The following is a 43,983-nucleotide window of genomic DNA, read 5'->3' as shown; positions in this document are numbered from 1 at the left end:
GGTTATGCGGCGGCGAACGCGGCGTTGGACGCGCTCGCGGTGCGTCGGCGGGCGGCGGGTCTGCCGGCCACCTCGCTGGCCTGGGGCCTGTGGGCCCAGGCCGAGGGGATGACCGGCGAACTGGACGCCGCCGACCTGAGCCGGGTCACCCGCTCGGGCATGGTGCCGCTGACCCCGGAACTCGGACTGGCGCTGTTCGACGCGGCCGTGGCCACGGCGGAACCGTTGCTGGTACCGGTCGGGTTGGACTCGCGTGTACTTCGGGCCAGGGCGGCGGACGGGGGTCTGCCGCCGTTGTTGCGCGGCCTCTACCGCGCCCCGGCCAGGCGTTCCGCGCACGGCGAATCGGGCCCCGGCGGCGAGGGTTCGCTGCGGGACCGGCTGCTCGCGCTGCCCATCGGCGAGCGGGATCGCGCCGTACTGGACCTGGTTCGCACGCACGTCGCGGCGGTGCTCGGGCACTCCGGCGCCGACGCGGTCTATCCGGAACGGGCCTTCAAGGACCTCGGGTTCGACTCGCTGACCGCCGTCGAACTGCGGAACCGGGTCAACACGGCGACGGGACTGCGGCTTTCGGCGACGCTGGTCTTCGACCACCCCACCCCGGCCGCGCTGTTCGAACACGTACGCACCGAACTGCTGGGCACGGAGGCGGAGACCGTCGACGCGACGGCGCGGACCGGGTCGAGCGCTTCTCGCTCCACCGGTGTCGCCGTCGCCGACGACGAGCCGATCGCGATCATCGGGATGAGCTGCCGCTACCCGGGCGGGGTGGCCTCGCCCGAGGACCTGTGGCGACTGGTCGCCGAGGGCCGAGAGGGCATCACCGGCTTCCCGACGGACCGAGGCTGGGATCTGGACAACCTCTTCGACCCGGACCCCGACCGGCCCGGCCGGACCTACGCCACCGAGGGTGGATTCCTGCACGACGCGCTGGAGTTCGACCCGGAGTTCTTCGGCATATCGCCGCGCGAGGCGGCGGCGACCGACCCGCAGCAGCGGCTGCTCCTGGAGACCACCTGGGAGGCGTTCGAGCGGGCCGGCATCGATCCGCAGACCGTACGCGGCAGCCGGACCGGTGTGTTCGCCGGTGTGATGTACCACGACTACGCGGCCCGGCTGCGGGACATCCCCAGCGGCGTCGAGGGATACCTGGGCAACGGCAGTTCCGGCAGCGTCGCGTCCGGGCGGGTGGCCTACACGTTCGGCCTGGAAGGCCCCGCGATGACGGTGGACACCGCGTGCTCGTCCTCCCTGGTCGCCCTGCACCTGGCAGGACAGGCGCTGCGCCGGGGCGAGTGCACGCTGGCGCTGGCGGGCGGGGTCACGGTGATGGCCACGCCGGGTGTCTTCGTCGAGTTCAGTCGGCAGCGCGGGTTGTCGGCGGACGGCAGGTGCAAGGCGTTCGCGGCGACCGCGGACGGGACCGGTTGGTCCGAGGGCGCGGGCATGCTGCTCCTGGAGCGGCTCTCCGACGCGCGCCGCAACGGCCACCGGGTGCTCGCGATCGTGCGCGGTACGGCGGTGAACCAGGACGGCGCCAGCAACGGCCTCAACGCGCCGAGCGGGCCGTCGCAGCAGCGGGTCATTCAGGCCGCGTTGGCCGGCGCCGGGTTGTCCACGGCGGAGATCGACGCGGTGGAGGCGCACGGTACGGGCACCTCGCTGGGCGACCCGATCGAGGCCCAGGCGCTGCTGGCCACCTACGGCCAGGGGCGGCCGGAGGATCGGCCGTTGTGGCTGGGCTCGTTGAAGTCGAACATCGGCCACACGCAGGCCGCCGCCGGGGTGGGTGGCGTGATCAAGATGGTCGAGGCGATGCGGCACGGCGTCCTGCCCAAGTCGTTGCACATCGCCGAGCCGTCGCCGCATGTGGACTGGGCGTCGGGCGCGGTGTCGCTGCTGACCGAGCCGGTGGAGTGGCCGAGGACGGGCGCTCCCCGGCGAGCGGGCGTCTCCGCCTTCGGGGTCAGCGGTACCAACGCGCACGTGATCCTGGAGCAGCCGGAGCCGGCCGAGCCGGTCGTCGACGAACGCCCTTCGGGCGTCACACCGTTGCCGGTGCTGCTGTCGGCCCGCAGTGAAACGGCCCTGCGGGCCCAGGCGGGGCGGCTCGGTGCGCATCTGGCCGAGCACCCGGAGATCGAGCCAGCGGATGTGGCGTTCTCGCTGGCCGAGGGCCGGGCGGCGTTCGAGTTCCGCGCGGTGCTGGCGGCCTCGGACCGGGCCACGCTGCTGGCCGGCGTGGACGACCTGGCCCACGGGCGTACGCCACGGGGCGCGGCGATCGGGACGGCCGGCGGTTCGACCCGAGGACTCGCGTTCGTGTTCGCGGGGCAAGGTGGTCAGCGGGTCGGGATGGGGCGTGGGCTGTACGACGCCTTCCCGGTGTTCGCGGCGGCGTTCGACGAGGTGTGCGATCGGCTCGAAGCGGAGCCGGCCGCGGGCTCGTTGCGGGCGGTGGTGAGTGGCGAGGCGGAGGGTCTGGACGAGACGGGCTTCGCGCAGCCGGCGTTGTTCGCGGTCGAGGTGGCGCTGTACCGGTTGGCGGAGTCGTGGGGTGTGCGGCCGGACGTGCTGGTCGGGCACTCGGTGGGCGAGATCGCGGCCGCGCATGTGGCCGGGGTGTTGTCGTTGCACGACGCGTGCCGTCTGGTGGTGGCGCGTGGCCGGTTGATGCAGGCGTTGCCGGTCGGCGGTGCGATGGTGGCGATCGGTGCCGCCGAGGCCGAGGTGTTGCCGCTGTTGGCGGATCGGGACGAGCCCGTCGGGATCGCCGCGATCAACGGTCCGGCTGCGGTGGTGGTCTCGGGTGCCGAGACGGCGGTCGCGCAGGTCGCGGAACACTTCGAGGCGTCGGGCCGTCGGGTGCGGCGGCTGCGGGTCAGTCACGCGTTCCACTCGCCGCTGATGGACCCGATGCTCGACGAGTTCCGCCGGGTCGTGGACGAACTGTCCTTCGCCGAGCCGAAGGTGGCCTCGGTGTCCACCGTGACCGGTGCCGCCGTGGTCGGCGAGTGGAGTGATCCGGACTACTGGGTGCGGCACGTGCGCGAGCCGGTCCGCTTCCACGACGCGATACGCGCGATCGAGGAGCGAGGCGTCGGCGGATATGTCGAACTCGGCCCGGACGGAGCGCTGACCGCGCTGATCCGGGACGGCCTGGGGGACGGCCCGCGAAACGGTGACGAGGTGTTGCCGGTCGTCCCCGTGCTGCGCAGGGACCGGGGCGAGACGGAGACCGCGTTGGCGGCCCTGGCCGTACTGCACGTCACCGGCAGCGCCGCCGACATCGGGTGGGACTCCTGGTTCCCCGGTGCCCGACAGGTGGATCTGCCCACCTACGCGTTCCAGCGGCGGCACTACTGGCTCGACGCCGGTTCCGCCGGCGACGTGTCGGCGGTCGGGTTGGCGTCGGCGGGGCACCCGTTGCTCGGCGTCGCGGTCGCGCTCGCCGGTTCGACCGGTGTGCTGTTCACCGGCCGCGTGTCGGTGCGCTCGCATCCGTGGCTGGCCGACCACGTCGTGCTCGGCACCGTAGTCCTGCCCGGAACGGCCTTCGTGGAACTGGCCATCCGGGCCGGTGACGAGGTCGGCTGCGGCCTTCTGGAGGAACTGACCCTGGAGGCTCCGCTGCCGATCCCGGCGAGCGCCGCGATCCGGCTTCAGGTCGCCGTCGGCGACCCGGACGCGGCCGGCCGTCGGCCGCTGGCGGTGTACTCGTCGGCGGACGACGCGGACACCGGGAGCGGGTGGACCCGGCACGCCACCGGCACGCTCGCACCGGGTGTGCCGGGCGAGGCCGCCGAGTCGATCCAATGGCCGCCCGCCGGTGCCGAACCGGTCGACACCGGGGACCTGTACCACCGCTTCGCCGCCGCCGGCATCGACTACGGCCGGGCCTTCCAGGGCGTGCGCAAGGCTTGGCGGCGCGGCGTGGAGACCTATGCCGAGATCACCCTGGCCGAGGACGTCCCGGTGGACGGGTACGCCCTGCATCCCGCGCTGCTCGACGCCGCACTGCACACCGCCGCGCTGGCCGGCGATTCGGACGCCGAACTCGGCTCCCCGCTGGTGCCGTTCGCTTGGAGCGGGGTGCGTCTGGCGGCGACCGGCGCGGTCGCGCTGCGGGTCGCGGTGGTGCCGACCGGCGAGGACGGCATCTCGATCGTCACCGCCGACGCCGAGGGCCGACCGGTGCTCAGCGTCGACGCGTTGGTGCTGCGGAGTGTGCCGCGCTCGATCCCGACGGGCGGGGCGGCCGACGATCTGTTGTTCCGGACGAGCTGGGTCGAGATCGACGCGCCCGGTGTCGCCGAACCGACGGTGCCCGGTCGGATCGTCCTGCTGGGCGACGAGGACACGCTCGGTGCGGCCGAGCACGCCTATCCGGACCTGGCCGCGCTGTCGGCCGCGATCGACGGCGGCACGCGGGAGGTGCCCGACGCGGTCGTGGTGCCCTTCGCGCACACGCCGGACCTCGCGCCCGACGCCGTGCACGGTGCCGTGCATCGAACGCTGGCCCTGGTGCACGCCTGGCTGGCGGAGGCGCGTTACCCCGACACCCGACTCGTGGTGCTGACCCGTGGTGCCACGACGCCGGACCCGACCCCGAGCCCGAGTCCGACGGACGTCGCGCACGCCGCCGCCTTGGGGCTGTTGCGCACCGCGCAGTCCGAACACCCGGACAGGTTCGTGCTGATCGACCTGCCCGGGCCGGGCGAGGCGGAGGCCGAGTCGAGCGAGGCCGCCCGGGCGGTGGCCTTCGCCGTGACTGGCGCGGAGGCCCAACTCGCGCTGCGTGACGGTGTGTTGTTCGCGCCGCGACTGACCCGGGTCGGCGCGTCCGCCGAACCGACCGCGGCCGAGTGGGGCCCGGACGCGAGCGTCCTGATCACCGGCGGCACCGGCACGCTGGGCGGGCTGGTCGCCCGGCACCTGGTCCGGCAACACGGCGTCGGCAACCTCGTGCTGACCAGTCGACGCGGCTCCGCCGCACCGGGCGCCGACGCGCTCGTCGCCGAGCTGGCCGAACTGGGCGCCAGGGCGACCGTGGTCGCCTGCGACGCGGCCGACCGCGACGCGGTGGCCGCGCTGCTCGACGCGCACCCGATCACCGCGGTGATCCACGCCGCCGGCGTGCTCGACGACGGCGTGGTCGAGGCGCTCACCCCGGAGCGGGTGGACGCGGTGCTCGCGGCCAAGACGGATGCCGCGCTGCACCTGCACGAACTCACCCGGGATCGGGAACTGACCGCGTTCGTACTGTTCTCCTCCGCCGCCGGAGTGTTCGGGGCACCGGGCCAGGGCAACTACGCCGCCGCCAACGCGGCGCTGGACGCGCTGGCCGAGGTCCGACACGGACAGGGCCTGCCCGCCACGTCGCTGGCTTGGGGGATGTGGGCCGAGGCGAGCGAGCTGACCGGCCGGCTGGCCGCCGCCGACCTGCGGCGGACCGCTCGGGGCGGGATGCTTCCGCTGTCCGCCGAGGAGGGGCTCGCCCTGTTCGACGCGGCCGTGAACACCCGGCCGGACGGAGCGGTGCTGGTCCCGATGCGGCTGGACACCGCCGCGCTCAGGACGGGTTCGGCTCGCGTACCGGCCCTGTTGCGCGAACTGGTACCCGCGTTCGCCGGGGTCGCCCGGCGGGTCGCCGGCACCGGCCCGGTGCGCGGCACGTCCGAATCGCTGGCCGAGCGGTTGTCCCGGCTTCCGGAGGGTCAACGCGAGCAGGCCGTGATCGCGGCGGTGACCGGTGAGACGGCGGCGGTGCTGGGCCTGGCACCCGGGGAAACCGTGCGGGCCTCGCGGGAGTTCCGGGACCTGGGCTTCGATTCGCTGGCCGCGGTCGAACTGCGCAACCGGCTCAACGCGATGACCGGCCTGCGATTGCCCGCGAGCCTGGTCTTCGACTACCCGACACCGCGCGTGCTGGCCGGCTACCTGCGCGCCGAACTCGCACCGCGAGGCGCCGAGGACGATGCCGCGGCGAGCCCGGTCGACGACCGGGACGACACGGCGGTACGCACCGCGCTCGCCGGCATTCCGGTCCACGTGCTGCGCGAGTCCGGACTGCTGGAGAGCCTGCTGCGGCTCGCCGGACCGGCGGCACACCACACGAACGCCTTCGACGACCACGGCGGGACCGGGCGATCGGGCCCGGCCGACGTGGACTCCATCGACGCGATGGACACCGAAGCCCTGCTGGATCTGGCCCTCGGCACCTCCGAGTCCTGACCATGTCGAAATCTGTGGAGCACCTGATGACGAACACGGACACGAGGGTCCTCGACGCGCTGCGGACCTCGCTCAAGGAGAACGAGCGACTGCGGCAGCGGAACCGGGACCTGACCGACGCGGCCGGCGAGCCGATCGCGATCGTCGGGATGAGCTGCCGCTACCCGGGCGGCGTGGGCTCGCCCGAGGACCTGTGGCGACTGGTCGCCGAGGGCGGCGACGGCATCACCGGCTTCCCCGAGGACCGGGGCTGGGACCTGGGCACGCTCTTCGACGACGACCCGGAGCGAGCCGGCACCTCGTACGCCCGCGAGGGCGGATTCCTGCACGACGCCCTGGAGTTCGACGCGGCGTTCTTCGGCATCTCGCCGCGCGAGGCGCTCGCGATGGACCCGCAGCAGCGGTTGCTCCTGGAGACGTCCTGGGAGGCGTTCGAACGGGCCGGGATCGACCCCGAGTCGGTACGGGGCACCCGAACCGGGATCTTCGCCGGGCTGATGTACCACGACTACGCGTCGCGGGTGCGCCGGGTACCGGAGGACGTCGAGGGCTATCTGGGCAACGGCAGCGCGGGCAGCGTCGCCTCCGGCCGGGTGTCGTACACGATGGGCCTGGAGGGCCCGGCGGTCACCGTGGACACCGCGTGCTCGTCCTCGCTGGTCACCCTGCACCTGGCGGTCCAGGCGCTGCGCCGGGGCGAGTGCACGCTGGCCCTGGCCGGCGGTGCCACCGTGATGTCCAGCCCGGGTACCTTCGTGGCGTTCAGCCGCCAGCGCGGCCTGTCCTCGGACGGGCGCTGCAAGTCGTTCGCGGCGGCGGCGGACGGCACCGGCTGGGCCGAGGGCGTCGGGATGCTGCTCCTGGAACGGCTCTCCGACGCACAGCGCAACGGCCATCGGGTGCTCGCGCTGGTCCGGGGTACCGCGCTCAACCAGGACGGCGCCAGCAACGGCCTCACCGCGCCCAACGGCCCGGCCCAGCAGCGGGTGATCCGGGCCGCGCTGGCGGACGCCGGGCTGGCCGCCGCGGACGTCGACGCGGTCGAGGCGCACGGCACCGGGACCGCGCTGGGCGACCCGATCGAGGCGCAGGCCCTGTTGGCCACGTACGGGAGGGCGCACACCGCCGAACGCCCGCTGTGGCTGGGCTCGTTGAAGTCGAACATCGGTCACACCCAGGCGGCGGCCGGGGTCGGCGGCGTGATCAAGATGGTCCAGGCGATGCGGCACGGCGTACTGCCGAAGAGCCTGCACATCGACCGGCCGACCCGCCAGGTGGACTGGTCCACGGGCGCGGTGTCCCTGCTGACCGAGCCGGTGGCCTGGCCGGAGCGGGACGCCCCGCGCCGTGCCGGAGTGTCCTCGTTCGGGATCAGCGGCACCAACGCGCACGTCATCCTCGAACAGGCGCCGCCGGCCGAACCGATCGAGTCCGGTGCCGGTGTCGACGGCGATCGGCACGACCACGCCACCCTGGTCCTGTCCGGGCGCGGCGCGGACGCGCTGCGCGGGCAGGCGGCGCGACTGCGACAGTTCCTGGCCGACCGGCCGGACCTGTCGATCGCCGAGGTCGGCCGCGCGCTCGCGGGCTCCCGAACCGCCTTCGAGCACCGCGCCGTGATCCTGGGCCCCGAACGCGAGGACCTGCTCGCCGGACTCGAATCGCTGGCCGCCGCCGACCCGGCGATGCCCGCGCCGAACGTGGTCCTGGGCACGGCCCTGGGCGAGGCGGCGGACGTCGGCGTGGCACTGGTGTTTCCCGGCCAGGGCTCGCAATGGGAGGGCATGGCGCGGGAGTTGCTCGACACCTCGCCCGTGTTCGCGGCTGGGGTCGCGGAGTGTGAGGCGGCGTTGGCGGAGTTCGTCGACTGGTCGCTGGTCGAGGTGTTGCGGGGCGGTGCGGGTGCGGCGTCGTTGGACCGGGTGGATGTGGTCCAGCCGGTGTTGTTCGCGGTGATGGTGTCGTTGGCGCGGGTGTGGCGCTCGTTCGGTGTGGTGCCGGCCGCGGTGGTGGGTCATTCGCAGGGTGAGATCGCGGCGGCGTGTGTCGCGGGCGGGCTGACGTTGTCGGATGCGGCGCGCGTGGTGGCTTTGCGCAGTCAGGCGATCGCGCGGTCGCTGGCCGGGCGCGGCGGCATGGTGTCCATACCGCTGCCGCTCGCCGAGGTCGAGGAGGAACTGACCCGGTGGGACGGCCGGATCGGTGTCGCCGCCGTGAACGGTCCGGCGTCCACGGTGGTCTCGGGCGACGCGGACGCGTTGGACGAGCTGATGGCGCACTTCGAGGCGGCCGAGATCCGGGTCCGGCGGATCCCGGTGGACTACGCGTCGCACTCGGCGCACGTCGAGGACCTGCGTGCGGAACTGCTCGACGTACTGGACCCGATCGAGCCTCGCGAGTCGGAGATCCCGTTCTACTCGACGGTGCTCGAGGACTGGCTGCACACCGGGCGCCTGGACGCCGAGTACTGGTATCGGAACCTGCGCGAGACGGTGCGCTTCGAGCAGGCCGTGGACACGCTGTCCCGGCAGGGCATCGACATCTTCGTCGAGGCGAGCCCGCACCCCGTGCTGACCGTCGGCGCGCGCGAGACGCTCGAGGCCGGAGAGAGCTCGGGGGTCGCGCTGGGCTCGCTGCGGCGCGACGAGGGCGGCCTGGGCCGCTTCCTGCACTCGGTCGCCGAGGCGCACGTGCACGGCGCCCGAGTGGACTGGACCGCGGCCTTCCCCGAGGCCGCCGGGCACCCCATCGACCTGCCCACGTACGCGTTCCAGCGGCAACACTTCTGGCTGGACGCCGGCGACGCGGGCCCCTCGGACGCCTCGGGGCTGGGGCTGGCGTCGGCGGAGCACCCGCTGCTGGGCGCGGTCGTACCGCTGCCCGAGACCGGTGGACTGCTGTGCACCGGCAGGTTGTCCACACGGACCCGACCGTGGTTGCTCGACCACGCCGTGCACGACGTGGTGATCCTTCCCGGTACGGCGTTCGTCGAACTGGCGATCGCGGCGGGCGACCGGGTCGGCTGCGGTGTGGTCGAGGAACTGACCCTGCACGCACCGCTGGTGATCCCGATCGAGGGCGGCGTACGGCTTCAGCTCACCGTGGGCGGACCGGACGAGGAGGGTCGCCGGGCGTTCACCGTGCACGCCTCGGACGAGCGGGCGCCGGCGGAGCAGCCGTGGACACGGCACGCCTCCGGAGTGCTCGGCGGCGCACGATCGGCGCCGGCCGGTGGTGCGTCGGCGCAGTGGCCGCCGGCGGGCGCGGCGGAGGTGCCGGTCGAGGACCTGTACCCGAGCCTGGCGGACGCGGGCCTGGGCTACGGGCCGGTGTTTCGCGGGCTGCGTCGGGCCTGGCGGGTCGGCGACGAGGTGTACGCCGAGGTGTCCCTGCCGGAGGGTGTCTCGCCGGCCGATTTCGGCATCCACCCGGCGCTGCTGGACGCGGCCCTGCACGCGGTGGCGCTGGGCGCGGGGGAGCGGGCCGAGGTGCGGCTGCCGTTCTCCTGGTCCGGGGTCGTGCTGCACGCGACGGGTGCGGACACGCTGCGGGTGCGGGTGGCGCCGCAGGGCGCGGGTGCGGACGCGGTCTCGGTCGAGGCCGTGGACGCCGGCGGTGCGCCGGTCGTCTCGGTCGGGTCGCTGGTGTTGCGACCCCTTGCCGCCGAGCAGGTGCGCGACGCGGGGCGGGCGACTCAGGACGCCCTGTTCCGACCCACCTGGCCGGAGTGGGAACCGGCCGTGGACGACGGTGCGGCGGAGGGGACCTGGGTGGTTCTCGGGGAGAACGCCGACGGACCGCTGAGCGCGGCGCTGCGGGAGGCGGGGGTCCAGACGACCGCGATCGGTTCGCTCGCCGAACTGCCGACCTCGGCGGAGCAGGAGCCGCCGGCCCTCGTGTTGTTCGCCGCCTTCGGCGAGACCGGGACGCCGTATGCCGGCGAGTCGGGCGTGAGCGTCGCGGACGCCGCCCGGCTCGCCACCCACCGCGCGCTCGGCGTCGCCCAGGAGTGGCTGGCCGACGAACGCTTCGCGCAGTCCCGACTCGTCGTGGTCACCCGAGGTGCCGTCCCGGTCGGCGCGGGCGCGGACACCGATCCGGTGGGCGCGGCGGTGCGCGGCCTGATCCGCACCGCCCAGACCGAACAGCCCGGCCGATTCGTGCTGCTGGACCTGGCCGAAGCCGCCGACGCGGTCCGCGTCCTGCCGGTCCTGCGGGCGAGCGACGAACCGCAGTTCGCGGTGCGCGCCGGGCGGGTGCGGGTGTCCCGGTTGGCCCGCGCGGCTGCCGAGGACGCACTGATCCCGCCGAACTCGGACGGTGCCTGGCGCCTGGACATCCCGGTCAAGGGCACCCTGGAGGACTTGGCGCTGCTGCCCGCGCCGCGTGCGCGGGAGCCGCTGGCCGCGCACGAGGTGCGGATCGAGGTGCGCGCGGCCGGACTGAATTTCCGCGACGTGCTCGTCGCGCTCGGCATGTATCCCGGGGACGACGCGCTGCTGGGCGCCGAAGGCGCGGGTGTGGTCATCGAGATCGGCACCGAGGTGACCCACGTCGCGCCGGGCGACCGGGTGATGGGCGTGTTCTCCGGCGGATTCGGCCCGATCGTGGTGGCCGACGGACGGATGGTGGTGCGGGTGCCCGCCGACTGGTCGTTCGCCCAGGCGGCGTCGATCCCGGTGGTGTACGCGACGGCGTACTACGGGCTGGTGGATCTGGCCGGCCTGCGGCGGGGTGAGTCGTTGTTGGTGCACGCGGCGGCCGGTGGCGTCGGGATGGCGGCGGTGCAGTTGGCCCGCCACCTCGGCGTCGAGATCTGGGGTACCGCGAGCCCGGCCAAGTGGGCGGCGACCGGACTGCCCGAGGAACGCCTCGCGTCGTCGCGGTCCCTGGGCTTCGGCCAGCGGTTCGAGGGCGCGGGCAACGGCCGCGGCTTCGACGTGGTGCTGAACTCGCTGGCCGGGGAATTCGTCGACGAGTCGCTCGGATTGCTGGCGGCCGGCGGTCGGTTCGTGGAAATGGGCAAGACCGACATCCGCGATGCCGACGCGGTGGCCGCCGAGCGGCCCGGGGTGACGTACCGCGCGTTCGACCTCGTGGGCGACGCCGGACCGGTCCGGGTCGGCGAGATCCTCGGTGAACTCGTCGCGCTCTTCGAGCAGGGCGTGCTGACCCCGCTGCCGATCGTCGAGTGGGACATCCGCCGCGCCCCGACCGCCTTCCGCTACCTGCGCGAAGCCAAGAACGTGGGCAAGGTCGTACTCACCATGCCCCGGGCCGTGAACCCGGACGGCACGGTGCTGATCACCGGTGCGAGCGGCGTGCTGGGCGGACTGCTGGCCCGGCACCTGGTGACCGAACGCGGCGTGCGCCACCTGCTGTTGGTGTCTCGGCGCGGCGCGGACGCGGCAGGTGCCGGGGAACTCGCCGCCGAACTGGCCGAATCGGGTGCGACGGTGCGATTCGCGGCGGCCGACGCGACCGACCGGGCGGCGCTCGCCCAGGTGTTGGCCGGAATCTCCCCGGAGCATCCGCTGACCGGCGTCGTGCACGCGGCGGGCGTCCTGGACGACGGGGTGATCGGTTCGCTGACACCCGACCGGGTGGACGCGGTCTTCCGGGTCAAGGCGGACGCGGCGGTGCATCTGGACGAGTTGACCGCGGACGCGGACCTGGCGATGTTCGTGCTGTTCTCCTCCGCGGCCGGCACGTTCGGCGGTCCGGGGCAGGGCAATTACGCTGCGGCGAACGCCTTCCTGGACGCGGTGGCGGCCGGTCGGCGGGCGCGCGGGTTGCCCGGTGTGTCGTTGGCCTGGGGTCTGTGGGCCCAGTCCAGCGCGATGACCGGGCACCTGAGCGAGGGCGACCTGCGCCGGATGGCGCGCGGCGGACTGATCCCGCTGTCCACCGAACTGGGACTGGCCCTGTTCGACGCCGCGCAGCTCGTCGACGAGCCGGTACTGGTACCCACCCGGCTGGAACCGGCCGCGCTGCGCGACGTGGCACCGGAGGCCGTCCCGCACCTGCTCCGCGCGCTGGGCACCGGGTCGGCGCGGCGTACCGCGCGGGCCGGATCGAGCGGCGGAGGCCGGTCCTCGGTGGCGGATCGGCTCGCGGGCCTGCCCGCCGCCGAACGGGAACGGGTGCTGGTCGAGTTGGCCCGCACCCACGCGGCGGCCGTGCTCGGTTACGGGTCGGCGGCCGCGGTGGACAAGGATCGGGCGTTCAAGGAGTTGGGCTTCGACTCGCTCACCGCGGTCGAACTGCGCAACCGGCTCAACGCCGCGACCGGACTGCGGCTGCCCGCCACGCTGGTCTTCGACTACCCCACCCCGGCGCTGCTCGCCGCGCACCTGGGCGCCGAACTGGCGCCGGCGGCGGGCCCCACCTCGGCGGCCACGCTGCTGGCCGAACTGGACCGCGTGGACGCGGCCCTGGGCGAGGTGGAGGTGCCGGATCAGGACCGCACCAGGATCACCGCGCGGCTGCGCGCGCTGCTGTGGAAGTGGAACGAGGGCGCCGACTCGGCGACCGAGGACGCCCCGGTCGCCCGGGACGAGGTCGACACGGCCAGCGACGACGAGATGTTCGACCTGATCGACAACGAGCTCGGCGTGTCCTGACCGGGTCCCGTACGTACGAATCGCGTGTTCTGAAGGGGAGTTGACGGCACGGTGGCGAACGCGAACGAAGAGAAGCTGCGGGACTACCTCAAGCGGGTCACCAACGACCTGCGCGAGACCCGCCGGCGGCTGGCCGCCGCGGAGGAGAGCGACCACGAGCCGATCGCGATCGTCGGCATGGGCTGCCGATTCCCCGGCGGGGTGTCCTCGCCCGAGGACCTGTGGCGGTTGGTCGCCGAGGGCGGCGACGGCATCACCGGCTTCCCGGACAACCGCGGTTGGGACCTGGAGACGCTGTTCGACGACGACCCGGACCACGTGGGCACCTCGTACGCCCGCACGGGCGGATTCCTGCACGACGCAGGCGAGTTCGACGCGGCGTTCTTCGGTATCTCGCCGCGCGAGGCGCTCGCGATGGACCCGCAGCAGCGGCTGCTCCTGGAGACGTCCTGGGAGGCCCTGGAGCGGGCCGGCATCCGCCCCGAGTCGATCCGCGGGAGCGGCACCGGCGCGTACATCGGCGCGATGTTCCAGGACTACGCGGTACGGATGGACGAGGCCACGGCGGCGAACCTGGAGGGCTTCCTGGTCACCGGCCGGGCCACCAGCGTCGCCTCGGGCCGGCTGTCGTACACGCTGGGCCTGGAGGGCCCGGCGGTCACCGTGGACACGGCCTGTTCGTCGTCGCTGGTGGCGCTGCACCTCGCGGTGCGCGCGCTGCGGCACGGCGAGTGCGCGCTCGCCCTGGCCGGCGGCGCGACCGTGATGGCCACGCCCAGCACCTTCGTGGGATTCAGCCGGCAGCGCGGTCTGTCCGCGGACGGCCGGTGCAAGGCGTTCGGCGCCGACGCGGACGGCTTCGGCTCCGCCGAGGGCGTCGGCATCCTGGTCCTGGAGCGACTGTCCGACGCCCGGCGCAACGGCCGCACGGTGCTCGCCGTCGTCCGCGGCTCCGCGATCAACCAGGACGGTGCGAGCAACGGGTTGACCGCGCCGAACGGTCCGTCGCAGCAGCGGGTGATCGAGGCCGCGTTGGCGGATGCGCGGTTGTCGGCGGGTGACGTGGACGCGGTGGAGGCGCACGGTACCGGGACGGCGTTGGGTGATCCGATCGAGGCGCAGGCGCTGTTGGCCACGTACGGGCGCGACCGCGACGCGGAACGCCCGTTGTGGCTGGGGTCGTTGAAGTCGAACGTCGGCCACACCCAGGCGGCGGCCGGGGTCGGCGGCGTGATCAAGATGGTCCAGGCCCTCCGACACGGCGTGTTGCCCAGGACGCTGCACGTGGACCGGCCCACCGACCGGGTCGACTGGTCGACGGGATCGGTCTCGCTGCTCGCGGAGCAGGTGGCCTGGCCGGAGACGGGCCGGCCCCGACGGGCCGCCGTGTCCTCGTTCGGCATGAGCGGCACCAACGCGCACACCATCCTCCAGCAGGCCCCGGCTGCGGAGGAAGAGCCCGAAGCAGGGCCGGCGCCGGACGCGGTCGACGCCTCGGCCGGTGCCTTCGGGAGGACGATTCCGTGGGTCGTATCGGGCCGCACGGAGCGCGCGCTGACCGACCAGGCGGCGCGGCTGGCCGAGTTCGTCGCGGGTGGATCGCAGCGGTCGGTCGCCGAGGTGGGCCACGCGCTCGCCCGGTCGCGGTCGGCGTTCGAGCATCGGGCGGTGATACTCGGCGTCGAGCGGGACGAGTTCGTCGCCGGGCTGAAGTCTTTGTCGGTCGCCGACATGGCGACCGACGAGCGCGTACTGAGCGGCGGTGGCGGCATCGGCCGCCCCGTCGCGCTGGTGTTTCCGGGTCAGGGGTCGCAGTGGGTCGGGATGGCGGCCGAACTGTTGGACGCCTCGCCGGTGTTCGCGGCGCGGATCGCGGAGTGTGAGGCGGCGTTGGCGGAGTTCGTCGACTGGTCGCTGGTCGAGGTGCTGCGCGATGGCGCACAGGTGCCGTCGTTGGACCGGGTGGATGTGGTCCAGCCGGTGTTGTTCGCGGTGATGGTGTCGTTGGCCGAGCTGTGGCGGTCGTTCGGGGTGGTGCCGGCGGCGGTGGTGGGTCATTCGCAGGGTGAGATCGCGGCGGCGTGTGTGGCCGGGGGTCTGACGTTGTCGGATGCGGCGCGCGTGGTGTCTTTGCGCAGTCAGGCGATCGCGCGGTCACTGGCCGGGCGGGGTGGGATGGTTTCGGTGCCGCTGCCGCTCGGCGAAGTCGAGGAGCGGCTGACCGGCTGGGCCGGTCGGATCGGCATCGCGGCCGTGAACGGGCCTGCGTCGACAGTGGTTTCCGGTGATCCCGACGCGCTGGACGAGCTGGTTGCCGGGTACGAGGCCGAGGATGTGCGCGCCCGGCGGATTCCGGTGGACTACGCGTCGCACTCGACCCATGTGGAGGATCTGCGGGACGAACTCCTGGAGATTCTGGGTCCGATCGTGCCCCGTTCGTCGGTGGTTCCGTTCTACTCGGCGGTGACGGGTGAGCGGTTGGACACGGCGGGATTGGATGCCGCCTACTGGTTCCGGAATCTGCGGGAGCCGGTGCGGTTCGATCTGGCGACGCGGGCGCTGCTCGTGGACGGGATCGGGGCGTTCGTCGAGTCCAGTGCGCATCCGGTGCTCACGGTCGGCGTGCAGGGCACGCTCGACGACGCCGACTCCGACGCGGTCACGCTCGGGTCGCTGCGGCGCAACGAGGGCGGTCCGGACCGGTTCCTGACCTCGCTCGGCGAGGCGTTCGTGAACGGTGTGGACGTCGACTGGTCGCCGGCGTTCACCGCCACGACCGTCCGCGCGGCCGAACTGCCGACCTACGCCTTCCAGCACGAGCACTACTGGCTGCCGAACGTCGAGGGGTTGACCGACGCACGGCAATTGGGGCTCGGCGCGCCTCGGCACCCGCTGCTCGGTGCGGCGATCTCGATGCCGGAGTCCGGCGGAGTCCTGCTCACGGGCCGGCTGTCGGTGCGCACCCAGCCGTGGCTCGCCGACCACGCGGTGCACGGCACGGTACTGCTGCCGGGAACGGCGTTCGTCGAACTGGCGATCCAGGCCGGTGACCGGGTCGGCTGCCCGACCCTGGAGGAACTGACCCTGGAGGCACCACTCCTCCTGCCCGAACACGGCGCCGTACAGGTGCACCTGGCCACATCGGCGGCGGACGAGAGCGGGCGGCGCACCTTCGACGTGTACTCGCGGCCCGAGGACGCCGACGGGAGCGAGGAGCCGTGGACGCGGCACGCGTCGGGCGTACTCGGCGTGGCGGCGACGGAGGCGGTGCAGGGACTGACGACTTGGCCGCCGGCCGGTGCGGAGGAACTCGACACGTCCGGGCTGTACTCCGGCCTCGCGGACGCGGGCCTGGGCTATGGGCCGGTGTTCCGGGGCCTGCGCCGGGCCTGGCGGGCGGGCGAGGACGTGTTCGCCGAGGTCACCCTGCCGGAGGGTGTCTCGCCGGCCGACTTCGGGCTGCACCCCGCGCTCCTGGACGCGGCGCTGCATGCCGTGCTCCTCGGCACGACGGGCGGCGCGCCGGCCGAGGTGCGGCTGCCGTTCGCGTGGTCCGATGTCGTGCTGCACGCGACCGGGGCAGACGCGCTTCGGGTTCGGGTGACCGCGGCCGGACCGGACACGGTCTCCGTGCTGGTGGCCGACGCGACGGGCAACCCGGTGGCCTCGATCGCCTCGCTGGTCGCCCGTCCGGTGGCCGCCGACGGGCTCCGGCCCACCGTGAATACCCGGGACGCGTTGTTCCGCACCGACTGGATCCCGCTGGAGCCGGCCGCGGACGCGACCCCCGCCGGTCGTCGCGTCCACCTCGGTGTCTCCGAGACGGACCTCGGTCTCGACGGTCTCGAGCCGGCGGCCGACGCGGACGCCGCGCTCGCCGACGGTGCGGCCGTGCCGGAGCTGGTTTTCGTGGACCTCGGTGCGGACGACGCCGGCGTCGAGCCGGCGCAGGCCGCGCGGGCGGCGACGAGTCGGGCACTGGCCCTTGTACAGCGATGGGTGGCCGACGAGCGGTTCGCCGATGCCCGGCTGGTCCTGGTCACCCGGGGCGGCGCCACGACGGGCGCCGATCCCTCGGTCGCCGCCGCCCGAGGGCTGGTGCGGTCGGCACAGGCGGAGCATCCCGGGCGGATCGTGCTGCTCGACCTGGACGGCGAGGCGATCCCGTCGGACGTGCTGAACGGCGCCCTCGCGGGGGACGAACCGCAACTCGCGGTCCGGGCCGGCACGGTGTACGCGCCCCGGCTGGTCCGGGCCGCCGAGACCACCGCCCTGCTTCCGCCTACCGACGTCGCCGGATGGCGGCTGGCCGCGTCGGCCGATGGATCGCTGGCCGAACTGGCCCTGCTCCCGGACCGGGACGGCGAGGAGCCGTTGGCGGCCGGTCAGGTTCGGGTGGCGGTCCGGGCCGCCGGGCTGAACTTCCGGGATGTGCTGATCGCCCTCGGGATGTATCCGGGCGAGGCGTCGTTGGGCAGTGAAGGCGCCGGGGTGGTCGTCGAGATCGGGCCCGGAGTGCACGACCTGACCCCGGGCGATCGGGTGATGGGCCTGTTCGCGGGTGCCTTCGGGCCGCTCGCGGTGGCCGACGCCCGGATGGTGGTGCGGGTGCCGACGGGTTGGTCGTTCGAGCAGGCGGCGTCGGTGCCGGTGGTGTTCGCGACGGCGTACTACGGGCTGGTGGATCTGGCCGGGCTGCGGCGGGGTGAGTCGTTGTTGGTGCACGCGGCGGCCGGTGGTGTCGGGATGGCGGCGGTGCAGGTGGCCCGCCACCTCGGCGCCGAGATCTGGGGTACGGCGAGTCCGGCGAAGTGGGCCGCGACCGGGTTGGGCGACGAACGCTTGGCCTCGTCCCGATCGGTCGGCTTCGGCGAGCGCTTCGCGACGGCGGGCGACGGGCGCGGCTTCGATGTCGTATTGAACTCGCTGGCCCGGGAGTTCGTGGACGAATCGCTCGCACTGCTCGCTCCCGGCGGTCGGTTCGTGGAGATGGGCAAGATTGACATCCGAGACGCGGACGCGGTGGCCGCCGAGCGGCCCGGGGTGACGTACCGCGCGTTCGACCTCGTCGCCGATGCCGGGCCGGACCGCATCCACGAGATCCTCACCGAGATCCTGGCGCTGTGCGAGAGCGGCGCCTTGCACCCGCTGCCGACGAGCGCGTGGGACCTGCGCCGCGCGCCCGACGCGATGCGGCACCTGCGCGAGGCCCGCCACGTGGGCAAGTTGGTGCTGCGGGTCCCACGCACCCCGGATCCCGACGGCACGGTACTGATCACCGGTGCGAGCGGTGCACTCGGCGGACTGCTGGCCCGGCATCTGGTGACCGAACACGGCGCGCGAAACCTCCTGTTGCTTTCCCGGCGCGGTGCGGACGCACCGGGCGCCGCCGAACTCGCCGCGGAACTGCGCGAGTCGGGAGCGGAGGTGGCCTTCGCGGCGGCCGACGTCGGCGACCGGACGGCGCTCGCCGAGGTGCTGGCCGCGATTGCGCCGGAGCATCCGTTGACCGGCGTGGTGCACGCGGCGGGTGTGTTGGACGACGGCGTGATCGAGTCGTTGACGCCCGACCGGATCGACGCGGTCTTCCGTGCCAAGGTCGACGCGGCGGTGCACCTGGACGAGCTGACCGCGGACGCGGACCTGGCGATGTTCGTGCTCTTCTCCTCCGCCGCCGGCACGTTCGGCGGTCCGGGGCAGGCCAACTACGCCGCGGCGAACGCCTTCCTAGACGCGCTGGCCGAGCGCCGGCACGCGCGCGGGTTGCCCGGTGTGTCGTTGGCCTGGGGCCTGTGGGCCCAGTCCACCGGGATGACCGGGCACCTGAGCGAGGGCGACCTGCGCCGGATGGCGCGTGGCGGACTGATCCCGCTGACCACCGAGCAGGGGTTGGCCCTGCTCGATGCCGCGCTCGCGCTCGACGAGCCCGCGCTCGTGCCGACCCGCCTGGACCTGTCGACGCCGCGCGAGGCTGCCACCAGTGCGACTCCGCACCTGCTGCGCGGCCTGGTCCGGACCCGGACGCGTCGCACCGTCGCGGCAGGGCCCGCGGCCGGCGGCACCGCACTGGCCCAACGACTGGCCGGGAACACCGCGGCCGAACGCGCCGACGCGCTGCGCGAACTCGTCCGCGTCCAGGTCGCCACCGTGCTCGGGCACGGGTCGGCGGCCGCGGTGGACAAGGATCGGGCGTTCAAGGAGTTGGGCTTCGACTCGCTCACCGCGGTCGAACTGCGCAACCGGCTCAACGCCGCGACCGGACTGCGGCTGCCCGCCACGCTGGTCTTCGACTACCCCACCCCGGCCGTACTGGCGCAGTACCTGCACGACCGGCTCTTCGACACGACGGCAGACCCCACGCCGGCTCGGCCGGCCGCCGAACCCGGGTCGGACCACGAGCCGATCGCGATCGTCGGGATGGGCTGCCGGTTCCCCGGCGACGTGGCGTCGCCGGACGACCTGTGGCGCCTGGTGTCGCGGGGTGGCGACGCGATCACCGGTTTCCCGCAGGACCGGGGCTGGGATCTGGCGGGGCTGTACGACCCGGACCCGGAGCATCCCGGCACCAGCTACACCCGGCAGGGCGGATTCCTGCACGACGCGGGCGAGTTCGACGCGGCGTTCTTCGGTATCTCGCCGCGCGAGGCGCTCGCGATGGACCCGCAGCAGCGACTGCTCCTGGAGACGTCGTGGGAGGCGTTCGAGCGGGCCGGAATCGATCCGGACACGGTTCGGGGCAGCCGGACCGGCGTCTTCGTCGGTGCCATCGCGCAGGACTACGCGGGGCGGCCGGGCGACGGCGCGACCGGCCTGGAGGGCCACCTGCTCACCGGCAACGCGGCCTCCGTGATCAGCGGCCGGATCTCCTACACCTTCGGTCTGGAGGGGCCGGCCATCACGGTCGACACCGCGTGCTCGTCCTCGCTGGTCGCGCTGCACCTGGCCGTGCAGGCACTGCGCCACGACGAGTGCGCCATGGCACTCGCCGGAGGAGTGACGGTGATGTCGGCCCCCGGCATGTTCGTCGCGTTCAGCAAGCAGCGCGGACTGGCGGTGGACGGCCGGTGCAAGGCGTTCGGCGCCGACGCGGACGGCTTCGGCTCCGCCGAGGGCGTCGGCATGCTGGTGCTGGAACGGCTGTCCGACGCGCGGCGCAACGGGCACCGCGTGCTGGCCGTGGTGCGCGGTACGGCGGTCAACCAGGACGGTGCGAGCAATGGGTTGACCGCGCCGAACGGTCCGTCGCAGCAGCGGGTGATCGAGGCCGCGTTGGCGGATGCGCGGTTGTCGGCGGGTGATGTGGACGCGGTGGAGGCGCACGGTACCGGGACGGCGTTGGGTGATCCGATCGAGGCGCAGGCGTTGTCGGCCACGTACGGGCGCGACCGCGACGTGGAACGCCCGTTGTGGCTGGGGTCGTTGAAGTCGAACATCGGGCACGCGCAGGCCGCCGCCGGGGTGGCGGGTGTGATCAAGATGGTCGAGGCGCTGCGTCGAGGCGCACTGCCCCGGACGCTGCACGCGGACGAGCCCTCCCCGCACATCGACTGGTCCTCGGGGACAGTGTCGCTGCTCACCGAGGCGCGGGAGTGGCCGGAGCGCGACGCACCCCGCCGCGCGGGCGTCTCCTCGTTCGGGATCAGCGGCACGAACGCGCACGCGATCCTCGAACAGGCCGAACCCGAGCCCGCTGCGGAAAAGTCCGAAGCGGAGTCGACCGGCTCGACGCCCGCCGTCCCGTGGCCGCTGTCCGCGCGCAGCGCGACCGGACTGCGCGACCAGGCCGCGCGCCTGCGCGAGTTCGTGGTCGCCCACCCGGACACCACGCCCATCGACATCGGCTGGTCACTGGCACGGACCCGATCCGTGTTCGACCACCGCGCGGTGGTCGTGGGCACCGACCGCGACACGCTGCTCGCCGGTCTCTCCGACCTCGCGGTCGGCACGGGCCCGGCGGCCGGCCGAGCCGTGGCACTGGTGTTTCCGGGTCAGGGGTCGCAGTGGGTCGGGATGGCGGCCGAACTGTTGGACGCCTCGCCGGTGTTCGCGGCGCGGATCGCGGAGTGTGAGGCGGCGTTGGCGGAGTTCGTCGACTGGTCGCTGGTCGAGGTGCTGCGCGATGGCGCACAGGCGCCGTCGTTGGACCGGGTGGATGTGGTCCAGCCGGTGTTGTTCGCGGTGATGGTGTCGTTGGCCGAGCTGTGGCGGTCGTTCGGGGTGGTGCCGGCGGCGGTGGTGGGTCATTCGCAGGGTGAGATCGCGGCGGCGTGTGTGGCCGGGGGTCTGACGTTGTCGGATGCGGCGCGCGTGGTGGCTTTGCGCAGTCAGGCGATCGCGCGGTCGCTGGCCGGGCGGGGCGGCATGGTGTCCGTACCGTTGCCGCTCGCCGAGGTCGAGGAACGGCTGAGTCGGTGGGCCGGCCGGGTCGGCGTGGCGACGGTGAACGGACCGACGTCCACGGTCGTCTCGGGTGACCCGGACGCGCTGGAGGAGCTGATCGCCGTGCTGGCCGCCGAGGTCGGCGTCGAGGCCCGGCGGATTCCGGTGGACTACGCGTCGCACTCCACGCATGTGGAGGATCTGCGGGACGAACTTCTGGAGATTCTCGCTCCGATCGTGCCGCGTTCGTCGGTGGTTCCGTTCTACTCGGCGGTGACGGGTGAGCGGTTGGATACGGCGGGGTTGGACGCGGGGTATTGGTTCCGGAATCTGCGGGAGCCGGTGCGGTTCGATCTGGCGACGCGGGCGCTGCTCGCGGACGGGATCGGGGCGTTCGTCGAGTCCAGTGCGCATCCGGTGCTCACGGTCGGCGTGCAGGGCACGCTCGACGACGCCGACTCCGACGCGGTCACGCTCGGGTCGCTGCGGCGCAACGAGGGCGGGCTCGATCGGTTCCTGACCTCGCTCGGCGAGGCGTTTGCGCACGGCGTGGAGGTCGACTGGTCGCAGGCTTTCGCGGGTACCGGCGCTCGGGTCGTCGAACTGCCCACCTACGCCTTCCAGCACGAGCACTACTGGCTGAAGTCGGTCGAGTCGACGAGCACGGATGTCGCCGGACTCGGGCTCGGCAGCGCGGGACACGCGCTCCTGGGTGCGGCGGTCGCGCTGCCCGACTCGGGCGGGTTCGCGTTCACCGGTCGACTTTCGGTGCGGACCCATCCCTGGCTGGCCGACCACGCGGTGCTCGGTGCGATCCTGGTGCCCGGAACGGCGTTCGTGGACCTGGCCGTTCGGGCCGCCGACCAGGTCGGCTGCGCGTCGGTCGAGGAACTGGTGGTCGAGGCCCCGATCGTGCTGACCGAGGACGGCGCGGTGCGGCTGCACGTATCCGTCTCGGCTCCCGACGAGGCCGGCTATCGGCAACTGGGGATCTACTCCCGCGCGGAGGAGCCGGGGGACGCGGGAGGCACGGAAGCGGGCGAGGACGAGTGGCGTCGGCACGCCACCGGTGTGCTCGCCCGCGAAGCCAAGGACGACAGGGGGCGATCCGCCGACGCCGATGCGGCCGTGTGGCCGCCGACGGGTGTCGTTCCGGTGGATGTGGACGGGTTCTACGACCGGTTGTTGCGCGGCGGCTACGGCTACGGCCCGGTTTTCCAGGGACTGCGTCGGGTCTGGCGGCGCGGCGACGAGGTGTTCGCCGAGGTGGCGCTGCCGGAGGAGACGCCGGCGGCCGGCTTCGGGGTGCATCCGGCGCTGCTGGATGCCGCACTGCACACGGTCTTCCTGCGTGCCGAGGGCGAGCGGACGTCGCCCGATTCGGGCATTCGACTGCCGTTCATGTGGTCCGGGGTCACGCTGCACGGCTCCGGCGCCTCGGCGCTGCGGGTACGCCTGGCGTCGGCCGGGCCGGACGCGGTGTCCCTCGACGTCGCCGACGAGAGCGGTCGCCCGATTGCCTCGGCCGGATCGCTGGTGTTCCGGCCGGTGGCCGAGGAACTGCTGCGGTCCGTCGGCACGGCCGGAGCGGACGGGCTGTACCGCGTGCGGTGGATCCCGGCCGACGACCCGGTCGAGGGCCCGGCGCCCACCGTGCTCCGACTGGGCCCGGCCGGCGAACTGCCGAACACGCTCGACACAGTGACCCCGGACCTGGTCGTGTACGAGTTCGTATCGACGTCGAGTTCCGCGGCGCTCGACCCGGGGGCCCACGAACCCACGCTCCGCTCCCTGGCGTTGGCGCAGTCGTGGCTGGCCGACGAGCGTTTCGGCGGCTCCCGGCTGGTCCTGGTCGGGCGGGGAGCGCACGCCGATCCGGAACTCGCGGCGGCCTTCGGGCTGGTGCGGTCGGCGCAGGCCGAACACCCGGACCGCTTCGTCCTGGTCGACGCCGAGCCGGAGAACCCGGCCGCGGGCGGCACAACAGGCCCGACCGACGCGCAACTCGCGGCGGCGGTGGCCACCGGCGAGCCGTATGTCGCGCTCGTCGACGGCGCGCTGCGGGTACCCCGACTCACCCGGGACGAGCCGGCGGCGGACACGGCGCACGAGGATGCGGCGCCGACGTGGGGCCCGGACAGCCGGGTCCTGATCACCGGTGGCACCGGCACGCTCGGCGCGCTGGTGGCCCGGCACCTGGTGCGCCGGCACGGTGTGCTGGACCTGGTCCTCACCAGTCGCCGCGGTCCGGACGCACCCGGTGCCCGCGAACTGGCCGACGAACTGGTCGAGGCGGGTGCCCGGGTCGCCGTCGTGGCCTGTGACGTCGCGGACCGCGACGCGGTGGCCGGGCTGCTCGCCGGGCATCGGTTCGACGCGGTGGTGCACGCGGCCGGCGCGTTGGACGACGGCCTGGTCGAGTCGCTCACGCCCGAGCGGATCGCCGGCGTCTTCGAGCCCAAGGCGGACGCGGCGGCGCATCTGGACGCGCTGACCCGCGAGCACGGCGACGGCCCGACGGCCCTCGTGCTCTTCTCGTCGGCGGCCGGTCTGCTCGGCGGCCCCGGACAGGCGAACTACGCGGCGGCCAACGCGTTCCTGGACGCACTCGCGGCCCGGCGCCGGGCCGAGGGCCTGCCCGGGACGTCGATCGCGTGGGGCCGCTGGGAGACGGCCAGCGAGCTGACCGGGGGACTGGACGCGAACGAGCTGGCTCGGCTGGGCCGGGCGGGCGTGGCCGGCCTGTCCGACGACGAGGGACTCGCCCTGTTCGACGCGGCGATCCACAGCGACGCCACGGTCCTGGCCGCGCGCCTGGACCACACCGCGCTCCAGGCCGCGGCCCTGGACGGGGTGCTCCAGCCGATCCTGCACGGCCTGGTCCGAATCCCGGCCAAGCGGGCGGCGCGGGAGGGCGACGCGGCCCGACCGCTGCGCGAGCTGCTGGCCGAATTGCCGGTCGGGCAGCGCGCGCACGCCGTGTCGGACCTGGTGCGCAAGCACGTGGCGGCGGTGCTGGGTCACGCCTCGGCGGACGCGGTCGACCCGGACCGCTCGTTCAAGGAACTGGGCTTCGACTCCCTGATCGGAGTCGAACTGCGCAATCGGCTCGGCGCGGCGGCGGGCCTGCGGTTGCGGGCCACGCTGATCTTCGATCACCCGACGCCCGCGGCGCTGGCCGACTGGCTGCGCGCCGAGCTGGTGCCGGACACCGATCGTCCGGTGCTGCCGGTCCTGGCCGAGCTGGACCGCTTGGAGGCGGCACTGGCCGGCACCGCGGCCGCGGGACCCGCCGGGGACGAACGCGCGCTGATCGCCGAACGCCTGCGGCAGTTGTTGTGGACGTGGAGCGACGCGCCGCACGACGGCGCCGACGAGGAAGGCGACGCTCGCACCGGTCCGGAACTGACCACCGCCTCGGCGGCGGAGATGTTCGCGCTCATCGACGACGAATTCGGCGCCCTGGACGCCGATTCGGCCAGCCACGGGGGTTGAGGAAATGTCGGAAACCGAAGAACAGAAACTGCTGGACTACCTCAAGCGGGTCACCGGCGACCTGCGCCGCGCGCACCAGCGCATCCGTGCCCTGGAGGAGCGGGACGCCGAACCGATCGCGATCGTCGGGATGAGCTGCCGCTACCCGGGTGGAGTGAACTCGCCCGAGGACCTGTGGCAACTGGTGCACGCCGGCGGTGACGCGATCAGCGAATTCCCCAGCGACCGCGGTTGGGACGTGGCCGACCTGTACGACCCGGACCCGGACCGGCCGGGCAAGACATACACCCGCGAGGGCGGCTTCCTGTACGACGCGGCCGAGTTCGACGCCGGCTTCTTCGGCATCTCGCCGCGCGAGGCGCTGGCCACCGATCCGCAGCAGCGTCTGCTCCTGGAGACCGCGTGGGAGGCGTTCGAGCGGGCCGGCATCGACCCGGGCTCACCCGACGCGCGCTCGACCGGCGTGTTCACCGGGCTGATGTACCACGACTACGCGACCCGGCTGCGATCCGTGCCCGAGGGCATGGAAGGCCAGTTGGGGCACGGCAACGCGGGCAGCATCGCGTCGGGTCGGGTGGCCTACGCGCTCGGCCTGGAGGGGCCGGCCGTGACCCTGGACACGGCCTGCTCGTCCTCGCTGGTCGCGCTGCACTGGGCGGCCCAGGCGCTGCGCCGGGGCGACTGCTCGCTGGCCCTGGCCGGTGGCGTCACGGTGATGTTCACCCCGGGGGTGTTCCTCGAGTTCAGCCGGCAGCGCGGGCTGGCCCCCAACGGTCGGTGCAAGTCGTTTGCGAACGCGGCGGACGGCACCGGCTGGTCCGAGGGCGCGGGCATGTTGCTGCTGGAGAAGTTGTCGGACGCGCGGCGGCACGGGCATCCCGTGCTCGCCCTGGTCCGGGGCACCGCGGTCAACTCCGACGGCGGCGGCACCGGCCTGACCGTGCCCAACGGCGCCGCCCAGCAGCGGGTGATCCGGCAGGCCCTGGAGGCGGCCCGGCTGACCCCGGAGCAGGTGGACGCGGTCGAGGCGCACGGCACCGGCACCACGTTGGGCGACCCGATCGAGGCGCACGCGCTGCTGGCCACCTACGGCCGCGACCGGCCCGCCGAACAACCCCTGTGGCTGGGCTCGTTGAAGTCCAACCTGGGGCACACCCAGGCCGCCGCGGGGGTGGCCGGGGTGATCAAGATGGTGCAGGCGATGCGGCACGGCGTACTGCCACGCACGCTGCACGTGGACGAGCCCTCTGAGCACGTGGACTGGTCCTCGGGCGCGGTACGCCTGCTCACCGAGTCGATGGCGTGGCCGGACACCGGCCGGCCGCGCCGCGCGGGCGTGTCCTCGTTCGGGATCAGCGGCACCAACGCGCACGCGATCCTGGAACAGCCGCCCGCCCCCGCCGAGGACGAGCGCGACCCGGTCCCGGACGGCGTGCCGGTGCCGGTGCTGCTGTCGGCGCGCTCCGCCGACGCGCTGCGCGACCAGGCGCTGCGCCTGGGCCTGCACATCCGACTGCGGCCCGAAGAGCGGATCGCCGACATCGCCTGGTCGCAGGCGCACACCCGGGCGGTGTTCGGCCACCGGGCGGTGCTGGTGGCCGCCGATCAGGAGGAGTTGGCCGGCGCGCTCAAGACGCTCGCACGTGGGCAGAGCGGCGCCGCGGTGATCACCGGGCGCACCGGCACCACCGTGGCCCGCCCGAGCGGCCTGGGCTTCCTGTTCAGCGGACAGGGCAGCCAGCGACCGCGGATGGGCCGGTTGTTGCGCGAGACGGAGCCGGTGTTCGCCGAGGCGTTCGACGCCGCGTGCGCCGAACTGGACCTGCGGCTGGCCGGGCACGTCGAGGTGCCGCTGACGGAGGTGCTCGCGGCCGGGGAGGGTACGCCGACGGCGGCGCTCCTGGACCGCACGGTGTACACCCAGGCCGGGCTGTTCGCGTTGGAGGTGGGGCTGTTCCGGCTCGCGTGGAGCTGGGGGCTGCGGCCGGACCACCTGCTCGGCCACTCGATCGGCGAGCTCGCCGCCGCGCACGTGGCCGGTGTCTGGTCGTTGCCGGACGCGGCGGCGCTGGTGGCCGCGCGCGGGCGGCTGATGCAGGCGCTGCCGGCGGGCGGCGCGATGCTGGCGATCCAGGCGACGGAGGAGGAGGCGAACGCCGCGATCGCGGACCACCGGGGTGGGTTGGCCGTGGCGGCGGTGAACGGGCCGCACTCGGTGGTGCTCTCCGGCGACGCGGACGCGGTGGCGGCGGCTGCCCGGGAGTGGGCCGAGCGTGGTCGCAAGGCCACCCGGCTGCGGGTGAGCCACGCCTTCCACTCGCCGCACATGGACCCGATGGCGGCCGAGTTCCGCCGGGTGGCCGCCGCGCTGGAGGCGCGCGAACCGGAGATCCCGGTGATCTCCAACCTGACCGGGCGGCCCGCGACCGCCGACGAGTTGGGTTCGCCGGACTACTGGGTGCGACACGTCCGCGAGGCGGTGCGCTTCCACGACGGGGTGCGCGCCCTGGTCGGGCAGGGTGTGGGCACCTTCGTCGAACTGGGCCCGGACGGCGTGCTCAGCGCGATGGCCGGACAGTGCCTGACCGACGTCCCGGACGCGGTGGTGGTGCCACTGCTGCGCAAGGACCGGCCCGAGCCCCGCGCGGTCGCCGAGGCGCTGGCCCACGTGCACGTGCGCGGGGTCGCGGTGGACTGGTCGCGGGTGTTCGCGCCGCGGCGGGGACGCCGGGTGGAGCTGCCGACCTATCCGTTCCAGCGCCGCCGCTACTGGCTGGAGGATCGACCCGGATTCGGCCCCACGGCGGCCGACTCGCCGCTGTGGCACGCCGTCGAGCGCGAGGACGCGGCGGCACTGGCCCGCGAGCTGGACGCGGAGGACGAACAGGCGCTGCTGGAGTCGGCGCTGCCGCTGCTGGCCGACTGGTACCGGCGGCGGATGGAGGACCGGGAATCGGCCCCGGGTCTGCCCGACGACCTGCCCGAGCGGGCCGAGTCCGACGCGCGCTCGCAGGCGCTGCCCGCCCGGCTGGCCGTGCTCTCCCCGGACGAGCGGGTGCGGGCGCTGGGCGAGGTGGTGCGCGAACACGTGGCCGCCGTGCTCGGCCACCCCGATCCCGACGCGATCGAACCGGACAGCGAGTTCCTCGACCTGGGCTTCGCGTCGCTGACCGCGGTCGAACTGACCAAGCGGCTGGCCGAGGCGACCGGCCTGGAGCTGAACCCGACGCTGATCTACGACTACAACAACTCGGCGCTGGTGGCCGGCTTCATCGCCGACGAGTTGGCCCGCTCCGCCGCCTCGGCCGACGACGCCGTGCCGGACCTCACCCAGGAAGGCCACCGATGACCACCGCGACCGATCCGACCCGAACCGGGACGCCCGAAGCCCCGGATCCGCGCGATCCCGAACTACGCCTGGCCGCACTGTTCGACCCGGACACCCTGCTCCCGCGCGAACCCCGCGACGACAGCGGCGTACTCACCGCCGAGGGCAGCGTGCACGGCCTGCCGGTGCTCGCCTACTGCACCGACGCCACCCGGATGGGCGGCGCGCTGGGCTCGCCCGGCGCGGACCGGATCATCGCCGCGATCGACGACGCGGTGGACCGGGGCCTGCCGGTGATCGGGCTCTGGCACTCCGGCGGGGCCAAACTCGCCGACGGCGTGGCCTCGATGGACGGCGTGGGCCGGATGTTCGCCGCGATGACCCGCGCCTCGGGCCTGGTGCCGCAGATCTCCGTGGTGCTCGGCCCGGCCGCGGGCGCCGCCGCGTACGGTCCCGCGCTCACCGACATCGTGGTGATGGCGGAGACCGGCCGGATGTTCGTCACCGGCCCGGACGTGGTGCGCAGCGTCACCGGGGAGCAGATCGACATGGTCGGACTCGGCGGCGCCGAGGCACACGGCCGCCAGTCCGGGGTCGCGCACGTGACCACGGCATCCGAGGCCGAGGCGATCGAACAGGCGCGCACACTCGTGGAGTTGCTGAGCCGCCCGGGCCGGCCCGACCCGGCGGCGGTCGTCGGTGAGGCCGCGGAGAACCCCCGGCGACTGTTACCGGACCGGCCCCGGCGCGCCTACGACGTGCACCCGCTGGTCCGCGAACTCCTGGACGACCGGGCGTTCCTGGAACTCCAGGCGCGCTGGGCCGCGAACATCGTGATCGGCTTCGGCCGGCTCGCCGGCGGAACCGTCGGGGTGATCGCCAACAACCCGCTGCGCAAAGGCGGTTGCCTGGACTCGCTGTCCGCGGAGAAGTCCTCGCGGTTCGTCCGGATGTGCGACGCGCTCGGCGTACCGCTGGTGGTCCTGGTGGACGTGCCCGGCTATCTGCCCGGGGTCGGCCAGGAGTGGGGCGGGGTGATCCGGCGCGGCGCCAAGCTGTTGCACGCGTTCGCCGCCGCGGTGGTACCGCGGGTGACCCTGGTGACCCGCAAGTCCTACGGCGGCGCCTACATCGCGATGAACTCCCGTTCGCTGGGCGCGACCGCGGTGTACGCGTGGCCGGAGGCCGAAGTCGCGGTGATGGGCGCGGAGGCGGCCGTCGGCGTGCTGCACCGCAAGAAGATCGCGGCCACCGCCGAGGCGGACCGTCCCGCACTGCTGGCCCGCCTGGTCACCGAACACGAACAGGCTTCCGGCGGGGTGAGCCGGGCGCTGGACATCGGGGTGGTGGACGAGGTGATCGAACCCGACGAGACCCGCTTCCGGCTGGCCCAGGCGCTGGCCGGAGCGCCCGCCGACCGAGGCCGGCACGGCAACATCCCGCTCTGATCCGGACCGTCCGCGCACATCACCCACCGAGTCGAACCCGGTCGGATCCGGTCCAGGCCGGAGAGAGGCAACACACACAATGACCACGAGCGCAGCGAAACCCGCCGCCCCGCCGGCGGAGCGCAGCAAGGCCCTGATCCTGGTGGTGATCGGCCTCGCCCAGTTGATGGTGGCGCTGGACACCTCGCTGGTGAACCTCATCCTGCCCTGGGCACAGCGTGACCTGGGCATGTCCGACTCCAGCCGGCACCTGCTCGCGGCGGCCTACATGGTCGCCTACGGCAGCCTGTTGCCACTGGGCGGACGGATCGCGGACCGGGTCGGCTACCGCCGCACCCTGCTGGTGGGCCTGGTCGGCTTCGCCGCGTCCTCGCTGGTGGCCGGCCTCGCGCAGAACACCGAGTTCCTGGTCACCGCGCGCACCGTGCAAGGCGTGTTCGGCGCGATCCTGGCCCCGTCCACACTGGCCATCCTGACCACCACGTTCACCGAACCCAAGGAACGCGGGCGGGCGTTCGGCCTGTACACCGCGATCGTCGCGGCGGGCAGCGGCCTGGGCATGGTGGCCGGCGGCGGCCTCACCGAGTACCTGAGCTGGCGCTGGTGCCTGTACCTGAACGTGCCGATCGCGGTGATCGCGGTGGTCGGCGCGCTGATCGTGCTGCCGGACACCCGGGGCCACCGGGAGACCGCGCTCGACCTGCCCGGCGCGGTGCTCGGCGGCGGCGGCATGGTGGCGCTGATGTACGGGATCAGCACGGCCGGCGCCAACGGGTGGGGCTCCACCGAGGCGGTCACCCTGCTGGTCGGCTCGGTGGTCCTGCTCGCGGGCTTCGCGATCCGCCAGTCCAAGGCGACCCAACCGCTGTTGCCACTGCGGTTGTTGGCCGACCGCAGCCGGGCGGGCGCGCTGATCGTGATCGCGCTCGGCGCGCTGGGCCCGTTCGGGCTGTACCTGTTCCTGACCTACCAGCTCCAGGTGATCATGGACTACTCGCCGGTGGAGGCGGGGTTGGCCTGTGTGCCGCTGACCGTGGCGACGGTGATCTCCGCCGGGGTGATCAGCAAGCTCCAACCGGTGGTCGCGCCGCGCACGATGATCGTGCCCGGACTGATCGCCGGCGCGGTGGCGATGGTGATGTTCGCGCAGATGGACGAGAACAGTTCGTACCCGCTGCTGATCCTGCCCGCGCTGGTGCTGCTCGGCTTCACCCTGGGCATCGTGCACATCCCGGCCACCAACGCCGCGCTGAGCGGACTGCACCCGCGCGACGCGGGCTCGGTGTCGGCGTTCACGTTCGCCGCGCAACAACTCGGCGGCGCGATGGGCACCGCGCTGTTCAACACCATCGCCACCACCGCGACCGCCTCCTACGTCCTGCAACACCACGACCAGGCCACCGTCCTGGCGGACGGACACGGCTTCCGGGTGGCCACCATGTGGTCCGCCGGACTGATGGTGTTCGCGGCCGTGGTCGCCGCAGTACTGATCAACGCGAAGGCCACCCGACAGACCCTGGACGACCCGCCGCCGGCCGAGGACCTGCCCGACGTCGCCGCCGCCACCCCGGCCACGCGGTCGTGATCCGGCGGGCGCCCCGAGCGGGCGGCAGCCGGGGCGCGATCCTCGCGGTGGTCGCCACGGCGCAACTGATGGTGGTGCTGGACGTCACCGTGGTGAACATCGCGCTGCCCTCCACGCAGCGCGAGTTGGGCCTGTCGGACGCGGGCAGGCAGTGGGTGATCACCGCCTACACGCTGGCCTTCGGCGGCTTCCTGCTCGCGGGCGGCCGGATCTCCGACCGGATCGGGCGTACCCGGGGCCTGCTGGTGGGGCTGACCGGGTTCGCCATCGCGTCCGCCGCCGGCGGTGCCGCCGCGAACGCCGGCACGCTGATCGCCGCGCGCGCCGCGCAGGGGCTGTTCTCCGCGCTGCTGGCGCCGTCCGCGCTGGCCCTGCTGACCACGACGTTCACCGGGACCAAGGAACGCGCCCGCGCGTTCGGCGTGTACGGCGCGGTGCTCGCCGCGGGCGGCGCGCTCGGCCTGGTGGTCGGCGGGTTGTGCACGCAGTACCTGGACTGGCGCTGGTGCCTGTACCTGAACTCGCCGATCGCGGTGGGTGCGCTGATCGCGGGCCTGGCGGTACTGCCGCGCGAGGACTCGTCCGCCGCGGAGCGCGCGAGTACGGGCCGACTGGGCCTGTTCGACGTGGCACTGGGCAGCGGCTCGATGGTCGCGCTGGTGTACCTGCTCACCGAGGCGGGCGCACACGGCTGGGGATCCACCCGGGTGTGGGCGCTCATCCCGGTCGCGATCGTGCTCCTGGCCGCCTTCGTGCTGCGCCAGCGCCGATCGGCGGACCCGCTGCTGCCGATGGCGGTGCTCGCCGACCGCAACCGGGCCGCGGCGTTCGTCACCATCGGGCTGACCGCGATCGGCATGTTCGGCATGTTCCTGGTGCTGACCTACCAACTCCAGGGCATCATGCGCTACTCGCCCCTGCGCACCGGGGTGGCGATGTTGCCGATGGCGGTCGCGGTGGTGTTGTCGGCGATGCTGATCGCGGCCCGACTGCTGCCCCGGCTGCCCGCGCGGGTGCTGATCGTGCCCGGCCTGGTGCTGTCCGCGGCGGGCCTGCTGGTGCTGACCCGGCTCACCCCGGACAGCACCTACGTCACCGGCGTGCTGCCCGCGCTGCTCCTGCTGGGCATCGGCTCCGGCATCACCTTGATGCCGTCGGTCGCCAGCACGATGAACGCCGTCGAACCCCGGTACACCGGCACCGTCTCGGCGTTCACCACCACGTCCCAACAATTGGGCGGCTCGATCGGCACGGCGCTGCTGAACACGATCGCCACCAGCGCCACCGCCTCCTACGCCGGCGGTCGGGGCGACTTGGTCCAGGCCGCGGACCGGGCCCGGGCGACCGTGCACGGCTACGCGGTCGCCTGCGGGTGGGCCACCGGAATCCTGCTCCTGTGCGCGGTCCTCGCGGGCGTGCTGATCAACGCCGGGCCGCAGGGCGAGCAGACCAAGAACCCCGACGAGGAGGCACCGGCGACCGCAGAGAACCCGGAGACACCCGGAAACCCGGGAACCCCCGAGAACCCCGAGATCCGCGAGCACCCGGAGATCCCCGAGATCACCGAGAACCCCGAGTACCCCGTGCGGATCGACACAGACGAGCAAGAAAGCAGGGCACGACGTTGACCACCTTCGGAACCACCACCGCCTGGACCGAACCGCCCTCCGGGCACGCCGAGATGCTGGACTGGCTCGCCGAGCGGCGCGCGAAGGACGGACCGTGGCAGGACGAAAAGGGCAACTGGCACGTCTTTCGCTACCGCGACGTGCTCGACGTACTGAACGACCACACCACCTTCTCCTCGGACCTGCGTGATCTCTCGCCCCGGCACGCCGAGTTCGACGTGTTCAAGAAGGGCCTGTTCATCAGCATGGACGAGCCCCAGCACCGCAAGCTGCGCGGGCTGGTCAGTCAGGCGTTCACCCCCAAGGTGGTCGGGAAGCTGGCGCCGCGGGTGGCCGAGATCGCGCACGAGATGCTGGACGCGGTGCAGGACCGGGATCGGATCGAGTTGGTCGGCGACCTGGCCTACCCGCTGCCGGTGATCGTGATCGCCGAACTGATCGGCGTCCCGACCAGCGACCGGGCCACCTTCCAGCGGTGGGCCGACGCGCTCCTGGGCATCGGCGGCGAGGTGACCGCGGCGCCCGACGGCGAGGTGCTGAGCAGCCTGACGCTGACCCTGCGGGAGATGAACGCCTACCTGCTCGACCACATCCGCAGCCGCCGGGCCAACCCGAACGGCGACCTCACCAGCAACCTGATCGCCGCCGAGATCGACGGCGAGCACCTCGAGGACGAGGAGATCGTCGGCTTCGTCGGCATGCTGCTCCTGGCCGGGCACATCATGACCACGCTGATGATCAGCGCCACGCTGTCCTGCCTGGACGACCACCGCGACGCGATTACCGAGATCCGCCGCGAACCGGACGCGCTGCCCGGCGCGATCGAGGAGGTGCTGCGCTTTCGCACCCCCTCGGTCCGCCAGGAGCGGCTGGCGCTGCGCGAGGCGACGGTCGGCGGCGGCCTGGTGCCGGCCGGGGCCTCACTGGTGTTGTGGTTGTCCGGGGCCAACCGGGACGCGGGCCAGTTCCCCGACGCCGACCGGTTCGACATCCGCCGCACGCCCAACGCGCACCTGAGTTTCGGGCGCGGCATCCACCACTGCATCGGCGCACCGCTGGCCCGGTTGGAGTGCAAGACCGTGCTGGAGGTGCTGTTCGGCCGCTTCACCGAGTTCGCGGGCGCGGGCGCCGTCCCGCACGACGCGCGCTCGTCGTTCGCGCCGCTGAAGCTGCCGCTGGACGTGACCTGGGCCTGACCCGACCACCCGGCCCCGCCCGCCCCGCCCCGCCCGTCGCCGAACGCGGCCGGGTCGGGGCGGGGCGCCGCGCGGCCTTTGTACTCACCGAAGACGAGGGCATGCGATGAACGTCACCACCTCCGCGCAGGGCACCTGGCTGCGGAGCTATCACCCGACCCCCGAGGGACGTCCCCGGCTGGTCTGTTTCCCGCACGCGGGCGGCTCGGCGAGCTTCTTCTTCGCCTTCGCCAAGGCCCTGGCCCCCTCGGTCGAGGTGCTCGCGGTGCAGTATCCCGGGCGCCAGGATCGCCGGCACGAGCCCTGCGTCGACGACCTGGCGCGGCTCGCCGACGAGATCGCCGAGATCATGCCCGCGTGGGCCGACCGACCGCCGGCCTTCTTCGGGCACAGCATGGGCGCGACGCTGGCCTTCGAGGTGGCGCTGCGGCTCGGCGCGCGCCCGGGCGCGGTCGGACCGAGCCGGCTGTTCGTCTCGGGCCGCCGGGCGCCCGGGCGGCACCGGACCGAGACCGTGCACCTGCGCGACGACGCGGGGCTGATCGACGAATTGTTGCTGCTCAACGGCACCGAGCCGGGCGTACTGCTGGACGACGACGTGCTGCGGATGGTGCTGCCGTCGTTGCGTGCCGACTACCGGGCGATCGAGCGCCACGTGGTGCGCCCCGGGGCCCGGGTGGACTGCCCGATCACGGTCCTGGTGGGCGACGCCGACCCGAAGGTCACGGTGGACGAGGCCCGGGCCTGGCGCGAGCACACCACGGTGGGTACCGCGGACATGTCCGTCTTCCCGGGCGGACACTTCTACCTCAACGAGCACCGGCCGGCCGTCGTCGACCTGATCACCGCCGCATTGCTCGCCCCCGACGCCTCGATCTGATCACCGCCGCGCTGCCGGCACCCGGCGCCTCGGTGCGAGCGCATCCCGACCGCCCGGCTCCGGGCACGCCACAGGGCGGGTCGGCTTCGTCTCGTGGACGAAGGCGGCCCGCCGAAGCGGCGCGCGGACGATCAGGCCGACTCCGGGTTCACCGGGATCCGGCCGGTCATCCGCTCCATGCCGCTGATCCAGTTGTCGCGCAGCGCCGCCGTGGCGGCCGGCACGTCACCGGCGCGCAGGTGCTCGGCGATCCGGCAGTGCTCCTCGGCCTCGCGCTCCAACAGCGTGTCCTCGCCCGCGATCAGGTGGGTGTAGCGGCGCATGCCCGCCTTCACGCTGGTCACCAGGTCCAGCAACCGCTCGTTGGGGCATTTCCCGAGCAGCAGATCGTGCCACTCGTCGTCGTGCCACTCGATCTCCGACTGCTCCGCCACCGGATCCGGGAAGCCCCGGGCCAGACGCAGCAACTCCGGTGCCATTTCCCGGAGTTCATCCGGATCGGAGAGCTCCAGTGCGAGTGACTCCAGACCCGCGACGATTTCGCACAGCTCGCGGAACTCCTTGCTGCTGACCGGTGCGAACCGGAAGCCGCGCCCCTGATTGCTCTCCAGGACGCCTTCGCCGGCCAGGGTGATCAGGGCTTCGCGCAGGGGAGTGCGACTCACGCCCAACTCGGCCGCGAGCACCACCTCGTTGATGTCCTTGCCTGCCGCGAAGTCGCCTCTGTCGAGGCGCAGAAGCAACTCCTCGCGGATCTGCTCCCGCAGAGGTCGCCGCTGGATGGCCATGTGTCGGTTACTCCTCGTGTTGATCGGCGTCGATATCTGGTGCTTGACATAACGCACCGCACACACCTTGAATTATGAATACAGAATACATGAACGGGAGGTCGACGTGCGGTTGACGCGAGTGCCGGGATTGCTGTTCGGGGGTGACTACAACCCCGAACAGTGGCCGGAGGAGGTCTGGGCCGAGGACGCCAAGCTGATGGTCGAGGCGGGCGTGAACATGGCCACCGTCGCGGTCTTCTCCTGGTCACGGCTGGAACCGCGCCCCGGGGAGTACGACTTCGGCTGGCTGGACCGGGTGCTCGACCTGCTGCACGAGCACGGCATCGCCGCCGACCTGGCCACCGCGACCGCGACCCCGCCGCCGTGGTTGGTTCGCGAGCACTCGGAGCTGCTGCCGGTCGACGCGAACGGCACCCGGCTGGAGTTCGGCTCCCGCCAGGGCTACTGCCCCAGCTCGCCGATCTTCCGCGCGGCCACCGTCCGGTTGGCCCGGGCGATGGCCGAGCGCTACGCCGAGCACCCCGCCCTGGCCATGTGGCATATCGGGAACGAGTACGCGGACCACACGCTCGAATGCTTCTGCGACGAGTCCGCCCGGCACTTCCGGCGTTGGCTGAGCGAGCGATACCAGGACATCGACGGCCTCAACGCCGCCTGGGGCACCTCCTGCTGGGGCCAGCACTACACCGACTTCGAGCAGATCGCCCCGCCGCGCAAGGCACCGGGCCCGGTCAACCCGGCCCAGGTGCTGGACTGGCGGCGGTTCTGCTCGGACGCGCTCCTGGAGTGCTTCGAGGCGGAGAAGAGCGTGCTGCGCGAGGTCACCCCGGACATCCCGGTGACCACGAACTTCATGAGCATCCTGCACGGGCTGGACTACTGGAAGTGGGCCGGCGCCGAGGACATCGTCAGCGACGACGCCTACCCCGACCCGGCCGACCCCACCTCGCACGTGGGCATCGCGGTGAGCTACGACCTGATGCGCTCGCTCAAGCGGCGCCCGTGGCTGCTGCTGGAACAGGCCCCGAGCGCGGTGAGCTGGCGTGAGGTCAACGTGCCCAAGCCGCCCGGCAAGATGCGCCTGGACAGCCTCCAGGCACTCGCGCACGGCGCCGACGGGGTGATGTTCTTCCAGTGGCGCCAGGCCCGGTACGGACCGGAGAAGTTCCACTCCGCCCTCCTGCCGCACGGTGGTGTGCAAACCCGCGGATGGCAGGACACGCTACGCCTGGGCGGCGACCTGCAAAAGCTCGCCGAGATCGCCGGCACGCACACCGCCGCGGACGTCGCGCTGCTCCTGGACTGGTCCTCGTGGTGGGGCCTGGAGGCCCCCGAGTCGATGCCGTCCAAGCGGCTGGAACTCAAGCGACTCCTGAACGCCTGGTACGCGCCGCTGCACGCCCGCGGGATCACCGTGGACCTGGCCCCGCCGGACCGCGACCTGTCCGGGTATCGCGTGGTCATCGCCCCCAACCTCTACCTGTGCACCGACGAACAGGCCGAGAACCTGCGGGCGTTCGGCGGCGAACTGATCGTCGGCCCGTTCAGCGGCGTGGTCGACTCCGCCGACCGGGTACACCCCGGCGGCGCACCCGGTCCGCTGCGCGACCTGCTCGGCCTGAGCGTCGACGAGTTCTGGCCGCTGGCCGACGGAGTGGGCCAGAGCGTGCGGTACGCCGACGGCACCCCGGGCACCGCGACCCGGTGGGCCGAGTGGCTGCGACCCGAGGGCGCCACGCCGATCGCCGACTACGAGGGCGGCGACCTGGCCGGACAACCCGCGATCACCCGGCTCGGCCGGGCCACCTACGTGGGCTGCGCCCTCGACGACGTCACCCCGATCCTGACCGACGTACTGACCCGCGCCGGCGTGCGCCCCGTCGCGGACGTACCGCCCGACGTCGAGGCGTGCCTGCGGACCGGGCCCGACGCCGACTACCTGTTCCTGCTCAACCACGGCACGACCACCGCGGCACTGACCCTGCGCGCCCCCGGCACGGACCTGCTGACCGGGCGCGACCTGCACGGCCCGATCGAAATCGGGCCCAGGGACGCCGTGGTGCTGCGCACCGCTCACGAGGGAGAGAAGTGACCCACCCCTACATACCCAATGCCGAGCCGGCCGTGCGGGCCGAGATGCTGGCCGCGATCGGGGTCGAGTCCATCGAGGACTTCTACACCGACATCCCCGCCGCGCTGCGCCTGAACCGGCCGCTCAACCTGCCCGCGCCGATGAACTCGGAAACCGAACTGGTCCGGCACATGCGCGGGTTGCTCGGACGCAACACCGACACCACCGAGGTGCTCAGCTTCCTCGGCGGCGGCTGCTACCCGCACCACGTGCCCGCCGTGTGCGACGAGATCAACTCGCGCGGCGAGTTCCTCACCGCCTACGCGGGCGAACCGTACGAGGACCACGGCCGCTTCCAGGCGCTCTTCGAGTACGTCAGCATGATGGGTGAACTCCTGGAACTGGACGTCGTCAACGTCCCGACCTACGACGGCTTCCAGGCCTCCGGCACCGCGCTGCGGATGGCCGCGCGCTACACCGGCCGGTCCAAGGTGCTGGTCACCGCCGCGATCGGCGCGGACAAGCTGAGCAAGCTGCACGACTTCCTCGCGCCCGACATCGAGATCGTCATGATCCCGGTCGCCGAGAACGGCGAGGCCGGCGCCTTCACCGTCGACGACACCGTCGCCGCGGTCTACCTGGAGAGCCCCAACCTCTACGGCGTGGTCGAGGCCCGGACCGCCGAGATCGCCGAACTCGCGCACGCCGAAGGCGCGTTGCTCGTGGTCAGCGCGGACCCGATCTCGCTCGGCGTGCTCGCCCCGCCCGCCACGCTCGGCGCGGACATCGTCTGCGGCGACATCCAGTCGCTGGGCATGCACCAGAACTACGGTGGCGGTCACGCCGGTTACATCGCCACCCGCGACGAACCGCGCCTGGTCGCCGAGTTCCCCTCGCGTCTGTTCGGCATCGCGCCGACCGCGGTGCCGGGCGAATACGGCTTCGGCGACGTCTTCTACGACCGCACCTCCTTCGCGCTGCGCGAGGAGGGCAAGGAATGGGTGGGCACCGCCGCCTCGCTGTGGGGCATCACGGCCGGCGTCTACCTTGCGCTGATGGGCCCGGAGGGCATGCGCGAACTGGGCGAGACGATCCTGGCCCGGACCCGCTACGCGATGGACGAACTCGCCGCGGTCCCCGGGGTACGGGTGCGGCACGCCGCCGCCGTGCACTTCCGCGAGTTCGCGATCGAGGTGGCCGACACCGACGCGCTGCTCACCGCGCTGCGCGCACACGGCATCTACGCCGGCATCGCGCTGGACGCCACAACGCTGCTGGTCTGTGTGACCGAGCGGCACACCAAGGACGACATCGACACGCTGGTGCGAGCGGTACGAGAGGTGCAGGGCTGATGGGTGCCGTCGGAGAATCCTTCGCGAAGTTGCCGATCGAGGCCAAGCCGCCGCTGCGCCGGTTCCACCAGGCGCGCTGGGACGAGCCGATCATCTTCGATCACTCCAGCCCCGGCCGGCGCGGCATCGGGGTGCCCGAGGCGGGCGTGCCCGCCGTCGAACTGCCCGCCGGGATACGGCGCGAGACGCCGCCCGCGCTGCCGCAGATGTCCCAGCTGCACGTGCTCCGGCACTACATGCGACTGTCCCAGGAGACCGTGGGCGTCGACCTCGGCATCGCCGTCGGCCAGGGCACCTGCACGATGAAGTACAGCCCCAAGATCAACGACCGGTTCGTCAGCGACCCGAAGATCGCCGAACTGCACCCGGCACAGCCCGAGGACAGTGTGCAGGGCGTGCTCGCGATCTACTGGCAGCTGGAGCAGATGCTCAAGGAGATCTCCGGTCTGGACCGGGTCAGCCTGCAACCGGGCTCCGGTTCGGCGGCGATCTACGCCAACATCGCGATGATCCGCGCCTACCACGCCTCCCGGGGCGAAGGCGAGCAGCGCGACCAGGTCATCACCACGATGTTCTCGCACCCCACGAACGCGGCCTCCCCCAAGACCGCCGGGTACGAGGTGATCACTTTGATGCCGGACGCCGACGGCTACCCGGACATCGAGGCGCTGCGCGCGGCCGTGGGCCCGCGCACCGCCGCGCTGATGATCACCAACCCGGAGGACACCGGGATCTACAACCCCCGGATCGCCGAGTTCGTCGAACTCGTGCACGGAGTCGGTGGGTTGGCCTGCTACGACCAGGCCAACGCGAACGGCATCCTGGGCATCACCCGGGCCGCCGACGCCGGGTTCGATCTGTGCCACTTCAACCTGCACAAGACCTTCTCCACGCCGCACGCGTCCGGCGGTCCGGCCGCGGGTGCCTGCGGCGTCGCGGAGAAGCTGGTGCCGTTCATGCCCGGCCCCACCATCGAGTTCGACGGCGAGCGCTACTTCCTGGACTCCGACCGGCCGCAGTCGATCGGCAAGAACCGGCCCTACCTGGGGGTCACCCAGAACGTGGTGCGCGCCTACGCGTGGATCATGGCGCTGGGGGCCGAGGGCCTGCGGCAGGTGGCCGAGACGGCGGTGCTGAACAACAACTACCTGATGCACAAGGTGTTGCAGATCCCGGGCGCCTCCGCCCACTGGGACAAGCGCCGGCTGGAGCAGGTCCGCTACTCGTGGCAGGGCCTGTACGAGGACACCGGCGTGCACTCGGAGGAGATCGGCGTGCGCGCGGCCGACTTCGGGGTGCACTACTGGACCAGCCATCACCCGTACCTGGTACCCGAGCCGTTCACCCTGGAGCCGACCGAGTCGTACTCCAAGGAGGATCTGGACGAGTACGCCGCGATCCTGGCGCACGTCGCGGACGAGGCGCGCAGCGAACCGGAGTTCGTCAAGGGCGCGCCCTACAACCAGACCGTGCACAAGATCGACCCGACCTGCCTGGACGACCCGGAGCAGTGGGCCATGACCTGGCGGGCCTACGTCCGCAAGCACCTGTCATGAGAATCGGCCTGATCGTCAACCCGGTGGCCGGCCTCGGCGGGGCGGCCGGGCTCAAGGGCAGCGACGGCGCCGACGTGCAGCGCGAGGCGCTCGCCCGCGGCGCGACCGCCCGGGCGGGGGAGCGCGCGGCGGTGGCCGTGCGCGCGCTCCTGAGCGCCCGCCCGGACACCGTCGTGGTCACCGTGGCCGGCACGATGGGCGAGAACTCCGTGCGCGCCGCCGGCGCGGTACCCGAGCTGGTGGCGTGCGCACCGGGGGAGCCGTCCTCGTCCGCCGACACCCGGGCGGGCGTCCGGGCGTTGGCGGCGGTGGACCTGCTGCTGTTCGCGGGCGGCGACGGTACCGCGCGGGACGTGCTCGACGCCGGGCCGACCGCGCCGGTGCTCGGCATTCCGGCGGGCGTCAAGGTCTACTCCGGCTGCTTCGCGGTCGGCCCGGCGGCGGCCGGCCACGCCGCCGCCGAGTTCGCCGGGGACACCGCCGAGGCCGAGGTGGTGGACCTGGACGAACAGGCCTACCGCGAGGGCCGGGTCAGCCCCCGGCTCTACGGCACACTGACCGTGCCCGCGGCCCGGGTACGGCTGTCCGGCCGCAAGACCGGCTCCTCGGGCGCCGCGCCGGAGACCGTCGAGGGCATCGCCCGCGAAGTGGTCGCCCGGATGCGCCCGGGCGTGCGCTACATCCTGGGCCCGGGCACCACCACGCGAGCGGTGGGCCGCGCGCTGGGCGCCGAGTCCACGCTGCTCGGCGTGGACGTGGTCGCCGACGGCTTGCCGATCGGGGTGGACCTGAGCGAGCGCGCGCTGCTCGACCTGGTGGACGGGCACGAGACGGATGCCGTGGTGTCGGTGATCGGCGGCCAGGGCTTCGTGCTCGGTCGCGGCAACCAGCAGATCAGCCCGTCGGTGCTGGCCCGCGTGCACGCTCTGACCGTGCTCGCCACCCGCACCAAGCTGGCCGCGCTCGGTGGCCGGCCGCTGTTGGCGGACACCGGGGACCCGGCCACGGACGCGCGGTTGAGCGGTTTCGTCAAGGTGATCACGGGCTACCGCGAGAGCGTCCCCTATCGAATTGTTCCTGCGAGTGAGGAGTGCTCCGGATGAACGGGATGACTGGATCCCTGCACGGCAAGGTCGCCATCGTCACCGGCGGCGGCTCGGGCATCGGCCGGGCCACCGCGCTGATGTTCGCCGCGGAGGGCGCGGACGTGGTGATCGCCGACATCGACGCGGCGGCCGCGACCCGCACCGCGGAGGAGATCACCGCGCAGGGCGCCCGGGCGGTCGGGGTCAAGGCGGACGTGTCCGCCGAGGCGGACTGCGTGTCCGTGGTGTCGACGGCGGTGCAGACCTTCGGCGGGCTGCACGTGCTCTTCAACAACGCCGGCATCATCCGGCGCGCGGACGCGATCGGCACCACGGTCGACGAGTGGGACCGGGTGATGGCGGTCAACGTGCGCTCGGTCTTCCTGATGTGCAAGCACGCCGTCCCCGCGATGAGCGACGGCGGTTCCATCGTCAACACCGGTTCCGGCTGGGGGCTCAAGGGCGGCGGCAACGCGATCTCCTACTGCGCGTCCAAGGCCGCCGTGGTCAACATGACCCGCGCCCTGGCGATCGACCACGCGGCGGCGGGCATCCGGGTCAACTCGGTCAACCCCGGTGACACGGACACCCCGATGTTGCGCGAGGAGGCCCGGCAGTTGGCGGAGGACTGGACGGCCTTCGCAGCCGACGCGGCGGACCGCCCGATGGGCCGGTCCGGCACGCCCGACGAGATCGCCCGCGCGGTGTTGTTCCTGGCCTCCGACGCGGCCAGCTACATCACCGGCACCGCCCTCGTCGTAGACGGCGGCGGCCTCGCCTAGTCATCCCGGCCCCGTTCCCGTCGTCGCCAGCGGCGACGGGCCCGGGACCGGTCCCAGCACGCGTACGTCCCGCACACATCCCCCCGGAGGCACAACGTGTCATTTTCCCGCGCAGCGAAGACCGTCGCCGTGCTGGCCGCCGGTGCCGCACTCGCCGCAACCACCGGTTGCGGCGGGAGCAGCGGCTCCGGCTCCGGCTCCGGCAAGACCACCGTCACCTGGTCGACCTGGGGCAACCCGGAGGAACTCGCCCGGTTCAAGGACTTCGAGAAGGACTTCGGCAAGCGCCACCCCGACATCAAGCTGAAGCTCCAGGCGGTCCCCTCCTACAGCGACTACCACTCCAAGCTGCTCACCCAGCTCTCCTCCAAGACCGCGCCCGACGTGTTCTACGTCGGCGACGACTTCATCGGGAAGTTCGTCTCCGCCGGGGTGGTCTCGCCGCTCAACGAGAAGATGGCGGCCCCGGACAGCAAGGCCAAGCCGGAGGACTTCTTCGACGGCCTGTACGGCGGCGCCAAGAAGGACGGGCAGATCTACGGCATACCCAACGACGCCAACCCCGAGGTGCTCTGGTACGACAAGCAGGCGCTCAAGGACGCCGGCATCACCGAGGACCCGGCCACGCTGAACGCCCAGGGCAAGTGGACGATGGCCACCTACCTGGAGATGAACCGCAAGCTCAAGGCGGCGGACAAGGCCGGCTCGATCTTCTACAACTGGTACGGCTCGACCTACAGCATGATCAACGGCTTCGGCGGCAAGGTGTACGACGGCGGCAAGTTCGTCGGCAACACCGACCCCAAGTCGCGCGAGGCATTGAAGACCCTGGCCGACGGCTACCAGAACGGGACCTTCCTGGTCGCCGACAACCTGCCCGAGGGCAACGGCTCGGATGTGCAGTTCATCAAGCACAAGGCCGGTTTCTCCGCGGGCGGCCGATGGATGATCGACACCGTCAAGAAGGGACAGCAGGACAACTACGACATCGTGCCGTTCCCGTCCCAGACCGGCGTGCTGATGCCGCAGACGGTGGGCACCTCCTTCCTGGCGCTGAACAAGGACGCCAAGAACGCGCAGGCGGCCTGGACGTTCCTGTCCGAGTTCGTCTCCAAGGACGGCCAGACCACGCGCCTGAAGGGCGGCGGCAACGCGGTGCCCTCGGTCAAGGGCGCGGACAGCGTGGTGATGGAGGGCTACCCCGCGCACGCGCAGACCTTCATCGACACCCGTGACGGCGGCTTCGCCAACTACCCGGAGGAGGCCGGTGTCCCGGAGCTGACGGCGAGCATCAACGAACTGCTGATGAAGTTGTGGACCGGCAAGATCGGCTTCGACCAGGCGATGAACGACCTCGGCTCGCTCGTCTCCGGCAAACTGCGCTGACCGGGGGCCCGCCGTGACCACGTCCACGCTCAGCCGCACCACCGACGCACGGCGCCCGGCCACCGAAACCCCCGAGCGGGGGGGGGGGGGTGGGGGGGGGGGGGGGGGGGGGGGGGGGGGGGGGGGCCCCCTCCCCCCCCCCCAAACGGGCGCGCCGTCTG

The 43,983-nt window shown here is 72.9% G+C and carries 16 protein-coding genes and 1 pseudogene; 16 read left to right on the top strand and 1 reads right to left on the bottom strand.

The genetic code is table 11. The features are described from left to right. The 10 genes and pseudogenes from ACZ4FV_RS40155 to ACZ4FV_RS40110 form a co-directional block, all read left to right on the top strand. On the top strand, nucleotides 1-6,237 hold a 6,237-nt coding region (locus ACZ4FV_RS40155), incomplete at its 5' end, for a type I polyketide synthase (protein ID WP_465325633.1). A gap of 23 nt (nucleotides 6,238-6,260) precedes the next feature. Beyond that, complete coding sequence (locus tag ACZ4FV_RS40150) at nucleotides 6,261-12,860, top strand: SDR family NAD(P)-dependent oxidoreductase (RefSeq protein ID WP_465325637.1); 6,600 nt, start codon at nucleotides 6,261-6,263, stop codon at nucleotides 12,858-12,860. 51 nt (nucleotides 12,861-12,911) lie between these two features. Beyond that, nucleotides 12,912-12,968 (top strand): annotated as a pseudogene (locus ACZ4FV_RS40145) (polyketide synthase docking domain-containing protein); the annotation flags it as partial. Then, entirely contained in the window at nucleotides 12,969-24,734 is an 11,766-nt protein-coding gene (locus ACZ4FV_RS40140; RefSeq protein ID WP_465325635.1) for an SDR family NAD(P)-dependent oxidoreductase, read from the top strand. 4 nt (nucleotides 24,735-24,738) lie between these two features. Beyond that, entirely contained in the window at nucleotides 24,739-28,083 is a 3,345-nt protein-coding gene (locus ACZ4FV_RS40135) for a type I polyketide synthase (RefSeq protein ID WP_465325631.1), read from the top strand. Then, nucleotides 28,080-29,510: an acyl-CoA carboxylase subunit beta gene (locus ACZ4FV_RS40130; protein WP_395867216.1), complete on the top strand. Its 1,431-nt coding sequence runs from the start codon at nucleotides 28,080-28,082 to the stop codon at nucleotides 29,508-29,510. The genes ACZ4FV_RS40135 and ACZ4FV_RS40130 overlap by 4 nt, the downstream gene beginning before the upstream one ends. 79 nt (nucleotides 29,511-29,589) lie before the next feature. Then, a complete protein-coding gene (locus tag ACZ4FV_RS40125; protein ID WP_395867218.1) occupies nucleotides 29,590-31,095 on the top strand; it encodes a DHA2 family efflux MFS transporter permease subunit in 1,506 nt (501 codons plus the stop codon). After that, nucleotides 31,092-32,723: an MFS transporter gene (locus tag ACZ4FV_RS40120; protein ID WP_395867220.1), complete on the top strand. Its 1,632-nt coding sequence runs from the start codon at nucleotides 31,092-31,094 to the stop codon at nucleotides 32,721-32,723. Before ACZ4FV_RS40125 ends, ACZ4FV_RS40120 begins: the two co-directional genes overlap by 4 nt. Continuing rightward, on the top strand, nucleotides 32,720-33,919 hold the full coding sequence (locus ACZ4FV_RS40115) for a cytochrome P450 (protein WP_395867222.1): 1,200 nt from the start codon (nucleotides 32,720-32,722) through the stop codon (nucleotides 33,917-33,919). The genes ACZ4FV_RS40120 and ACZ4FV_RS40115 overlap by 4 nt, the downstream gene beginning before the upstream one ends. Before the next feature lie 106 nt (nucleotides 33,920-34,025). Further along, entirely contained in the window at nucleotides 34,026-34,799 is a 774-nt protein-coding gene (locus ACZ4FV_RS40110; protein ID WP_465325627.1) for a thioesterase II family protein, read from the top strand. Between the two features lie 131 nt (nucleotides 34,800-34,930). Here ACZ4FV_RS40110 and ACZ4FV_RS40105 read toward each other — a convergent pair whose 3' ends face one another. Beyond that, a complete protein-coding gene (locus ACZ4FV_RS40105) occupies nucleotides 34,931-35,587 on the bottom strand; it encodes a GntR family transcriptional regulator (RefSeq protein ID WP_395867226.1) in 657 nt (218 codons plus the stop codon). A gap of 106 nt (nucleotides 35,588-35,693) precedes the next feature. Here ACZ4FV_RS40105 and ACZ4FV_RS40100 point away from each other — a divergent pair, with 106 nt between their 5' ends. The 6 genes from ACZ4FV_RS40100 to ACZ4FV_RS40075 all read left to right on the top strand — a co-directional run bounded on the left by ACZ4FV_RS40100 (nucleotide 35,694) and on the right by ACZ4FV_RS40075 (nucleotide 43,822). Beyond that, entirely contained in the window at nucleotides 35,694-37,682 is a 1,989-nt protein-coding gene (locus ACZ4FV_RS40100) for a beta-galactosidase (protein ID WP_395867227.1), read from the top strand. Then, a complete protein-coding gene (gcvPA, locus tag ACZ4FV_RS40095) occupies nucleotides 37,679-39,013 on the top strand; it encodes an aminomethyl-transferring glycine dehydrogenase subunit GcvPA (protein WP_465325623.1) in 1,335 nt (444 codons plus the stop codon). Before ACZ4FV_RS40100 ends, gcvPA begins: the two co-directional genes overlap by 4 nt. After that, nucleotides 39,013-40,569: an aminomethyl-transferring glycine dehydrogenase subunit GcvPB gene (gene gcvPB, locus ACZ4FV_RS40090; RefSeq protein ID WP_395867231.1), complete on the top strand. Its 1,557-nt coding sequence runs from the start codon at nucleotides 39,013-39,015 to the stop codon at nucleotides 40,567-40,569. Before gcvPA ends, gcvPB begins: the two co-directional genes overlap by 1 nt. Continuing rightward, nucleotides 40,566-41,672, top strand: coding sequence for an ATP-NAD kinase family protein (locus tag ACZ4FV_RS40085; RefSeq protein ID WP_465325621.1), 1,107 nt, complete (start codon nucleotides 40,566-40,568; stop codon nucleotides 41,670-41,672). The genes gcvPB and ACZ4FV_RS40085 overlap by 4 nt, the downstream gene beginning before the upstream one ends. After that, nucleotides 41,669-42,436: an SDR family NAD(P)-dependent oxidoreductase gene (locus ACZ4FV_RS40080; protein ID WP_391588289.1), complete on the top strand. Its 768-nt coding sequence runs from the start codon at nucleotides 41,669-41,671 to the stop codon at nucleotides 42,434-42,436. Before ACZ4FV_RS40085 ends, ACZ4FV_RS40080 begins: the two co-directional genes overlap by 4 nt. Before the next feature lie 96 nt (nucleotides 42,437-42,532). Beyond that, nucleotides 42,533-43,822, top strand: a complete 1,290-nt coding sequence (locus ACZ4FV_RS40075; RefSeq protein WP_395867235.1) for an ABC transporter substrate-binding protein — start codon at nucleotides 42,533-42,535, stop codon at nucleotides 43,820-43,822. Nucleotides 43,823-43,983 lie beyond the last annotated feature (161 nt).

It is taken from the genome of Embleya sp. NPDC025285, assembly GCF_055558835.1.
This window is presented reverse-complemented; position numbering and strand designations above follow the sequence as displayed.

What these genes read in the sequence shown, in the direction of transcription:
- ACZ4FV_RS40085 (WP_465325621.1), top strand. Translation starts at nt 40,566, where the DNA reads ATGAGAATCGGCCTGATCGTCAACCCGGTGGCCGGCCTCGGCGGGGCG.
- ACZ4FV_RS40135 (WP_465325631.1), top strand. Translation starts at nt 24,739, where the DNA reads ATGTCGGAAACCGAAGAACAGAAACTGCTGGACTACCTCAAGCGGGTC.
- ACZ4FV_RS40130 (WP_395867216.1), top strand. Translation starts at nt 28,080, where the DNA reads ATGACCACCGCGACCGATCCGACCCGAACCGGGACGCCCGAAGCCCCG.
- gcvPB (WP_395867231.1), top strand. Translation starts at nt 39,013, where the DNA reads ATGGGTGCCGTCGGAGAATCCTTCGCGAAGTTGCCGATCGAGGCCAAG.
- ACZ4FV_RS40080 (WP_391588289.1), top strand. Translation starts at nt 41,669, where the DNA reads ATGAACGGGATGACTGGATCCCTGCACGGCAAGGTCGCCATCGTCACC.
- ACZ4FV_RS40125 (WP_395867218.1), top strand. Translation starts at nt 29,590, where the DNA reads ATGACCACGAGCGCAGCGAAACCCGCCGCCCCGCCGGCGGAGCGCAGC.
- ACZ4FV_RS40110 (WP_465325627.1), top strand. Translation starts at nt 34,026, where the DNA reads ATGAACGTCACCACCTCCGCGCAGGGCACCTGGCTGCGGAGCTATCAC.
- ACZ4FV_RS40105 (WP_395867226.1), bottom strand. Translation starts at nt 35,587, where the DNA reads ATGGCCATCCAGCGGCGACCTCTGCGGGAGCAGATCCGCGAGGAGTTG.